The organism is Shewanella kaireitica, from assembly GCF_023284045.1.
Taxonomy (GTDB): domain Bacteria; phylum Pseudomonadota; class Gammaproteobacteria; order Enterobacterales; family Shewanellaceae; genus Shewanella; species Shewanella kaireitica.
The window spans coordinates 230687-288357 of sequence record NZ_JAKIKQ010000004.1 but is presented as its reverse complement, the minus strand read 5'-3'; the positions used below and the strand labels follow the sequence as shown (position 1 = coordinate 288357).

Sequence of the window (57671 nt, the reverse complement as noted above, 5' to 3'; positions counted from 1 at the left end):
TCAAATTGAATTTTTTCTAGCTTATCGAGCAAATCTGTCATTACAGAGTCAACTGTAGCGAGTTGCTCTATGACCTCAGCTGTTATGGTAAGTGTTGTCTTCATCGGTATTCACTTTAAAAGTTTCTAGCATAATATTAGACAGGTTTAAAAATCGGTTGGAACAGCCTTAAACGACTTTATAACCTGTTTCCATCGCAATGACTTCACTGAACCATGTTTTAACGGCTTAAAAACCGCAACTATTAGCTCAATTAATAACGACTAGCACGCGATTAATTTTTAGGAACAACTCCAGGTAATGAGGCAAGACGATTGGTCAAATCTGCAGATTGTGAACTCAAATTTGCAACGATCAAATCCATAGCATTGAACTGTTTTAACAGCCTTGCTTCGTAAGAGGACATTTTCATGGCGAGTGCCTCTCGACTATCGGTTATACGAGAGATCTGATTATTTAAGGTGTCATCACGGCTATCGATCGTACCGCCCGACTGCACATAAGTTTCAATTAAGCCGTCAAGTCGAGCAGCCAGCCCCGTATCTTCGGTGCTAAACATATCTCTGATCTCAGGCATATCGGACTCAAGAGCCTTTTCTAAAATAGAACTATCTATCTCCAACGTGCCTAGCTGCGTAGTCTTCACACCAATATTAGCCAACATGGTTACACCATCATCAGTATCAAAACTTGTGGAAAGCACTCCTCTAAGCTGGCTTTGAATACTTCGGACCATTGAGTCACCTTGAAGTATTCCTGCTTTCTTAGTTTCAGGGTCATAACCAGACATATCTGATATTGTGCCCATTAGCGTATTGTATGACTCTACAAAACCTTCAATATGAGATTTAACGCTAGCTGTATCTGCTGATACTGTGACTGTCGTTGTTTTATTAATATCTGCATCTGATAGCGATAAGCTCACGCCTGTGATTACGTTTTCAACGTCATTACTGCTAGAAGTTACTTTTAACCCGTCCACATAAAGCACCGCATCTTTCGCCGCGCTTAACTCGGTCATGGTAAATGTATCCGTCAATCCGGTGCCACCATCAGTATCTGTAGCAGTGACAGTGATCTGTTTGTCCGTACCCGTTTTATCTGACGTCATAACTAATTGCGGACCATTATCACCATTGATAATGGTTGCCGTGACGCCAACATTATCTTCCGCATCATTAATTTTTTGCATCACGGTTTCAAGCGAATCTCCAGCCTCTACCGCAACGGTAAAGTCGTCACCATCTACCCCGAAGGTTAATGATCCCTCGCCAATGGGATCTGCAGCATCTGCGACAGGAACAGAGCCAAGTTTTTGACTCACTGCTAACTGTTCAACCTCAATCCTGTAACTACCAGGAACTGCTTTTTCATCAGCTGTGGCACTAACATAATCACTATTTGATGTTTTAACTTTATTGGCTATAAATGTGTCTGATTCGGTTAGCTTTTCAAGGCTATCTTGAAAATCTGTTAACGCGCTCTTTAGCGCCCCCATTGCTGATATTTGAGTATTGAGTCTACCTTCATCAGCATCGAACTTAGCTACTTTTGGGGCACTTTCTGCTTGTACTAGCGCAGATACAATGCCATTAATGTCCATTCCAGAACCGATACCAACGGATGTTAAACCCATAATAACCTCAATACTTCAATGCTAAAAAAACCAATACTGCAGACCTGAATGAACAGAACTTACCTTTACCACAAAATGCCAGCTTATACTTCAGTAGACATCAATAGGCCATCCATCTCAGCCATTTTCTCATGCAATTTAATTGCCAACTCTAACGCTTCTTCATTTGGAATCTGCCTAATGAGTTCACCAGTGTCAATATCTAACACGCTCACCACCTGAGTACCCAGTGAATCATCAACTTTAAATGTCAGCCCTTTACGCAACATGGCCATCATATCTGAAAGCTTTGCAGTCACCTCCTCCATCTCCTCTGGCGTTCTAGCTTCCTTCTCCTCTTGCAACTCTTCTTTAACTTGTTCTTCTATTGATTGCTGCTGCACATTAACCGTACTGCCATCTTGCAGTTTATTGACGGTTTCAGTACTAGCTAACACATTATTCTCTTCTGACTTTTCATTTATATTAAGGCTCTGCACCTTTGGCGTATCTATCCCTACCGGAGTAACAGAGTTGCTGGTTACATTAAGTTCCATTATCACCACTCCTGTTTTTATTATCTATTGATAGTGCTGTTATTATCACGATTAAATAATGCTAAAGCTCTAGCTAAAGCCAATAAACTTTAACAAAATGTTCAGGAATACTTTGCCCCAAACTGACATTAACAAATAAAACAACAAAGGGAGAGCCGTTACCGGCTCTCCCTTTTATCAAAAAGCTAAATGATATCAGCTCTTTTTATCAACATAAGGCCAAACCTTACTTCGTCGCTGTTAAAGCTTACAGTAGTGACAATGCAGCTTGTGGCAACTGGTTAGCTTGTGCAAGCATCGCTGAAGAGGTTTGCGACAGAATTTGCTGCTTAGTTAGCTCGGCAGTCTCTTTAGCAAAATCCACATCTTGAATACGACCACGAGCATCAGACACGTTAGACTGTACATTGCTTAAGTTGTTGATGGTAAAATTCATACGGTTTTGTACCGCACCTAAGTCAGCACGCTCACCATCAATACCTGCGATAGCAGCATCAATAACTGCAAGTGCATCTTGTGCGCCTTGCGCTGTACCAATATCTACCGCACTAATCGCGTTTAATGATGAACTACCTTTTGTTGCAGATGCACCATTTAGTACTTCATCAACCGCTGTACCTGTAACAGTAAAGTCGTCAGGTGAAGATAAGTTAAGCTCAGCGGTCTTACTTACGTTCGCCGCACCTGCTGTTTGGCCACCTAGCTGAACTGTTCCCGCTGTTGTACCCGCAATTTCAATACCGTTGACATTGTTCGCAGTGATACTAATCTCACCTGTATCACTATCATGGCTCACATCGTAACCAGCTTTACCTAAGTCTTCTGCCAAACGAGCTGAATCGCCTGAGTAATCTGCTAAATCATAGCTATCTTTGCTACCGTCTTCTGCGACAATAGAAACAATACCATCATCAAGAGCGCCCATTCCGCCAATGGTGGTGGTTACACTAGCTTCGGCTGTAACACCGGCGCCAGAAGCATTAATGTTTTTAGCAACCGTCGCTGCACCGTCAAGAGCTGTAACGCCAACAGTCTTACCGTTTACTGCAAAAGTCGCATCAGCAGCTGTTGTTTGTGTTAGCACTGTTGCCGCCTCGACGCCAAATTCAGAACCCGCACCAGAGATTGCATTGTTACCAATTTTGTTAGCTGAAACATCTGTTAGTGAAACAGAAATTGTCTGGTTTGCTTCTGAACCCACCTGAAACTTCTGCGTACCGTAGCTACCGTCAAGTAACTTCTGGCCACCGAAAGAGGTCGTATCAGCAATACGTGTCAACTCAGTTTGCAAAGATGCGATCTCTTTTTGCATTGCGCCGCGATCTTCCGTCGAGTTTGAACCGTTAGCTGATTGCAATGAGAGGTCACGCATACGCTGCAGAATGTTAGTAGACTCTTGCATTGCACCTTCAGCGGTTTGCGCGATTGAGATACCATCGTTAGCGTTACGCATTGCAACACCAATACCGTTGATCTGACTAGTCATACGGTTAGAAATTTGTAGGCCCGCTGCATCATCTTTTGCACTATTAATGCGTAGACCAGATGCCAAACGCTCCATTGAGGTTTTCTGGTTGCTTGTTGCGCTGTTTAAGTTGCTCTGCGCTTTCATTGAGGTGACGTTTGTATTTACTGAGATAGCCATTATTAATTCCCTCTTACCTTGCTTTAGACTGTACTAATTAACAGTACTTGTATTAGTGCCTGTCTTTCTAAAGCCAGGCGAATCATGTTGGTTACAGTATATTTAACGGCACGTTCTTTTTAAGCTTTAGTATTTATTTTATATTTTCACAAAATAATTTTTAAAAGCAATAAAATCAGTAAGATACAAGATAAAGGTTGTAACGATCAATCTCAAATAAATTATGTAACTCAATAAGTTAACAGCAATCTTCCTCCGTTTTTTAGATTCTGATTTAGGAAGTGTAACTAGCTTTGACGATCATGAAAAAGTGGTACGAGGTAATGGAGAAGGATATCAATTAAATGGGTATACGTTTTCTAGGTTGTTCAGAATTGAGGTTGGATTTTTGTTAAAAACAAAAGCTTCGATATAACTATCGAAGCTTTTGTATCGTCAATCAAATTGGCACTGATACCAATCTATAAGATTACTTGCTTAGTTCTAGCCTAATAATGACAGTGCGGCTTGTGGCAATTGGTTAGCCTGTGCAAGCATTGCTGAAGACGTTTGCGACAAGATCTGCTGCTTAGTTAGCTCAGCGGTTTCTTTAGCAAAGTCTACATCTTGAATACGGCTACGAGCATCAGAAACGTTTGATTGAACATTGCTTAAGTTGTTGATGGTAAAGCTCATACGGTTTTGTACCGCACCTAAATCTGCACGTTGAGAATCTATGCCTGCGATAGCAGCATCAATAACTGCAAGTGAGTCTTGTGCACCTTGCGCTGTACCAATATCTACCGCACTAATCGCGTTTAATGATGAACTACCTTTTGTTGCAGATGCACCATTTAGTACTTCATCAACTGCTGTACCTGTAACAGTAAAGTCGTCAGGTGAAGATAAGTTAAGCTCAGCGGTCTTACTTACGTTCGCCGCACCTGCTGCTTGGCCACCTAGCTGAACTGTTCCCGCTGTTGTACCCGCAATTTCAATACCGTTGACGTTGTTCGCAGTGATACTAATCTCACCAGTGTCAGTATCATGGCTCACATCGTAACCAGCTTTACCTAAGTCTTCTGCCAAACGAGCTGAATCGCCTGAGTAATCTGCTAGATCATAGCTATCTTTACTACCGTCTTCTGCGACAATAGAAACAGTACCATCATCAAGAGCGCCCATTCCGCCAATGGTGGTGGTTACACTAGCTTCGGCTGTAACACCGGCGCCAGAAGCATTAATATTTTTAGCAACCGTCGCTGCACCGTCAAGAGCTGTAACGCCAACAGTCTTACCGTTCACTGCAAAAGTCGCATCTGCAGCTGTTGTTTGTGTTAGCACTGTTGCCGCCTCGACGCCAAATTCAGAACCCGCACCAGAGATTGCATTGTTACCAATTTTGTTAGCTGAAACATCTGTTAGTGAAACAGAAATTGTCTGGTTTGCATCTGAACCCACCTGAAACTTCTGCGTACCGTAGCTACCGTCAAGTAATTTCTGGCCACCAAAAGAGGTCGTATCAGCAATACGTGTCAACTCAGTCTGCAAAGCATTCATCTCTTTTTGCATTGCCGCTCGATCATCAGTTGAGTTAGAACCGTTAGCCGATTGCAGAGATAAGTCACGCATACGTTGCAAGATGTTGGTTGACTCTTGCATCGCACCTTCAGCGGTTTGCGCAATTGAGATACCGTCATTGGCGTTACGCATAGCAACACCAATACCATTAATTTGGCTGGTCATACGGTTAGAAATCTGCAGACCCGCAGCATCATCTTTGGCGCTGTTAATGCGCAAACCTGAAGACAAGCGCTCCATTGACGTTTGCTGGCTAGAACTTGCCTTGTTCATGTTGCTTTGGGCTTTCATTGATGTGACATTAGTATTAACGCTAATAGCCATGGTGTAATCCTCTTCTTAGTTGGTTTGCCAAGATTGGTTACTTGGCTAAAATTGTTAATATTTCAATTATCAAACTGAATCTGTATCACTTTTGCCGCTGATTACGGCAAAGTGTTTTTTATTTGACTCGCCTACCGTGTAGTCAACTTCATGCTTTAACGAATATTAACAAACACTTAACCGTCAATTTTTTATCTCATTAGTTGTATCTAAATATCTCAGGTTTATTAATGCTTTTTTTGTGCCAACATTTAAACCAAATCAAAAATATTCAATATTTTGTTTACCTATTACTTACAAGCCGTATCACTTAGTGCGTGATAAACTGCGAGCTTTTACAAATAATCAAAAAGCGACATAGAGCCAACCTTACTAAACACGCTCGATACCGCGTTAAGCGACATCTGCTGCTTTTCGAACTCCGTTATCGCTTCTGCGTAATCTAAGTCTTCAAGCAGTGACAGCGCAGATTGGTTGACCAACTGCTCCTCTTTGTGTGTATTGGTATAGTTCTCTAAACTCTTTAAACTATTACCCGCCACACTGCGGCTGGTTGCCATCTGCTCTTGACCACTACTTACGTTATTCAATAACTGTGCCATTTCCGCTTGGCCTTGCGGAGAATTCAATTTACTGCCGTCTTCAAGCAGCGCTATCGCGCTATTCAAGGTATCGAATATGTTTGAGTTTTGTTCCGGCGCTAACCCAAAGGTATCACCCGCTTGCGGCGTGCCTTTCAGCTGTAATTCAATGCCATCTACCGTTAGAGGTTGAGTCGCATCAAAATTTGGAATTGTGGTTACCGTGCCGGCAGAATCTGTCACATTGACATCAAGCCCACCCGCTCCATTATCAACAAAGTCAAAGGTATAATTGCCCGCAACGGGTAAAGTTGGATCCGTTATCTTTGCGCTTTCGACGCTAAAGCTACCTTGCTGGGTTGACGAATAATTGACGCTGTAGTCGCCAATCGCGTTTGCAGCATTCATAAAGACACTGTCGCCTGGAATATTACTGCCTACCGTAACGCCCGATGCCACCACTGAGTCTCTAATGCCGGAGTCGCCGCTGTAGACAACCTTGCCATTGTTATCAAAAGCAAACGGTTCTGAGTTAGTTTTAAAACCGGCAAACAAGCTATTACCCGATTCATCTTTACTGTTGGCAATCGACATTAGCTCTTCTAAGCTACTGCGCATCTCATCGGCAATTGTTTGCCGATCGGCATCACTGAGTGTGCCGTTTACTGAACGCAGCATCTGCTCACGCATGCTCTCAACCACATTTTCAGCATTGCCAATTTTACTTTCGCTAACGGCCAAACGATTTGAAGCGTAATCGATATTCTTTATAAACTGATCAACCACAGCGCCTTGTTGCTTAAGGTTATCAATACCGATAGCTGCGACTGGATCATCACCCGCAGTGCTGACCTTTTTCCCTGTGGCTAATTGTTCCATGATTTTGCTAGTCGCAGACTGGCTTTTCATCACGTTAGTCGTAGTTTGGTTAAACATTTGCGCCGTTGAGATTCTCATGCTGTTTTCCTTTCTCTACTCGCTAATACCCGAGTTAGCGTAATGAGCTAAACAAGGTATTAAATATTTCCGTCGCGGTGGTCATGATCCGCGCCGACGCTTGATAAGATTGCTGAAAGCGCATCAAGTTTGCCGCTTCTTCATCAAGGTTAACTCCCGATACACTTTGCACTCGGGTATATGCCTGATTGTAAATAGCACCTGCTGAACCTACTGAAATTTCAGCCGACTTTGTTTTGCCGCCAATATCGAGTTTGGTATTTTCAAATACATCAGTCAGAGTGGTGCTACCACCATTCATTATTTTGCTTTCGTTAAGCTTCGCCATATTCACTAAGTTGCTGTTGTCACCTTCAGCAAACGACAGGTCAAAAGTAAATCGCTCTTTAGTGGTTGCAGTTGAATCAACTTCAAAAGTAAAACCATGGGCGCTGATGCTTGGTGGAGTGTATGGCGCAGCTGCGCCAAGGCTAGTGCCAGAGGCATCAAAAGCTTCAAAAGTAGGTGGCACTGCCGATGGATCGATTTCAAAGGTTAACTCAGAACCTGTGGTAGGGAATCCTGCAGCATTACGGTTGTCGATGCTGACAAGATTGATACTGGTATTACCCGAGTTTGCCGCATCCGCGGTAATTGTTGGCGCTGCTGCGGCAATGCCTTTGCCGTCAGTCATGGTGACAGATAATGCCGTTGCTGCACTTGACGTTGGACGGATCTCAAATTTGTCGCCTGAAGCCATAGCGCCACTTGCAATATCGATACTAAATCCGTTTGCACCCTCAAGTGTCGTGCCGTTTAGCGTCAACGGCGTCACATTGCCGCTTTGAGTATCTTTAAGCTCGTAGGTCGATGGCGCGGTAAAGCTAAGTTCATAACTATTGCCTGTTAGCGCTCCCACATCATCAATGTTAACGGCTAGATTTGCATTACCAGTATTGGTTGATAATGCCCCTGCTCTGCCTAGCTGCATTGATGGATCATTAATATCGGTGAAGATATTGCTGCCCACTTGACCGCTTAGATCAAAACCTTGAGATTGCGCTTGGTTAAATGCATCGGCAACGCCTAAAGCAAACTGACCAAGCTCAAGCTGCGCTGGTATCAAAGTATCATCTCGATAATTAACCAGTGCGCCGAGTTGACCGCCAATTTTAGACCCATCAACCACTAAGCTTTTATTTCCAGATGATGCGGTTATCTGTAACTCATTTGCATGTGGGTCGCCAGGTTTAGTGCCCACTTGCATCGACACTTCACCAGAGACCAACATGATTGAGCCACCCAACATGACACTTTTAGAGCCAGACTCTAGCGGTACCACATTCACTTCGGCATATTCGCTTAACTCTAAGATCAGTGCATCTTGCTTGTCTAGTAATTGCATATCCTGACCCTGAGACTTCATTAGCTCACGATTGATATTGCCAAGCTCATTACTGATCTCATTAATACGGTCGGTAACCGCTGAGATTTGGTCGTTGGTTTGATTCATCTGACCATCAAGATGTTTTTGCATTTGATTGACATTGTTTGCCAACTGATTGGCATTGGTCAGTAAAGAATCACGCAGTCCTAAATCATCCGGAATATCAGATAAGCTATTTATGCCAGCAAAGAACTCGTTGAGTGATGCCGGTACAGCAGAGCCTATCTGTGAAAACAGCTGATCGAGTTCTGACATTTTACTGTAGCTTGTCTGTGCTTCACTGGCGGCTGTCGCACCTATGCGTAATTCACGCGCCGCATAATCGTTATAGACTCGCTTAACGTCGGAAACATAGGTGCCGGCACCATAGAAACTGTTGCCCAATCGCTGAGATTCTAAACTTGATTGTGAAACAACCTGACGGTTGTAGCCTTCAGTATTGGCATTGGCAATATTATTACTGGTAATAGCCAATTGAGATTGTGACGCCAGCACTCCGGTGCGAGCAATACTAAGCAAGTCCATTGACATTAGTGACAACTCCCCATTACAAACGGCTCGACAACTTGGTTAATCATTGCTTCACCCCTTGTAAAACATCTTTAAAATCTCGTGTGATTGTTTTCATGACCTGCATGACTTTATCGGCATACTTTGGGTCAGTTGCGTAACCCGCATCTTGCAGCGACTGTACAAATGCGCCGGGATTAGCTGCCTTTTTCATCGCATCTTGGTAGCGTTCACTGTTAGAGACAAATGATACAAAGTCATTAAAGCTCTGCCCGATATCCTCATAAACCCGAAAATCTGCTTTTTGCTTAACCGCCACACCCTGCTCATACTCCAGAGTGCTGACTTGCGCTTTATCACCTTGCCAGCGGTTATCTGCTTTAATATTAAATAGGTTATTACTTTGCTGACCAGCCGCACCTTTTACCATCTTTTGACCCCAACCCGTTTCTAGCGCCGATTGCGCAATGAGTACCTCGGGTGTAGTGCCTAACTCTTTTGCAGCTTTTTCAGCGTGTGGGTAAAGACGGCTAACAAATTCATCTTGGCTAGTAAAATCGGCTTGAGACTTATCGGCAGTTAATGCCGCCGACGGCAAGACTTTGCCACTTAATAAGGCATCTAAAGTTTGTGGTGCCAATGCTGTATTTGCGGTTGAGTTTACTGCAGTGTCAACGGGCACTGCGCTCATGCTTCTTGTGGCCGGCATTTGCATCGCCTGTGGATTATCAAGCGTAAAAGCATTTGATTTAGCGGAGCTGTTACTGTCGCCTCTAAGTACTGAGGCTGGCGTCATTGGGCTGTTAGCAGGGTCGAGTTGTTGCACCATTAAATCAGCTAACCCCAGCATGCCTTCACCAGATAGGTTGAGGGACATTTGTTGGTCATGCATCTGCTCATAAAACTTGGTGTACTGGCTGTTCATAGGGCTGTCGGATTCAAACACCGCGTTAGCATCTCGCATACTGGTCATCAGCATTTGCACGAAAATACCTTCAAACTGTTGCGCAACTTCTTTTAGTGCACTGTTTTCGCCATTTCGGGCTTTGGATCTGAGTGAGTCCAACCCTCCCAGATCCAAAAATTGCGATGCATTCGACAGCTTATCCATGACTACTTCCCACTCAAACCGACAATTTTTAGATTATTATCAGTTCTCCATGCAAAGCCCCTGCCATCTTTAACGCTTCCAGTATTGCTAACACGTCTGATGGCGCAGCGCCTACTAGGTTAACCGCCCGTACTAGCTCGTCTAGCGTGGTACCTGGGTTAAACATAAACATGCGACTATCATCTTCAGCGACATCAATAGTACTGTCGGTAGTGACGACGGTTTGACCACCCGCGAACGGATTGGGCTGCGAAACCTGCGTTGCCTCAGCAATCGTTACCGTTAGCCCGCCGTGGGTAACGGCAGCTGGCAATAATTTGACGTCTTGGCCAACAACAATGGTGCCAGTGCGTGAGTTAACAATCACCTTTGCCGATTCAGCGGCTGGTTCTACTTCGATATTTTCCAGTGTTGCAAGAAAAGAGACCCGTTGTGAAACATCACGCGGCGCGCTCACCTGCACTGATGCGGCATCAAGTGGCCGCGCCATTCCTGGACCTAATAAGTCATTGATAGCATCTGATAGTCTTTTTGCTGTTGAAAAGTCAGCGCGGCGCAGGTTAAAGGTGAGGTAGTCACCAGTTGAAAACGGTGTGGCTACAGTGCGCTCAATAATCGCGCCATTTGGAATGCGCCCAACCGTTGGAGTATTTTGGATCACCTTAGAACCATCTTGTCCCTCAGCACTAAAACCACTCACCACCATACTGCCTTGAGCAATGGCATAGACGTTACCGTCTACACCTTTAAGGAAAGTTTGTAGCAGCATGCCGCCACGTAAGCTCTTAGCTTCACCCAAGCTTGAAACCGAAACATCTAGTGTTTGACCGGGTTTAATAAACGGCGGCATATTGGCACTCACTGCAACTACCGCGACATTCTTAATTTTAGGCCTGAAATTATCTGGCAGATTAATGCCAAAGTTCTTCAACATAGTTTTGAAGGTTTGCTCGGTATAACGGGTTTTTTCACCGGTTCCGGGTAAACCAACCACTAAGCCATAACCTATCAATTGGTTACTTCGCACCCCTTGAACATTGGCAATGTCCTTGATGCGCTGTGCATGTACTGGCGATACAATCACTAAAATTGCACACAGTAATGCCAGTTTAAGTTTCATCATGAAAAGTCCTTAGCTCAGTTAACTCGCTTAAAATTGCTCAACAGCAGCCCTACTCGGCTATGAAGTACTGCAGTCCGCGCAGTTCTTTAATACTTACTCTTAGAAAATTTAAAACGGCCACCAGCTACCCATAAAGAATGAGCTTAGCCAACCTACTTTTTGAACCTCTGCAAAGGTTCCAGTGCCACTATATTGAATACGTGCATTAGCAACACGAGGAGAGTCAATGGTGTTATCTGGACGAATATCTTGAGCTCGCACAATACCGGTAATACGCACAAATTCATCACCGTTGTTGATACTTATCCATTTCTCGCCGCGAATAACCAAGTTACCGTTATTGAGTACTTGCATCACGTTGGCAGAGATACTGCCTGATAAGCTGTTACTTTGATCAGCGTCAGATTCACGCTTGGTGTTCATGCTGTCTTTGTAACGCAGGTCGATAGGATTGCCCCCAATGGTGACGTTTCCACCACCGGCATAAATGGGGTCAAGTGACAGGTCAGTACCTTTTTTAATTTCGTTATTGGCGCTCTTTTTAGCTTGAGTCGATTCCATCAACATGACAGTAATAATATCGCCCACTTTCAAAGCTTTAATATCTGAGTAAAGGCTAGATGCTTGGCTGTCTTGATACATTGACCCTGTCGCTGCTATTTTCGTTGGCGGCGCTTCAGGATAAACAGGCGCATAATAAGGATCGTCTGCAATTGGCTTTTCATTGGTTGAACTACAACCTGAAAGCGCAGCAATAACGAGTAAAATCCAATAACGATTCATAAATAGTCTCTTAATATTACGGGCAAATCGAATGCCAAAACCTGTCAAAAAGTGCGATTACTGCACTAGCGCTATAAGTTCTGATTCACGTAAGACAGCATCTGATCGACTGCTGAAATAACCTTTGAATTCATCTCGTAAATGCGTTGGCTTTCAATCAAGTTAACCAGCTCTTCGGTAACATTCACATTCGAGGTTTCGAGCGCCCCTTGGCGAATTGCGCCCATACCATCAAGTGATGCAGTGCCTTGTATAGGCGTGCCACTTGCACCCGTTTCCATGTAGAGGTTTTGCCCCATTGGATCTAGACCTGCTGGGTTAATAAAATCTGACATTGCTAGCTGTCCAACCACTTGGTTTTCAGCATTACCCGGTGTTTTAACTGACACCTCACCCTCTGCAGATACAGTAATACTGGTGGCATCATCTGGAATCGTGATTGCTGGTTGCACTACGTACCCAGAACCTGGGGTCACAATTTGGCCTGTATCGTCGAGGCTAAACTGACCAGTACGTGTATATGCTGCGGTGCCATCTGGCATTTGCACTTCAAAAAAACCTGGACCTTCAACCATCAAATCAAGCGAGTTGTCAGTGGTTAGCATGTTGCCTTGAGTAAAGACTTTTTGCGTTGCAACCACTTGGGTACCCGCGCCAATATTCAAACCATTTGGCAGCTTGGTATTAGATGCACTTACCCCACCCGCTTGGTTAACATTTTGATAGAGGAGATCTTCAAATACTGCACGGCTCTTTTTAAAGCCAACAGTACTGGCGTTGGCCACATTATTTGAAATAACAGAAATATCAGTCTGCTGAGCGTCTAAACCAGTCTTACTTATCCATAAAGCGGGATGCATATTCTATCTCCTAGCTAATGCGCATTAATGAAGCAGATGCTTTATCTGTTTCTTCAGCTGTTTTCATCATTTTGACTTGCATCTCAAACTGACGTTGTATGTCAATCATCGATACCATCTCGTGTACAGCATTGACGTTACTGCCTTCAACTGCGCCACTTAGTAGACCAACGGAAAGATCAGCCGGTGCGGGTTCACCCGACATTTGACGAAACAACCCATCTTTGCCGCGCATTAAGTTTTCATTACCAGGATTGACCAATTTAATACGGCCAACCTCTTCAATTACCTCGGCAGTGGCCCCTGTTGGACGAACAGAGATTATGCCATCTTGAGATATTTCAATTTTTTCGATTGGAAGCGGTAACACGATAGGTCCGTTGTCACCCATTAACGGGGTACCTTTATCGTTACGGAGTACACCAGTGGTATCGAAACTCAAGCTACCAGAACGGGTATAAGCTTCGCCGCCATCATCAGCTTGCACAGCAATCCAGCCATCGCCTTTAACAGCAATATCGAGATCTCGACCAGTGGTCTTGATTGGACCATTGGTAAAGTCAGCGGACGGGCTCTCTGTCATCGCAAATACGCGTGTTGGCAATCCTTCACCAAAGGCTTGCATTGAACGCGCTTGTGCGAGATCAGCTTTAAATCCATCAGTGTTAGCGTTTGCCAAATTGTTGGCGCTAATGGCCAACGAATTCATATTCTGCTTTGCGCCGCTCATAGCGACATAGAGTAACTTGTCCACGTAATGCTCCGTCAAACTTCCGTCTAACGTATTAATTAGCAAGCATCGTGCCAGAAATGAACTTTTTGAATTAGACAGAAAAAGAAGGAGTTATCGAAAAGGTATGCAACAAGATGATTAAAGAGGCAGCACGTTGCCGCAGCGGCAACGTGCTTTACTTTATCGCAGTTAAAAACCGCGGATAGAGGCTTTATTGATTTAGCGGATCTGCAGCACTGTTTGTTGCAACGTATTGTTGACTTCCAATGTACGAGAGTTAGCTTGGAAATTACGTTGCGCCGAGATCAAATCGACAAGCTCTGTGGTTAAGTCTACGTTTGATTGCTCAAGTGCCGATGAACGAATACTACCGAAGGTACCACTGTTAGCTTCACCCGCTAATGCAGGGCCCGAATCAAGGCTCGCTTTCCAAGAGGTGTTACCTGCTTGTGATAACCCTTGCTCATTAGCAAAACGTACCAATGCCACTCGTGCTAATGGCACGGTAGAACCGTTACTGTAACTGGCGTTAATCAGGCCATCGGCGCCCACTTCAACGTTAGTTAATCGGCCAACGGTAGTACCATCTTGAGTCAATTCAGTTACTTCAAAAGGTGAGGCGTATTGCGTCGGGTTATTAAAGTTCAAGGTCAAGGTTTGCGAACCATCAGCGCCAGGGCCTAGAACATTGGCGCCGCCAACCCCAAGCTGCTCAGTTTGAATCGTTGCAGGATTACTGCCTGTATAAGCACCAGTATCATTGAATGAAACTGCAGCACCTTTCCAACCGCCAGCAGTTTCAGCATTTTTAGTGCCATCGACCAAACCATCACCAGTAGTATCAACATCATAGGTTCCGGCTGCAGGGTCAACATTAACTTTTTTACCATCAACAGCGTAGAACGCAACCCAGTTACTCTCACCAGTATGCGCAGCATTAGGAGGACGAACAAAGTAAGTCGTCATCACATGCGGCTCACCAAGCGAATCGTACATGGTTACTGAAGTTGAGTTATTGAATGTATCTGGGTCATCGGGATCGAAATTAGCTGGGTCAAAGGTTTTATCGCCCGCATTAAGGTTCATCTGCAAACCAATGTTATCCGTTTTAACCGGACTACCTGCAGTATCAGGAATTTGTACTGGTTGGGTGGTTGTTAAACTGACAGAAGTTGAGTTGCCATCTTTGTCAACCGGGAAGGTTTGTAGGAAATTACCGGCTGAGTCGACCATATAATTGTTCGAGTCAAACTTGAATGCGCCTGCACGGGTAAATGAGTGGTCTTGAGAACCGACTTCAGAAGAGGTCACAAAGAAGCCACCACCGTTAATCGCCATATCAAGTGAGTTATTGGTAAACTGTAAACTACCTTGATGGAACTGCTGTGCTACTTGGCTGGTTGCTACACCGCCACCTACAGTGGTTTTGCTATTGGCGAAAATAGAGCTGGCGTAAACATCGGCGAATTCGGCGCGAGACTCTTTAAAACCAGTAGTATTTACGTTGGCGATATTGTTTGCCGTTGTATTTAGATCTTTTTGCGCAGACGATATACCGCTCAAAGCAATGTTAAATGACATAGTTCACCTCAATCCTTGTTCAATTCGTTTTAGCAGAGGCTATACTCGCCTCTGCTATTAATATCTGTCGTGCGTTTATGATTCTGATACCGCTAATACATCACTGATCTTAATGCCACCTACACCACGCAAATTCAAAATTGCGCCAGTTGCGGCAGTGCCTAACGATACGCTGGTCACATGAGCGTATGTTGAAACGGGAAGCTCTTCACTTTTCCCATCAACGTTACCCGTCACTTTAAGGGTATAACTCCCTTCAGCAACTGGCTCACCGTTTTTCCCCATGCCGTCCCAAGTAATATCGACATTACCGCCAGCACTACCGTCTACGGTAAAGGTCGAAATAAGTTGGCCAGTTTCATCCTCGACGCGAACCGTTAAGTCCTTAATCGCCTCGGGAGTGCTGACAATGGCTTTAATGTTGGGTTCATCAGCAGACACATAACCTGTGTCCGATGGAATAAGCACTTTCTGCCCCACCAGTCCTGACGCCTGCAGCGCTTGGCTCGAGGTGGTTAATGCATTGAGGTTAACAATCTCTTCGTTAAGCTTACTGATCCCGTCAACGGTTGAAAACGATGCCATCTGCTGGATCATTTGGTCATTATCAACCGGTTTAAAGGGATCTTGCATCGACAACTGTTGACTCAATAACGAGAAGAAATCTTCTTGAGATAGCTCCTGACTATTAGGCTCAGGTATTGAGTTTTCAGCCGGCAAACGAAGGCTATCTAAAAACGGGTTACCGGTTGTAGATGTCTGCTCTGTCGACGCGCTACTTTGTGTCGTTGCTTGCGGCGTAACGGCGCTGGCCTGCTTTGGCTGACCGGTTGCCGATTGCGTGTTATTGAGCGGATTAATCAGGCTCAAAATTTACCTCCAGCTTTCACTGAGTTACTTGCCAATTCTAAGAGTTTGCTGAAGCATCGATTTCGCTGCATCAGTGACTTGTACATTCATTTGATATGAGCGAGAGGCTGAGATCATATTAGCCATCTCCTCCATCACGTTGACATTGGGCTTATAGATAAAGCCGTCAGTGTCTGCCATTGGATGGCCGGGAGAAAATTCTTTATTCAAGGGTAAGTCACTTTCAACAATACCTTTGACTGCCACAGATTGTGATGCACTTTGATGCTGCTGTGCTTTGCTCATTTCGGCTTCAAAAATAGGGTGGCGAGCACGGTAAGTTTCGCCTGCACTGCTCGATACTGCATCGGCATTGGCAATATTACTTGCAGTGGTATTAAGCCGGACTGATTGCGCAGACATGCCTGAACCTGCGACATTAAATATATTAAATAAACTCATAATTAATCGCCTCTAATCGCTTTTTTCATGCCTGAGAACTTACCGTCAAGAAAACCAAGAGACATCTGATACTCAAGGGCATTTTGCATAAATGCAGATTGCTCTTGTTGAATATCAACGGTATTGCCATCACCGGTATCGGGTTGATTAGGCACACGGTAAGCGACGTTTTGCTGAGTTAACGCTGCCATATCAAAATGTTTGCCGTCGCTCTTAGCCATTGCTAAGCCCGATTGGCGTGACTGCGCTGAATTCATTGCTTTGGCAAAATCCACATCACGTGCTTTATAGTTTGGCGTGTCGGCATTGGCAATATTTGAAGATAGGACTTCTGCACGTTGGGAGCGTACGCCCAAAGTGTATTGATGAACTCCTAATGCTTTATCAAAACTAATCGCCATAAAATTGCCTCCTCAGCTCGGTATCTGAAATAAAGCAATTGGTGTGCCAAATTAGTTAAAACAAGTAAAAATAGAGGTATATCTAGGATGCAGCGATATCAAAAGGAAGGTTTTACAAGATATAAGGGTGTCAAAATTGCGTTAAACGCCGCTGAAACACCCTGACTACTACAGCTTAACTGCGCTTTTGGTAATAGATCCCAGGATTACAGCGGATCATATCGAACTCTTCAGATAAACCAGCAATAGACTCCGAGGCACCTAAAAATAGAATACCATTTGGGTTTAATGCGGCAGCGAATTGCCGCAGTATTTTCCGCTTTGCCTCTGGCGAAAAATAGATCAATACGTTACGGCAAAAAATAATGTCAAACTTGCCCAGTAACGTATAACTTTCAAGCAAGTTGTGCGCTCTGAAGTTCACCAACTGTTTTACATTATTCTTAATCACCATATTGCCGGACGGCAAAGTATCAAAAAACTGACGTTTCCTTTCATCTGACAAGCCACGCCCTAAGGCTAAATTGTCATATTCCGCTTTTTTACAACGCTCAAGCATTGAAGGAGACAGATCTGTCGCTAGAATGTTTGCCCCACTCGGTAATTTACCTGGGCGACGTTGCTGATGCTCAAGAATAGTCATGCTTAGTGAGTAAGGCTCTTGCCCCGAAGAACATGCCGCCGACCAAATTTTAATAGGTCTACCCAGTCGACTGTAGTTTGGCAGTAAAGTATTGGCCAGCAGTTCAAAAGGATAACGGTCTCGAAACCATAAGGTCTCATTGGTGGTCATGGCATCGATAACTTCGGTGCGAAGTTGACGCTCAGTCGGTTTCATCGAATGTTTGACCACATCCGACAAAGAAGGAAGATTATACTTACCCATTAGCGGCGCCAAGCGGCTACGCACTAAGTACTGCTTGTTTTCGCCTAGCACAATACCGCTATGCTGCTCTAGAAATAGCCTGAATTGATGGTACTCGTTTTCAGCAAGTGATTTATTCGGCACTCTAGTATCCTAAATATCTATAAAACAAAGCCACGCAGTCGCTGCAGCTTAACAACAATCGCAGGTTTATACATTAGCCCCCAAGGAAACACAAGCCGGAGTTGGCTTCCTTGGGCCTTCGATACGTTGTAAGATCGCGGATTATAAACTTAAGTGCTTGTTTACAGCCGCCGCTAACTCATCTGGATTAAATTTCGCGATAAAATCATTAGCGCCTACTTTCTGAACCATAGCTTGGTTGAATACCCCGCTGAGCGAAGTATGTAGCACGACTTTGATGTTTCTCAATTTAGGATCATCACGTATTTCTGCAGTTAAGGTGTAGCCATCCATTTCTGGCATTTCAATATCTGAAATGATCAACGGGATCTCTGTTGAGACATCATCCAATTCAGCGGCTATCACCCGTAATTTATCTAACGCTTCTTTACCGTCTTTAGCAGTGTCGATTTGCAGATCGAGCGAGCTTAACGCACGAATAATCTGTTTACGGGCAACCGATGAGTCATCGATCACCATGATGTGATGATGCAGATCTCTATCGATAGTCAGTTTATCATCAAGCTCTTTACTGATATTGGTGTTAACCGGGGAGATCTCATCTAAGATTTTTTCTACATCTAGGATCTCTACCAGTTCGTTTTCTATTTCGGTAACAGCCGTTAAGTAAGAGCCCCGGCCAGCGCCTTGAGGTGGCGGCATGATAGCTTCCCAGTTCATATTGATAATACGCTCTACAGAACTGACCAAGAAACCTTGTACACTGCGGTTGTACTCAGAGATGATAATGAAACAGTTCTCAATATTCTCAATTGGGCGACCACCTGTAGCTGCACTTAAGTCGATCACTGAAATAGTCATTCCGCGAACATGGGCAATCCCACGTACGTTTGAATTGAGCCTAGGTAAGCTGGTTAATGGAGGGCATTGCAGCACCTCTTTCACCTTAAATACGTTAATGCCGAACCGTTGACGTCCATTAAGTTTAAATAACAACAACTCTAGTCGGTTCTGTCCAACCAATTGCGTTCGCTTATTTACTGATTCAAGAATGTTCGACATGAAAATTTGCCTTGTACTTATTTTTATCGATTAAATCTAAAAGATTCAATTTAGTTGAGTGACCACTTATTACGTTGATTTAGCGCATCGTTGCTGCCGATACTGGTCAATATAATTAACACCTACATTTAGGCATACTACTTGCTTAGCTTGTACAATCTGATTTTAGCGTTGCGATTTTAGTCAACTTTATGACAGCCGACGATTTAATGAGTTCGCTACAGAAATTCTAAAACAACACGACTTAGGTGCATTCTAGCGAATCAAGCTGGTGTATTCATTATGAAAATAAATTTTTGGCTCTTTTTAACCGTATTATTTGTACCCATCGCCGCTATTGCAAATACAGATCAACTTGCTAGCGTACCTTCTATATCGACCATTTCTCGATTAGCTATAGCCGCAGTTGAAGAAAAAATAGAAGCGCCTGAAAAAGCTAAGATAAATATCACCCCTCAGAGTCTCGATAGTCGAGTCAGCTTGCCTAGCTGCTACTTGCCGATTAAAGCCGAAATTGCCAGTGACCGTGCTATTAGACGTAATAACACCATTAAGATCAGTTGCGACAGCCCAGATTTAAGTTACCCGTGGCAAATATTTTTATCGGTAAGAGTCGATATTCTCTACCCCGTGGTGGTGGCAAAATCCACCTTAGGCCCCGGCGACCTGCTATCAAGCAGTGATGTCGAAATCGATTATGTTGAGCAAACTACACTGCGCGGTCAACAATTTGACCAAGTCGATCAAGTGGTAGGTGCGCGATTAAAGCGTCGTGTCGCGCCGCAGCAACCTATTTTCAACAATCACCTTTGCATTGTTTGTAAGGGAGATACTGTTTCCATATTCGCTCGCTCTGAAAACTTTGAAATTAAAACCGTTGGAGAAGCCTTACACGATGGTAATCTGGGCGACAAAATTCGAATTAAAAATACTCATTCACAAAAAACATTGAATGCAAAAGTCACTGCTGTTGGCCAAGTTGAAGTAAGAATGTAAAATAAGTCTAAAGTTAACAGTTATCACGCCGATAGCATGTGTAAGAAAGTCTCTTTATTCAATGTTGGATACCAAAATGGCTATGGATATTAAACAAGTAAATAGCGCTGCAACATCGCGTATAAACAGCAGTAATGCAGGCAAAGGCTCCGCCGCACAAAGTGCTCCTGCTGCCCCAGCGCAAACTGAAGCAGCACAAAAAGCCGACTCTGTGTCAATTACGCCACAGGCTCAACAACTGCAGAACGTACAGACAAAGATGGCTGATATGCCTGATATAGACCAAAAGAAAGTTGACGAAATTAAAGCTGCTATCGCTGAAGGCCGTTACAAAATCGATCCGGATAAACTTGCAACTAATATTGCAAACTTCGAGAATGATCTCAGCGATTTAAACTAAACCTCGCCGCTAAACGCGGATTAAGGCAAAACAGATAAGGCCATTATGACAAATTTATCTCATCTTTTAAGCTCACAACATACCGTGTTGACTGAGCTAAAAGCCGTTATCAGTCAAGAAAAACAAGCATTACAGTCGCAAGATGCAGACACCTTGTTAGCGCTAGCGAGCACCAAAGCGAGCCTACTTGATAATTTAAAGCATAACGATGAGATGATAGCCGCGCAGCCTGATAAAAGTATATTAGAGACCGATGCTACATTATCTCAGCAAGTTAGCGAAGCAAAGGGTTTGCTCGCAGAGTGCCAACAACTCAACGCTGAGAACGAATCTTTAATTGAATTGAGCTTAGCCAGCTTAAATCGTTTTTCTCAAGCACTGCAGGTTAGTCGAAGTTCTACCAGCCTCACCTATGATGGCAAAGGCCGTACATCAAGTATCTCCAGCTTAGGTAACAATTTAAGAGCTTAAAAAACTCAAAATAAAAGCGAAGCTGAGTGCTTCGCTTTTTTGGGTTCTAGCTGTAGCAAGTTAACCCAGCCGCTAGTTTCCTCGTATCTAATTCCTATGAACGCAGCGTTCTTGTCATCAGGCCCGCGGACGTTCTAATAGAAAGCTTGCGAACAGCCTATCTCTTAAAAATAGGTGATCTCTTTCACTTTTTGCGAACGGTTCTGTTGCTGATATAACGCCCAAACCTGTTCAAAGTCCAACTCTAGCTCTGTGACATAGTGCTCACCGGCTGGATAACTCTTCACAACCCTTGCGCCGCGAATAACCCCAGAAACTGATGCTTTAATCTCATCACTCGATAACATCCAATCACTCATCTGGCTTGATGCAGTTAAGTGCTGACCATACACCTGCTCGGCGAGCTCTCGATAAGCAGCAATTTTAGAGGCTTGCATCGCCATAAGGACACGCTGCGCGGGATCATTCGAAGGCTGATTGTCTAATGTCGCATAACCAATCGCGGTTAATGTCGGAAAGGATTCGGGCGCTTCGGTCTCGTATTGCACATAGCGGTCTTGTGCCGCGCAACCAGCAAATATGCTCGCAATTAATAAGCTTGCAATGACTACTATCGCTCTCATCTATTTGGCTCCCCCAAGATTTATTGCTTTCTGGCCTGCATGTTCTGAGCGATACAATAAACCATTTTCAGACACGACTTTCTCTGAAGGGGTTAACATATCTGGCATCGCGGTTATTGGTACAAAGCTCTGAGCCACTGATATCACTCGATTGTTACTGACATCCACAATGCGGCTATAAACAACGACTCCCTCTTTACTTGGACTCATCGTTGACACCACCACATGCCTAACATCAATATCAGCGGGTAGCTGCTGCCAGTCGCGAGTAAGAATGAAATCTCCTTCCTCGGTAACTCGCAATGTTTCTGCCACATTCATATCAATCAAATTAAATTGATGATCATGTAATGCCGCGATTAGTCCTTGCTGATATTGCAGACCCAGCTCACTGGTGGTCGCGAGATCGCTTAGCATGACTGGCGTAGCCACTAACAAAGGCTGAGTGGGCTTTAAACTGTCATTTTGCCTGACCAACTCATTAACCATCTGCTGTGCCAAATGGTTAATAGACGCCAAATGCGGCAAGCCATTGCCGCTTGCAAGCGTATGCTCATCAGCGGCTTTCCCTTGAGTCGCCGCACAGCCAAGTAGCACTAGCAAAGGCAGTAAAATAATTGTTTTATACATCTTTATATTCCTGTCTTTCAGCGAACCGATAAAGGCTCGAACGCATAGCGAAGAGAATATGATTATCTTAATGCTGTTATCGGCGCAAAACTGAATAACTTTATAGCTAAATGAACAAAGTAAAATCGATAAAAGGCACAAAAATTGCTTATTCACTACTTAATCAACAGGACTGTCATTTTGTCGGCATCAATTGCCCCTCTCATTACAAAAACCAGTCAACCTATAATCCACTGTTAGGCAGTGTAAAGACTTAGAAGGTAACTATGAAACTTGGCTCACTTAGTATCTATAGCATTATTTTGGCGTGCTCTTTTGTAATTATTGCCCCCGTGCAAGCACAGTGGATACAAGCTAATGGTCAAGCTAAGATAATTGATAACAACCTTGCTAAAGCACGCCAAGATGCTATCGAGCAAGCTGTAAGTTATGCCACCTTAAAATCTGGCGCACGCTTTTCCAGTGAACAAACCGTTAGAAATGGTCAACTGGTCAACGATAGCTTTACCCTCAGCCACAGTGCACAGAGTCAACAAGTAGAGATGATTAGCGAGTTAATTGAGGATGGTTACATCACGGTTAATGTTCGTATTGATATGATTGAGCCATTCGAACAAGCCTGCGAAAACAGTAAACTTAAAGCATCAATTCTGGTTCCCCAGGCACTTATCAAAGACAGAGCACAATTAAGATATGGCAACTTAGGCTTATTCGAACAAAACTTGTCAGAGCAATTGGCGCAAACCATTGAAACCCACTCCAGCAGCAGCTTCACACATCTTCATGCCAATGAACGTTTAGATGTCGATCAAGCACTTGTTGATGTTCGCGGCTATAGATTACCGAGTTGGTTAGGGGAGATAACCGATAGCCAATATATTTTACTACCTGAAATTATCGATATCTCACCCGAGCAATCTACCCGTACCTTTGGTTTATGGGAAAACGACCCAATGCGCGTGTTCCAGTTTAGATTATCGCTATTCCACGCCATTAGTGGTGAGAAAGTGTGGAGTAAACAGTATAGCCAATCCGCAGAGTGGGAGTTTTCATTACAGCAAAGCGTTAACTCTAATAGCGACCAATTTTGGCGTTCTGAATACGGTGAAATGATAAAGGGTGTGTTACTCGAAGCCAGCCAAGATATCGACAGTACGCTAAATTGCCGCCCGCTATTAGGACAAGTCATTGCCAGACAGGCCAACAGAGTGATCCTTAACCTTGGACGTCGTAATGGCATTCGAGTCGGCGACACGATGCAGTTGGTACTGCAACAGAATATGCCCGATAGGCTCGAGAACATGCGCGCGGTAGCCGGTAAGAGTAAAGCGACTATCACCATTGACCAAGTGACCGAAGAGAGTGCAACGGCAGTACTTATAGGTGTGAGCGCATCACTGAATATTCAGCTCAATGATCTAGTGATAAAACTCTAACCGATTAAAAACCAAGCGGATAAAGCTAAAGAGTTTTCATACACTCTTTTCATCTAGAGTAAAACCAGTATAATCACTGGCGTCTCCCTATAGCTCAACAGGATAGAGCAGTCGCCTCCTAAGCGATCGATCGGGGTTCGAGTCCCTGTGGGGAGACCATATAAGCCTACTGCAAACGTTAGCAACTATTTCTGAATTACTTTAAAGCGCATGAAAAGCCATTTCAGAAAGCTAAACTCAGCTAATGATTCACAGTATGACTATATGCCTAATTTAATACTTCATAGGCATAACGAAGTTAATTTGCAAAATACCTTAACGAATTAACCTTGCTTAATTCGTTCACTAACCCTTGCTTCTGAATGAGCTTCTAACCAGTACTTTTGTAATACTGTATTTTGCAAACCAGCCTTTGGGTCGCTTAAATTCCAGGCTCGCTTCCAAATCCCATCAGCAATCAAATGTACCACTGCACTTTCAATTGCCTGCACAACACAGATACTTACTGGTTCATTAGAGGAATAACCAATTTCTGACTCCAATAGATCCTGGGCATCGATAAACTTAAATACCCCTGCTGAGATCTCTTTTGATAGCACAGACTGGGTCGTTGTAACGCTACTCAATACTCTGCTTGTGCGTATATCAACTGCCCGCAGGTTAACGGTTACGGTATCAACTCTAAACTTTGAATTAACCCCGATGCCAAGATAACGAGCGCCAGCCCCGCCTGTTTTTATATTGGTGTCATAGGCGACGATACCGCCTTCCATCAAAATTTGCGCTGAGTTCAACTGCGGCAGCTTGCTCGAGTCTCCTTGCAAGCCAGCACGAATAATTTTTCGCTCTGTTAATAGGTTTTGCAGTCCTTCGCGCTCTACCGGAACAAACCAAGCAGAGTCATTCAAAGTTTGGGCTAAAAATGCAGTACCACTTTGTGGCACAGCCGTTGAGAAATTGCTTGAAGGAATAGGTTTATATTGACCAGTTTGATCCCTGAAGTCGTAAACTGCAGCAACAATACTTCCTTGGGGAGCAGGTAAAGCAATCAAGTCATAGTAACTGGCACTTTTGGGCATCAGACTGGTTGCCGGCTCAATATGCTCAAACTCACTCGTTGATGAACAAGCGCACAAAAATGATAAAACAACTATAAGCGTTAGGTTTTTCATATTATCCGCCAACACCATTACCTTCAAGCGCACCACCGACCTCTATCACGGTTGTTTCTCCAGTTGTTATATCCGTGATATGCACCAGCAAGGTGCCATCTTCATTGACCACGTTTATCTCAAAGTCTGAAGTTTTTAAATAACCCTCCTCGCCATTACTTGCATCGTTAAATAGCTGGCTAATTAAACGTGACTCTAAAGAACTTGCCATTCTTTCTAATGCCGTCGGGGCAACATAGCTTGAACCACCACTTTTATGGTCATTCTGTGCAGAAGCATTGGCTAACAAGTACGACCCGTTAAGATAGCTACCGCCAAAGCTGGGGTTTACTGGGGTATAAACTAGTTCTGTTGCATTAACAGATAAGCCTATACTTGCAACAAAACTTGTTGTGAGTAACAGTCTTTTTTTCATGAGAAATCCCTTTTTAAAATTCATCAGCAGCCAGATCTGGGTTTAAAAATTGTGCCCAACTCGCCTGTTTTTTATTTTGTTTAAGAATAGTGTTCACCCGAGAAGCAGCAGTTTTTGCTTGTTGGTCCAAATTTCTACTTGCAGGTGAAACAGCAGTAATAAAGATTTTTTTACGATTATTGTAAATAGAGATAATGCTGCCACTTCTTGCAGTGGCCTTTTCCTCGATAGTGAGCCCCAAATGGTCAGCTTCAGTATTTAGGCCTCTATACGCAGCAACAAATTCTCGATAAAAGCGGTGACCTACTCGCGTCATAGTGCGGTTTAAAATCAGCCCATTAATCATGTCTGCTTCATCTTTCGGCACGGCATCATCGATACTCTGTGGCTGCAATACTTGTATTGATCTTCTTTCTGCTGCCAAAGGAACTTCAGCCATCCCCTCAAATGAAGTTAGCAACAACGAAGTTCCAGCAGCAATAATTATAACTTTCAAAAGCACACCTTAAGTTGCTCGGTTAACCCCACATTGATGTAGTAATTCAGTACTTAACATCGGTAATAATGACAAAGCAAAAACCAAAAGTTCAATCAAATAATTAAGTTAATAAACTCTACATAGCAACTTTACGTATATTTTTCAGGACGGATATTAAACAAATTAAGGTATGTAAACTACAGTAAGGTTTACTACAATTACTTTTCAATAAAAAATACAGTATAAACAGGAGTAACTAGAAAAAAAACTATAACCAGATAACTCAAAACATCAAAGACGATCACGCTTATAATTAAAATCGATCTCAACACTCACTCTAAAGAACAGCGCACCCTGATTATCAACCATTAATTCCCTAAAAGTAAAATCTTATAGATGTCTTAGCTATATTAAAACTTAAAAGTTAATATAAAATAAATTTAAACAATAAAAAATCAAGCATAACTTTAATAGTGTAGAAAATTAGTATATAAAAAGATCACTAGTCAATAAATTGACACGAGCTTTGTACAGGGACGATAAAACATGTGGCAAAAATGCCGTATAATGGCTGATATTAAAAATAAGTTTATTACGCATAAAAAATTCAACTTTAACGTTCTACTTACTTTTACATTACTCTCCTTAACTGGTTCATTTTTATTACCAGTTAGCGCAAATGAAGCGTATAAACGCGATACAAAAATCGCTATAAACCCTGTCATTTATAGCAATAGCCTAATCACGGTTATGCCTAACACTCAAAGTTACCAGCCAATGACTTACGGTCAATTGGGAAATCGAATCACCATTGAGCAACATGGCTCATCACTTTCTGTTAACGCAATACAGCAAGGTCAGCAAAACTATATGCAGTTGAGCCAATTAGGCATCAGCGACGGTGTCAACGGTATTGAGAGCCTACAGATAGGCAGTGGCAATGTACAAGTTGCCAGTCAATCAGGCATTAATGAACAAGCCAATGACAGTTTAAGTATCGATGCCACGCTTAAGCAAAATGGGACAGACAATGGCTTATGGATAGACCAAGGAGGAGATATCCTCGCCGCTAACATTGAACAACTCGGTAGCGAGAACAAAACCTATGCCACGCAAAATGGAGAAAAACATTTACTAAACGTTAAGCAAAGTGGTTTCAATAATAATGCAATAACCCATCAACTAGGATTAAACCACACACTGACAGTAAATCAAATTGGTAACAATAATAATGCATTGGCCAAACAAGAAGGCTACGGATCTCACCAAGCAAATATTTACCAACAAGGAAATAGTAATAATGCCATTTTAATTCAAAGCAGCGACAATGCATTAAGCCCTGCCAGTATTAGCCAGGTTGGAAATGGAATGGCAATAATTATTTTGCGCTACTAATTTAATTCATATAAAACACTACTCGATATTGAAAGGAAAGATAATGAAACATTCAAAAATCGCACTTATCATCTCAGCAGCCTTGCTCGCTTCAGCTTCTGTATCTGCTGTAGAAAGAAATAAAGCCGAAGTTAAACAAAAAGGTGGTCTTAATACTGCAACTATCAAACAAAATATATCAAGCAATAAAAACACATCAGAAGTTATTCAGTTTTCTTCTTCTGCTAACGCTGATATGAACACGGCGAGTACGACACAAGAAAATACGTCTTTCAGTACATCTCTTGTCAATCAGAATGGCGCAGGAAATATCGCAACGTTAATGCAAACGGGTAGTAACAGTGTCACCTCAGAGGTTTTTCAGCGAGGTGTAAGTAATACAACCTCTGTAAACCAAAGTGATGGTAGCAGTCTTGCCTCATCAATTGTCACAACGACAGGCGATGGCAATAGCGCAACGGTTACCCAATCAGCTGTAACTGGTGACGCACAGCGTAAGGCAACAGCTACCATTAGCCAAGGCGACAGCTTAGTTCCATCTGACAGAAACTTAGCGACAATTTCGCAAACAAACTCAGCCTTTGTTAAATCAACCATTAACCAAAATAGCAGCGATGATACTGCTAGCATTACCGCAGCAAACTCCAACAATGCTGAAGCAACAATTACGCAAAATGGCACTGTCACTGCAGGATTCAACCAAGCATTTATCGTCCAAACTAATGCCGACTCAGCAAAAGCGACGCTAACCCAAACTGGGAATAGTAACTTCGCTGACGCTAAACAAGATAACACTGGAACGCAGGGGGATCTTATCCTAGGCTCCCAAAACGGTGACAATAACCAAGCGCGCGCCAGCCAAAACCAGCAAGGCAACTACTCTAACAACATCGATTTCACTCAAGCTGGCAACCTGAACGATATCAATATAGATCAAACCGGTTCGAGTAATACAGTAGAATCATTACAGCTAGGTAATGAAAATACTCTGTTGACGAGCCAAGTTGGCCAAGAAGGCAACGGAACACTGATTGTTTCAAACCAAATTGGCAACGGAAACAAAGCTGAAACACAGCAATCAGAGTATGGATCGACTCATGGAAATGATGCAATCATCACCCAGCTTGGTGACGAGAACAGTATTACGGTCACTCAATCATTAAACGCTAACCGAGCCACCATCTCTCAATTAAACAGTGACAATAGCACTGCAACAGTTAAACAAACGGGTGGGCACCTCACTACCATTACCCAAACTGGGCATTCGCAATTCGCTAAAGCAGAGTTAGCAGGTAACAGCGGCATGGCTAATAACATTACAATCAGCCAAAGTGATGGTACAGGTGTGACGGGGGGCAACAGTGCCATTGCAATGACATTTAGCTCGAACTCCAGTACCACAATTGACCAACATGGCAGCACAAACCGCGCTAACGCTCAAAGCCACGGCGATATGATTAGTTCAAGCATAACCCAAATTGGTAATAATCACGCCGCTAACATTTATGCAGGCAATGGTACAGAGGGTAGTCATGTTGATATCTCACAACATAGTGAGCTTAACTATGCTTCTGTCACCATGAATTACGGCGAGAATCATAATATCGATATCGTGCAGCTTGGCGCTCGTGAAGTCGCTGTGGTATTAAGCGATGGATCTAATAACACGGTAAATATTCAACAATAGTCGCCCTCGTTAAAAAAACTTAAACTCGTTTAAGCTTAGGCGTTACTGAACTATAAATATTCAACCTAGTATCAATTTGCTAGGTTGGATATTTCACTACTGCATACAAATAAAACCCTTTCAATCTGTTTCTTACGGAGATTGTCTTCCTACCGACTAGCATTAACGCCAAAGGCCAATTAAATAGGCTAAAGTTATGCTCACGTCAAATATAAACAATTAGTACTCATACCATTTAACTTTCACTGTGTAGAGTCAATACTCGCTGCTTTGTTAACCTTGTTTAATCGCAAAACCAGCAGTCAAGATTCACCAGATTGCAAAATAAAGTGTTATTAAATTAAAGCAACAGTGGAAGGTTCAGCGCTTACTCAAACCAACTGCAAAAGCTACTGTGTCGCAATACGTGTGCGTGAACTTGTGTTCCTATTGGTATTCATTGAATAGTGACTCAAATAAAAAAGCCTCCATTTAGGAGGCTTAATAACACTTAAAATAGACATGAGAACATTAAGGCGTGTAACTTCCCACTAAACTTACGTCGCTAAAATCGCTATGGCCGAGTAGCATAATGTAGTAAGTACCCGCTTGAACATTGTTGATAGTGCATTGCTCCGTGCTGCCATTCTTCCATGGGCGGCAATCGTAGTCAGATGGGGTTGCTGCGCTGCCAAATTTCACATGCAGATCAGCATCGCCACTACCACCACTGGTGCTAAAACTTAAGTTTGTCGCACCAATCGGAACCGTCATCGTGTAGGTGACTTCACCGCTAACGGTGCCAGATACCAATTTAGCCGTATCATTTTCCAATACAGTCGTATCATCGTTGCCACCATCAGCATTATAGCGGCCGGTTACGCTAACATCACTGAAGTCTGAATAGCCATGTAACATCACATAATAAATGCCTTCTTGGGCATTGTTTATCTCACAGCTTTCCTGGTTTCCACCTTTGTAAGGGCGGCAGTCATAATCTGTTAACGTTGGCTCAGAACCGAATTTAACATATAAGTCAGCATCGCCACTGCCACCGCTAGTATCAAATGTTAATGCCGATACAGCAGCAGGTACATCCATGGTGAAATGAATATCTTCGCCGCGTGTAGCAGATGCGCGCTGGCTAACGCCATTTTGTAATGCGTTGTCATCGACAGGCAGATTATCTTGTACAAATCTAGCCAGTAAGGTAACACCAGAGTAATTGCTTTCAGCGCTGACACCGATATAGTTCCAACCCGACTGCACAGGCGTGACGATTATCGTTTCGTTGTTGTCTGGTCCCGTTGACTCAAGATCATAACTGCTGCCGTTATTGGCGCTACCATGCTCATGGTAAAGGTCAGCATTACCTGAACCGTGCCTTAGGGTGATCTCGAGCGACACATCAGCTAAACCTTGGGGAACACTGATTGCGTATTCATTCTTTTTACCTGCGTTAGCAGGGCTCAAACAGGTGGCGACGCCTGCTTGAATTCTAAACTCCGGCTGCTCTCTACCCAAAGCACAGGCATTAATACCGACTTGATCATTCCCCTGCACATCATCAATATCTATCGCTTCTTCAGGCGAAGGCGGGCGAGTGTTATCTATGCTGCAGCCTGTTGATTCAACAGTTGTGAGCCAATTAGCGAACTCAGCATCAAATGTTTGATGACTTACCCATGGGTCGACAAGCTCGGCACGATACGTTTGAAAGTCACCTTGCTTAAAGAGATCTAACATAGCAAAGAAGCTGCTGTTTTGGCGCTCAAACATGAAACGATTAGATAAATAACCCCAATCATAGATCCGAGTTTGTCCCACACCATATTCGTTACTAAAGATGGTGCTCAATGCATAGTCACCACTACGCGCTTCGTCTATTGCACCTGCATTACAGTTACCCAGTGAGATGTACTCAGCAATCCCTTCTCCGAACCATACGGTGCGCCCTGCGCTGTCGCTGTCTCTAAAACTACCTTTGGATATAAACCTCCCTTCTAGGTAATGAATGTACTCGTGGCGCAAATTCCAAATATCGAAAATAGGGCGCTCACCCACATCTTCGTAGGCGTAAAAGGTCGCTTGATCACCTGCTCGGCTCGGATCGCCTTCACGGTAAGTTCCGCCATTGTTTGTGCTGACATTAAACAGTGCGCCGCCATAAGTTACCCACTCTTTCTTGTCATTAAAAATAACCATTTGCAGCTGGTCATTATCATCCGGGGTCACGGGGCTGCGGTTGGTTTTTAGCTTTTCATGGAAGTTGTTTTCATGCACGGCTAATGAGCTACATGCCCACTCAAGCTGAGCTTGGTTCATATCTTGCGCCCAAATAAACAGATTACCTGACGGGCACGTCATACGGTTATCGAGCACAGATGCAATGATCTCTTCTTTAAGATCACAAACGTTATATGCCGCACATACACCGTTGTAATTGACTGACTCAAACACGGCCAGATAAAGCGTCCGTGCTTCATCTGATTTTAATGGGCCAAAACTGCTGTTAAGGATCTTATCAATCTCGGTGGCTAACTCGTCTTCTATTGCAGCGAAATGCGCTTCGCTCTCACCACGATAAAGATTGACTAATTGATAACCTAGATTAAATAAGTGATAGTCATTATCCGGCTTATCTAACCAGCTAAGGTTGTTATAGATAAATGTTTTAATGGCATTAATTAGCGAGAGATTATGCTCTTGCGCTCGACACTCTCTCTTGTTTGCACAAGACTGCAATGTTTGCCAAAGCAATGGCGAGATCCCTGTTCCCCAGTTACTGACATTTTCAAAAGACTCATCATAGCGATTTAGCACATCTTTAGTGATATGCACAAAACGCTCGGCAATATTAGCGTTTTTAAGTATGCCTAATGCGCTTCTGACGACTAATCCGTTCTGAGGATTTTTATCAAAAAAATGTTCATTGGCGTAGAGCGCATTCACTGCTTGCTCCATCGATTGTTGGCTGTTGGCGTTAACAAATCGGCGCTCATCATAAAAGGCGTAGGCTTTTAACCAGTAAAACAGTGCACTTAAGTACTCGTCGGGATCACTGCCGTCATAGGTTAGAGCTTGCGCCTTAATTTCGTTTACAACCGTGGCTAAGTTGGCATCAGAGTATGCACCCAACGCCAATGTTTCAGGCTCATCATTAAATAAAGTGTCTATACAGTCACGGCCATTATCTCTTAGCGCTGCGAGTAAGGCGGCGCCAGATAGCGAAGTAAATACTTGCTCACTGCATCCCTGTTCGACACTGCTCATTACACTCATACTTGAGAATGTACTGAGGGCACTGATCGCCGACACTGTATTATTGTCGGGTCGAATTTCATCGGGTATTTCATTTGTTAGAGGCTGTGCCACTTGCGGCATATAGTCTTGGCTAGAACGAACATGCTCAACATCTTGATTGTTTGTGTCTAATGTTCGATAGGCGCCATCTCGCTCAGACTCGGCCATGGCCGAATGTGAAGTGAGTGCAAGTAACAATATGGGGAGCGTTTTTTTTATCATCATAAATTTCTCTTATAGTCACGCATAGCAGGACTAATTCCTCTGTTGATGATTAAAAAGTGGCAGCGAGAAGGCAAAAGCAATCGCAGCTTTAAATTGGTGCCTAAAGCTTCTATCAACAGTAGATAATTAGTGAGAGGGTAAATAGCGAGTGTAACTAACCTATTAAAAAGGCCTCCAAAGCGAGGCCTTTGAATGAGTCATACAGCATTACTCGTGCATTAAAGGTTGTAATTACCTAGCAGTTGCACATCAGTAAAGTCGTTATAACCTTGCAACATGATGTAATAAGTCCCCGCTTGCGCATTGTCGATAACGCAGGTTTCATTACTACCATTTTTCCAAGGACGACAATCAAAGTCTGATGAGGTCGCTTGACTACCAAACTTCACATGCAAGTCTGCATCACCACTGCCACCGCTAGTGCTAAAGCTTAGGTTGCTCGCACCAGCTGGCACTTGCATTTGATAGACAATTTCAGCACCTGTAGTACCAGAAACTAATGTCGCAACGCCTGGCTGAAGTACTGAGATGCTCGCTTGAGTGATAGCAGTACTAGTAGAACCCTCATTATCAGTAACCGTTAACGTTACGGAATAGATCCCAGCTGCAGCATACGTATGGTTTACCGTAGCTGAAGTACTAGTTGTGCCATCACCGAGATCCCATAGGTAGTTAGCAATTGAGCCGTCTGCATCTGTTGAGATACTGCTCATGGTAATACTGTCACCAATATTACTCACAAACGGACCGTCAATTTGCGCAACGGGCGCTTGATTACTATGACCAGCAGCAACGTACTGGCCAGTAATACTCACGTCATTAAAGTCTTGGTAGCCACGTAGCATTACATGGTAGGTACCAGCTTGAGCATTATCTATGTTACAGCTTTCAAGGTTACCGCCTTTATAAGGACGGCAATCATAGTCACTGACTGTGGGTAGAGATCCGAACTTAACATACATATCCGCATCACCCGTGCCACCTGCTGTTGCAAAGGTTAAGCCTGATACTCCAGCAGGTACATTCATGGTAAAATGCACCTCTTCATCACGCTGACCTGAAGCTAGCTGACTAACACCATTTTGCAGGCTATCATCAGTCACTAGACTTGTTGGACGACAAGACGCTACATCATAGTCAACGACAATTGTTGCACCAGCAATAGTCCCAGTTAACTCGATATAGCCCCAGCTTTTTGCATCATCTGGAATCGTATAGAAAGCACATTGCTGACCATCTTGGCTAGTTGAAACTGCGCTGTAGTCGCCTGTATTAATATTTGGCCAGCTACCTGAACCGAAGTAAATCAAGGCATCATCTGCCGCATTAATCATGGAGATAGCAACCGTTTCATGACGGTTAACCAGCGCAATGGTTAAACTATCTTCAGTGCCAACACAAACCGGTGCTGAGGCAATCAAGTCTCGTTCGTTTGCAGCAGGCTCGGTTCGACAAACATCAGTAAGCGGCGCATGGTCAATATTCACCTGCGTACTGCTTGTTGCTGTCATACCATCGTTATCGGTAAGTGTCAGTGTTACGTCATAGATTCCAGGCTCAGCAAATTGATGCACCGGGTCGGCCCAGTTACTGCTATTTCCATCGCCGAAATCCCAAGCATATGCCACGATCTGACCATACTGATCATTAGAACCTGCACTGCTGAACCTTACATCAGTATTCACCTGGACGTTGTTGTCTAATGCCGCAGAGACAGCAACAGGTGCCTGTGGCGGCGGTGCGATATTACTACAGTTATCAAAGGAACAGATGCCGCTCATTAACGCAACGTCCGCGGCGTTAATGACACCGTCATTGTTCAAATCAAAACTTGCATCAATTGCAGAGCCCTGGCTAATTGCAGCTTGAAGTGCGTTGATATCATCGCTATCAACATTACCGTCACCGTCCATATCACCTACAGGTAAAATAGTGACTTCAACTGTACTAGAGTTTACTGCGCCGCCATTGTCGGTCACTGTGAGTGTGACAAAGTAAGTACCTGCATTGGCGTATACATGGTCAACGGTTGCGCCAGTGGTTGTTACACCATGACCAAAATCCCAAGTATATAAGGCAATATGGCCATCTTCATCGCTTGATTGTAGGCCATTAAAGTTGATGCTTTCACCCGCAACACCATTGTAGCTAGTGCCAGCGTTGGCTACTGGTAGCTTGTTAGGGGCAATCGGCGTCACGCCTTTATCGATATCGTAGTAGGCTCTGAATCTAACGGAATCATAGTCATGGAATGGATCGATCATCACATTGACAATACCGCCATTCGTTAATTGACATAACTCAGTTTGTCCAGGTGCTTCCCATGGACGACAATCGTATATTTCCGTCGACACGGCTTGGTTAAGGCTAACGTGAATGTCTGGATCACCGTTGTAACCATTAACCAGCTCGAAGGTCACTAACGAAGCATTCACTGGTACTTCAAATTGGTAAGTACGCGGTGTATCACCTTCAAGTGATGATAAGGCTATTTCATCATTAAGGTAGACACGATCGCAGTTTGAACAAAGTGGTGCATCATTTGGCGATTGCTCGGTGATAATGGCCAACGTTGAAGCTGTGGTGGATTCACCACTGTTATCCGTTACCGTTAGCGTAACATTGTATTCACCAGTATCGGTGTAGGTATGAGCGACTTCTTGTTCAGTGCTAACAGCACCATCACCAAAATCCCACTCATAGCTAACAATCTCTCCATCGGGGTCATTCGAACCTATGCTGCTAAATTCAATGGCATGACCAACAGCCTCTAGGTACTGATTGCCATTAGTATTGGCATAAGGTAGCTGATTACCAGTATTTGCCGTTTCATAATACACATGCAATGTCGCGTCAGTATAAGTCGCAAACGGATCGATCATCACATTGTAGGTGCCGCCACCATCAAACTCACAAAACTCTGCCAGACCTTTCCAACTAAATGGACGACAGTCGTAGTTTTCTAATGAAACCTCCTGGTTACGGCTTACGTGCAAATCCAAATCGCCATTAAAGTTTGGCACACCTGACGCCATGACTGGACCATGGTAGCCGCCCGGAACCATGATAACCGTTCGAATAGCATCATCTGGCACTGTAAACTGGAAGTTATGCACTTTACCTGGACGATCTGTCCAAGCAATATCAGTTTTATCAGCCTTTAAGTTTTCAACTTTAAGCAAGGTATAGCGAAATTCCCCCTCTTCAAGATAAGGATCGTTACCTTGAATAACTCTTAAACGTGAGTTTTCAAATTCAGTGAAAGCATGAATTGATGCGTAATAAGGTTGGTTATAATCTGGAATATCTATCGATACAGACTCAGTCGAACCTGGGGAGTTAAAAGAGATATAGTCCGCATCCCAATTACCTTCTCCATCATGAGTTGGTTCTTCACCTTTTGATATGTACATATCGGGATCGGCTGTATGTCCGTCAAGGTGGAACAGAATGTTGGTCGCACCATGCGGTAAGTTGAATTCAAACGTTTCAATGCCATCTAATGGCGCTGATATATTCTCAACCGTTTCTAATACAGTTCCTTCTGGCTCACTATCAACACCGGAGATCCCATCCCAATAGCGCTCAGAATCACTTGTAAGTAACTCTAAGCCTGTGGCAATAAGATTCTCATTTGACCACAGTGTTGACCGTGAGGGTCCATGCAAAGCAGCCGTCATACGCTGTACTTGATCTTGAGTAAACATGGCGTAATTGTCGGTATAGTGCATGAAGTTTTCTGTGTTGGTCGGCTGACCTAGACAGTTTTTAGCATTTGCTTGCATCTGCGATGGCAAAGACATCTGTGGGGTATCACAAGTTTTATCACCGGTTGTGGCGCAAAATGCCTCATTGGTAATCGAACATGACTTGGTTTCGAAGGTATGAATGAGGTTCAGCCAATGACCAAACTCGTGGGTTAATACTGAACGGAAGTTCTCACTGGTATTAAGCCCGGTGTAATGTCCGTTATAAACCACTCGAGATGTGCCAGCGGTAGACATCGACACATCTGGATACCAAGCGATGCCCGAGTTATTACCAACATTGTCGTCATGTAAGTCATGCATTAAATACAAGTTCATGTATTTAAAGTTATCCCATGCATCACTGGCTATTTTAGCATTGGTTTCACTGTCTCCATTACCGTAACCCGCTTGCTCATAATCATAACGAACAATACCGTTAGTACTGTTACCATTTGGGTCTTTTTTTGCCAGCACAAACTCAATATTTAAGTTTTCTCGAATGGCAGCAAACTGTGGTGAGACTTCAGGATCATCGATTGAAAGTCCTTGGAAGTCATCATTGAGCTTGCGGATCGCATCGTTGATTTTACTATCCGTCAAACATTTATCACTGTCATCGCTACAGTTATACATCTCACCATAAATGTGTACCACGACAGGAATGTAGTAGCGCCCATCAACTGCAACACTGCCTTCTACCGCACTGACAGCGTTAGTCTGTAACGATGAAATACCTGACGATGCCATTAAGGAGTTTGTCTGAAATGCAGCACTCATGCTACGCATCATTTGTGGTTTCTGTGACTGTTTTGCTTTTATTTGCTGTGCGAACTCAGTTTGCAATTGATGCCAATCTTGGCCGTTATGGTCAGTACCGCAGGTTTCGCCATCATGTTTAGCGGCGACAGCGGCAAAGGGGAACTTGTCTGATTTGGGCGTATTGATCTCTTTTTGACTTGCACCAGTTTGGGCGGCAAAGGTACTGGCAAAAAGAGTTAACCAACACAAGCGTGAGACACTTGTTTTTGATTTCATACTTTATCCTGTTCAATTTGTTGAGTGATTTTAAATTCCTGCTTTAGTAATAAGCTTGTAACTTTTTTGTGATAATTTCGTTACATTTCCGTGCTGAAATAAAAAATACGCTAAAAACTCGACAGGCTCTTACTGATTAACAAGTAAGCATTCCCAAATAACCTCCTCCCCTCCCTAAGTAAAACATACCCCAAACAGTGAAAATCGTTAACACAACCATCAAAAACAAGATAAAAAACTTTTAAATTGATTTTGCAAGGCTTTAATTTCTAATAAGTAAAATCTAATAGCATTGAAAACAAGACAATAAAAAGGGCTTCCAATATTATTGGAAGCCCTTTTTATTGTCTTGTTAGCTTTACAGTCTCTCTTTACTCTTCTCTATTTCAAGCAGCGCTAACATCAGTTCACGCTCTTTAGGCGACAGTGACTGCACCGCCTTTTTGACATTCTTTTGGTAGCGAGCCAGAGTCACTTTGTCGTTAGCAATCGCCATATCCAAGGTTTGTTCATACTTACTTAGCAGACCATTTAACTTTTCTGCATTTTTCATGTTAGTCATGTGAGCGCTGTAGGCTAGATATAAAACGGCAGCTAGCGTGATCAGGCTAAACACATCAAATTCAAAAGAGAAACGCTTGCTCTTAGTTTCCGTTGTCATAATTATTGTTCCGTAATCATTGAAAGTTTAATTTTTATCATTTCAGCTTGCTTTGCTGCATCGCTTATTGCTTGGTGTTCTCGCGCATTAAAGAATTGAATGCAAGCAAATAAAACACCGACCATAAACAGCAGCACTAAATTCTTAGTCAGCCACTCTATAATCTTATTAGAAATACTCTTTATCATAGGACAGCCTTACATTTAGGAAGCTCTTGGTAATCAAAGAAATTGACGTTAATCGAGTCACTGATCATCTGCGCATCAACGACACCGAGCACAAAACAGCGATACTTTTTATTGCGCTCTAATTCAAGCAAAATCAAGTTATTCTGCCCTTTGTTATTTAGGGTGTTGAGCAGTGTTAAAGTTGATGCATTGCTATTAAGGTAAGCAGCCATATTCAATTCAAGCTTCTGCATTAATGATTGTTTACCAATATTGCCTTGGCTCAGTTGTAACCAATATTGTGGATCGTCATAGTTAGAAGAGAACTCTTCAACCAACCCTTTGACATCCGGTTTATAGAAAAACTTCTGATCGGCTAGCAAACCAATATCAGAATTTTGCATAAAATTGGGCATATTCACTGCAACTACTTTCTCATTTTCTAGCCGAACGCCCATGTATGCACCAACATTCATATCTTGCTTAAGCACGGTAATATTCGTGTCGAAGGGTTTAATTACCTCACCGAGTCCGAGACTTTTAGGCAAAAATGATAGCCAGTTATAGGCAAAGTCATCATAGCTTCTTAGTAGATGCTCATCATGAACAGCGATAACCTCAGTTGGCGTATCTTCAGTGTCGTCAGCTTGGTAGGGGGGCTGATATTTAATGATTTTACCGGCTAACCTAACAACCTTAAGATCACGGTAGGTTTGGAAAATACCATTTTCAATATCAAGTACATACCCAAAACCGACAGTGAAAAATTTATCAAAAGGATCAACGGTGCTGAACGCTTTTGCAAAGTTACCCATCATAGTGTGATAAGCATTTTTATTCGCGATAGAAGCGCCTACAGGTAAGGCAAACGCCAATATACCTGCGAGCATTGCCAGGGTTAAATAGCCCTTATTCTTTGGCCATAAATACACAGCAAGCTTGATAAACAGTAAAAATATGGCCAATAAGCTTGCCGCTATACTCATAGGCGGAATAACCGCTAGCTTAACGGCATCTTTACCTAACATGAACATGCTCCCGCCTGGCGAAAATGCCGCTGTGGCAGCTGTAGAGGTCACCATTTTGATAAAGGAGATGTTGTCCTGCTTGTTGAGCCACAATTTCTTATATTTACGCTCAGAAATACTGGGGCTAAACTCTGCTAAATAATAACTACCAAGGGTTTTCTGGGCGTATTGAGTCACTTGTGGCAAGCGGGCAAAACCAACCCTATCTAAACGAGGCTTAGCCACGGCAAAGCGAGAACTTTTACGGTACTCCCCCCAAAGCGCTTTAGCATGCCCCTTGTATTTAGCCTCAATCGCTTGATGCAAGGCTCTTTCATCATTAAAGCTCCAGTTATCAGCAACCTTAACGCCCTGCTCTTTAAATTGGGCTACCGCGATTTTTAGCGCCTGAGATGACTGGTTGTATTCCTCATACTCCATATCTTCTGGAATACCGTATACGCGGTGAATATAGTTGATCCGGCCACGCTCAAACATCGCCATGAGGTAGTATTTCGACTTCAACATCTTGGCGACAGTAATATCATCAGCAGTCAAATAAACGCCGAACGATTCACCCGTGTCATATTTAAGCGTCGTTAAGTACTGTGCAAAATCGACTTTGAGTTGCCGGCGACAGGCTGAATTACAGTTTGAGCTAAAATAATCATCTTTGACTGAGCTATAACCCTTTCTAATCGCGTTAGTCGAGTCCTCTGCGACCTCTTTTTTATAGTTGTCAGCATCTAAAAGCGCTTGCGAATAACTTTTCCAGTGATTATTTATTTTATCGTTGGCTTTATTTTGTAAAGCCACTCGCTCACGTTCAATCAGCGAGTAGTTATTCTCTTTCTTTAGTGCCTCAAGGTAGCCTTTGCTCGCCTTTTGGTAACTTGCCAACTCCTGTTTATAAGTGCGGTCAAACTGCCTAATTCGAGGAATAGCCTCTTTAATGAAATACTCCTCTTGACGGTTAAGCAAGAATTGATCGGCCATGTTCTCTAAGTTTGATTCAATCAACTGATTAAACCCGCTAGAGAAATAAGCCAAAGATGGAATAAGCGCGACCATCAAATCTCTTCGCTTAGGGTCGCTAACAATTTCATCAAACTGAGGAAATCCCTCAATTGCGACGGTTTCAGCTAAGTAAGCCTCTTTATAGACAATGGCTCGTACTGCGCCCAATTTCTTATCATTTGAAGTTGTATCGACAACGCCGTCGACCGCAATTCTCAGACAAGGAATAATTAACGCCCAAACGATAACGAGCAATAACGGACGAAAAACCCCGTTTATAAGCCGAGCTGTCTTAGGTGTTAATGCTGTATTCGATGTTACTCTCTGGCTTTTATCACGAATAAGTAAATTAAACTGTTTAGCTGGGATAAAGGTGGCAACAGCCAGAGCTAAACCAAAACCAGACAGCGTTCGGCCAAATAACTCCAGTCGCTCTGCAGTAATTCGATGCTCACCAAAAACAGCCTGAATAGGCTGCGCATACATATCAATCAATAAGATGTTTAGCGATAACTCTAAACAGACATAAACCGTAAATAGCCCAAGCAACATCCAGATTTTTGCATGGTTTGACAACTTGCTTTGCTTCATTTCTGTATCTTCATAATGTATTTTTGAGTCGTGATGACCGTGTCGCCATCTTGTTGTCTGTCTATGCAGTACTGGTAATCTTCATCGCCTTTCTTTAGCAAACTGCAGCGATTACTCAACGGTTTGTTACCCACATGGTAACTGAGTTGCTGGTTATTAATGCTGAGATATTTTCCTTCACTAAGCAACTGTTGCTGCTCAGCTAAACGGTTAAAGTCAGCATCGGTTGGCAAGATACTCGCCAGTAAAACGGTATCGACTTTAAGTGGCGCTGCCGTTACCTTTTGCGTGGGCGACAAAATGGCATGCTTATTAGCTTGCATGCAGGCAATTAACGGTTGGGCATCCACAACGATGGCAGTAGCGTCAGCAACATCAAAGCTATCCATGGTCATTATCATTCGCTTACGCGCATCAGAAGTTTGCTCGGTTGCTGCTATGAAGGCATGGGATTGCGACGCCGCTGTGGATAGTGGCTCAACAACCAAATTATTCATTAATGCAAAGTGCTGTTTATCGACGATAAATTGCAGTCTATGACCTAGAAAAAGCGTTTTAGCGGTTTGTGCTAAGTCAATCAAACTGGCGCTATCTAAACCGGGGACAGGCCGAATAATGATGACATCTTGTCGCATCATTTTAGGCATTAGGCTTGCAGCTACTTTTGTCAGCTCCTGTTGATTGCCGATAGTTGAGAAGTCATTGTCTGTATCGACCACCAGCCAATTACGATTAACTTGCGCAACATCGATATAGAAACCTGACAGTAGATCTTGATGTTTGCCTATATACTGAGGAAGAGTGGTTTGAGTGATGCGATAGAAAAGCGCAGCATTACAAACACTTTGATTAATAGGTAATATCTGACCTGCGTCAGTCACGCTCAAGTTTCTATACTTTAGCGCTTTTTGTAACTCGCTGTATTGGGAAAAATGACTTGCGTGAGCAGACAATGAACTGCTAACAGTCATCGCGCTGGTGTATTGATCAGGTCTTTTATCGACCGCACAGCCCCAAAGTAAAAATATGAGCAGACCGTATAAGCCAATTGTCCTTAATAACGACACAAAAAATCCTTCTTAAGTTTTATTTTGGAAAAGTAATACACCTACAAAAGCATTGCAACTAATTGTAATAAAATGAGGGTTTTAAGCATAAAAAATGTGCGTTCTCCCGCCCCCAGATATAACAACTACCATTAAGTTCTGTAGTGGAAATGATTAAGGCAGATAAACTTCTACAGCGCTGAACTGTCGCTATATCGCATTTCACCGCCAAGTTGTCGTAAATCTTCAATAAGCTAGAGGTAGCTACCGTTATGATGTCGCATCTAATCGTTTTAATCTCAGAGGTAATGACCAATGATAGAAATATTTTCCCAAGATAAAATGACTTCGGTGCTCGATATTTGGCTCAAAGCATCGATTAAAGCCCATGACTTTATGCCCGCTAACTTCTGGCAGTCTCAAGTTGATGCGATGCGAGATATCTACTTGCCGGCTTCGCAGGTCTATACCTTTGAAAAAGATGCTAAAACAGTCGGCTTCTACGCACTATACGAGGACACTTTAGCTGCCATTTTTGTCGCACCAGATAAGCAAGGCAGTGGTATTGGAACGCAGTTATTAACGCATGCTAAAACCCAGCGAGATAAACTGACGCTAAATGTGTACCAAGACAATGTCGCCAGTTATAGATTCTACCTATCTCAAGGCTTTGTAGTAATCAGTGAGGGAGTCGATGAGCACACGGGTCATCAGGAGTACACGATGAGTTTACAATGTCTTCGCACAGACTCATAAAGTCAGAGACCAGTATAGCACTCTGACTTTATAAGTGTATTTCATCAAGTTTACCGTCAACGTTAGCCTTTCAATTTAAACTGCGCGGTTAACGAGCTTAGTTGCTTTGAAAGCTGATCGATATGTTCACTCGCGGCCGCAACTTGCTCAGAACCCGCTGCATTTTGCGCCGCGGTATCGTTAATTGCCGTAATACTTTGGCTTATCTCCTGTGCAGCTAATGATTGCTGGCCTGTGGCTGCTGCAATCTGCTCTGCATTGGCAGAGATACTGACCATCTCTTCCATTGCAAGCTGGATAGACTCTTTGCTGCTAGCGGCAGCTTGAATCGTCTTTTGAGTGTGTTCGCTGCTTTGCTTCATCACCGCGACGGCATTTTGTGTATCTAACTGAAGTTGTGCGATCATCTCTTCTATATCAGCGGTAGAGAGTTGTGTTTTCTGCGCCAATTGACGGACTTCATCGGCGACGACGGCAAATCCTCGTCCTTGCTCACCAGCCCTGGCAGCTTCAATAGCGGCATTGAGCGCCAATAGATTGGTTTGCTCAGAGATCCCTCTAATAACTTCCAAAATTGAGCCTATGCCTTGGCTTTTTGATTCAATCTCTGCAATGACTTCTGTGGCGGTTCCCACCTCATCGACTAACTCATGAAGTTCTGCAATCGTATTGCTAACATTGTGGCTGGCAAGCTTTGATGTCTCTGTGGCGTTATTTGACAAGTCAGCCACTGAACGAGCATTTGCTGAAACACTTTCGATGGTTTCTGACATCTCATACATAGCAGATGAGACTGTTTCAATGCTCGCTTGCTGCTCTTGTAAGCTAGCACTAGCTTGCACACTGGTGCTACTGGTTTGCTCTGCAGCGCTAGATAGCTCAGAGGTGACATGAGTCAAAGAGCCCATCATTCGAGTCAAGCTCTGCGTCATTGAAACCATCGACGCGTAAACACCAGTGCGGTTAGCACTGCTATTAAAGTGAGTCGTCAAGTCGCCCTCTGCAATTTTTCGAGTTAGGGATTCCATCTCTGCGGGCTCCCCTCCTATTGGTTTAAGTATCGATTTTGCGATAAAAAATGTCACCAAAATGATCCCTGCAACTGTTAATAAGCAGATAATAGTGATGATAGTTTGCAAATGGTTTAAAGCAGCAAAAGCTTCTGACTCATCAATTTCTGCCAATAACACCCAAGATAAGCCAAGAAACTCCATTGGAGTGTACGATGATAAAACTGGATTACCGTTATAATCGATAACGATATCGGTACTCGACTGCCCCCTAAGTCCTGCGTTAACCGCCTCAGTTTGTACGCCATTATCGCGCACATTTCCCGCAAAACTTGCTATAACGGAGTGGCCAATAGGATCCAAGAAAGAGTCTGAACGCATCTTGAAATCATCGCCAACAAGATAGGTTTCACCGGTATCGCCCATTCCCTGACGAAATTGCATAATTTGATTTATTTTTTCGATAGATAATTGCAGAGCAATCACCCCGATCACCTTACCGTTAACCTCTATAGGCTCGGCGATAAAGCTCGCGGGTTGGTCATTACTGGGGGCATAAGGTGCAAAATCTTCTATCTCTATCTTTTTACTCTGACTCACTCTGTGGAATAATCGCCCTAAACCAGACTGACTGTAAGGGCCAGTTTTTAGATTGGTTTTATAGTCAGACTCCTTTGCAACGGTATAAAATACCTCGCCAGATTTATCAATAATGAATAGATCGTAGTAGTTATACTCTCTGATAAAAGACTCAAAGAAACCATGTTTCAACTGTGCCAATAATTCAGGTCTTAGCTCTGAATCCAGTTTCAGATTATCCGACCATACGTTATTTATTAAGGCGAGATCTTTTCGAGTTTGCAGGAAGTAATCTTCCAACTGATTTTTCTTTATCTCTCTCATTGAAGTTAACTGATCATAAGCTTGCTCTTCAATGCTGCTACTGGCGATATACAGGGAAAAAAAAGCGATGATGGCGGCGGGAACCATTCCCAATAAAACAAACGAATAGAGTAATTTGTATTTTAATGTCATAGGCGTATTTTTAATTATCCCTTTTTAATCAATTGATTTTCATGCAAATAGAAGTACATGGAAAGCAAAAGAATAATGTGCAATACAACAGAACGTAATCTTGCACATTGTATCCAATAATGCGGTATTGTAACTTGTGTCACCAAAAAAGTAGACCAACAGTGGTAAATGTAAAAAAAATGAGCCCTTTATAAAGTCAAAATGAGATTTGAAAGGAACTTACTCTAAACTTGGGCTAAATAGTCTGCTTCAGCAGAGTATTTAGCTGTTGACTGTCAGGGCGAATACCCTTTCAAATTATAGTGTTAATCGACTATTTATGCTTCTTTGACATTTTTATACGGAAACAATATCGATGACAAATTTCTATTTTCTGAATATTCACTGTGGTTCTTACAGCAATTAAAATACGAGCTCCTGTATGCCCCTATAGTCAGTTTGCGTATATAATGTCGAGCACTGCATGTTTAGCAAAATAAATTCAACAGAGAGGTCGTGTGTCAGACACCTATATTCCGTTAGAACAATACAAACGTAAGTGGATTTTCAACCACAAAGACTTACCGGTTACCGATGAAGATAAAGCACTAATTAAGCCCTTATCTCAAAAAGCCTCTATGGAAGTCTGGAATAAGTGGATAAGCAATAAAAGCAGTTATGCAGAGCAATTTGGTAAGGGCGATTGGGCCGCTAAAGATAGTGCTTGGAACGATACAGAGCACTGGCAGAGTGCCTGGGACAGTGAAGAAGCCGCTCTTCCAGAGCCGATAGCGCTGCACATTGACTGGCAAGATGCTGCTAAAGTTTACTTTTGCTATGAGAAATACCAAGTCATTGAAACACGTTGGGACGTATTTGCAAGGAACTGGAAGTGCTTCCTGTTTTTTGATGATGGTCCATTGCTCATTTCACCTAAGCAAAAGCAAGCAATCATGTTTTTACAGAGCGGCCAATACAAGCTTGGCTCTCGCGGCTAACACATCGACTTTGAGGTTATTATGAAATTTGTTTCTAGAATAGCGCTTGCTGCAGCGCTGCTTCTCCCCCTTAGCTTGCAAGCTAAAGAGGTATCAGGTGTTCAACTTGAAGACTCTGTGACGCTGAACGAACAAACACTGGTATTCAATGGCGCCGGTGTTCGCAGTAAGTTTTTTATCGATCTCTATGTAGGCAGCCTATATCTTCCCCAAACTCTCGATAACACCGCTGCCGTTTTGTCGGCCGACAGTGCAGCCGTAAGATTGAACATTACTTCAGGGATGATCACTGCCGAGAAAATGGCCGATGCGATTAACGAAGGTTTTGATGATGCAACTGATGGCAATACCGCACCAATCCAAAATCAAATAGACCAGTTTATGGGATTATTCAGCGACGAAATCGTTGAGGGCGATCAGTTTACCCTGTTAGCAAGTAAGGAGCTTGGGGTTACTGCATTTAAAAATGGTACCGCTCAAGCAACCATTACTAGCGAGCCGTTTCGTCAAGCATTATTAAAGATATGGCTAGGTGATGAACCTGCCCAAAAAAGCTTAAAGAAAGCGATGTTGGGCAAGTAATATCTTTTAAACGGAACAGGTTTAGAATTTGTAAGTGAGATCCAAGGCCAATGCGCCTTGGTTTTCAATCTCTTCTTTACTATTTTGCGGATTCAATTCAAGTTCTCCATTAAAGAAGTAACCCGCATACCCGTTAACGCTGAATGATGAGTTAACCTTCCAACCGACGCGTGCAAAACTAACCCATTCATCTATTTCAGCTGTCTCTTCATCATCTGCTATCAAAAAGCGATTGGTTCTTTTAGATGTCCCTACACCGAAATCCCAGTCGGGGTTCATGGCGTAGCTCAATTCAAGACCTGCTGGGCCACTAAACCCAGCAGAGAATGGATTACCTAACTTAAGCTTTTCGGTAATTTGCCAGTTAACAGCGATAAATGGCACCGTTCTAACCTCATCAATATCATTAAGGTAACCGACACCAAACCCAATCATATTGCCGGAACCAAAACGGTACATGGCTGATAGAAATGCACCATAACTTTGCGCGTTGCTCAATGATGCATTGTCTGACGCAGCGTACTGGATCTTAGGGGCTAACATGAACATCCAATGTTCATCAGGTCGGTAGGACAAAGAAACACTGGCGCGGTACCGTTCAATCTTGTCCCAAGTCTGTTGACTGCCAATACTGGTAGATGACCAGTCATAATCTAGGTTGTCGTAACCGAGCTTTGCGCCAATCATCCACTGCTTATTCAGTGGCATGCCCGTTTTCAGATCAAACATCCACTGATCACGCTGTAATTCGTTGCCTTGCTCACCCACAGACGCAGTGCCTGTCGCTATTCGAGATACGCTAACACTTAATGGTGAATACTGTTTGCCCGGTTTGGCATGTACATATGACGAAAACCCCATAGTGGAGAGAACCATTGAGGTTATTAATATCGGTTTTATTTGCATGCTAACTCCATTAGCGGAAAAGAGGACAATCTATAATTATTATTCTGACTCTAACTTACGTTTGTTAATGAAAATAGGATCACTTTGTAACAGAAAGAAAAGTTAAAACTTAATCTATCTTATAAGCACTTAAGAACATTTCAACGCTACCACTAAGATATTCCTCTCTATCAGCCAATAGTTCAGTAATATCGAGGCCTAACTCCTGTTTCATTCGCATCTCACCAAACATCAATAAGCAAAAGCGAACAGCACAATGGTGAGGATTATCAAACTGGTAATTCCCTAATTCAGCCACCTTAATAAAATAGTCACTTAACAAGCCCAATATGTTCTCAGGGCCTGCACTATAAAATAATTTGGAGATCTCTGGATGAGTATCAGCCTGCGACACACAGGCTTTAAACACGGTAATCGCTTCAGGACTGGTGATCACCTCGCCAAAGTGTTTAGCAAACATGGCTAAAGTGGTTTCCGGTGTCGATGGATCGGCCAACATTTCATCGTTAACCCCATGCATAATGCATTTGGATTCTATCGATGCCACAAACAAGTCATCTTTACAGCCAAAATGAGAGTACACAGTTTGCTTAGACACCCCAGCAAGCTTCGCCACCTCATCCATACTGGTATTCGGAAAGCCTTGTTCACAAAAAAGCTCTTTGGCTGCAAGTAAAATTTGGTCTCTTTTTTGCTCGCTACGGCTCATCACTGGAGTATTCATTGGCATTTACGCTCTTTTTAGGCTGCTGAAAAATATCAGTTAAGCTATTTAATCACAAAATGGACTGGACAGTCTAGTTCTTACAAAATAGACTAGACAGTCTAGTTTAACGTTTCCTTTACGCTGTGTTAACCATTAACTTAACTCAAACGGATTTTATAAAATGGATATTATGAGAGTTTTAACTCGTCGTAGGCTTATCGCAAGCATAGTTGCTGTTAGCTTTTTAACTGCATGCCAAGATGCTCCTGTTGCAGTCTTAGATGCCCCGAGTTATCAATCCGTGAGTAGTAGTGAATTAGTGGCCGAATCTTCTTACCCTTACTCGCAAGAATTTTCAGGCACTATCCGTGCAGGAAACACCACTGGCGTGGGTTTTGAGTTAGCAGGGAAGATTAATGAATTGTTGGTCGACAGTGGCGACAATGTCGCCAAAGGCCAATTGTTAGCGCAATTAGACACTCGATTGTTGCAAGCGGAAAAGAGAGAGCTCAACGCCAGCCTTGCACAAAATAAGGCCGATCTAGACTTAGCGACTGCAACCTTAAACAGAAGCTTAAAATTAAAAAAACAGGGCTACGCTTCAGAGCAACAACTCGACGAACAAAAGGGCCAGCTTAACAGCTTATTGGCAGCAAAAAGTCGCCTTACCGCTTCATTCCAAGCCAATCAACTCAAAATACAAAAATCAGCTCTGCTAGCGCCCTTTAGCGGCAGTATTAGTAAGCGCCGCCATAATCTTGGTGAAGTAATTAGTGTAGGCAGCCCAGTATTTACCCTGATTGAGCACGACAATGTACAGGCCTATATTGGCGTTCCTGTTGCTGTGTCAAACAGCTTAAACAGTGGAAAAACCGTTAATTTACGCGTTAGAGATAAGTTCTACCAAGGCATAATTGCCGGTATAGGCGCCGAGTTAGATCCGGTTACCCGTACAGTAGAACTTCGGGTGACGCTGCCGAAAGATGCGGACGTCATCAATGGTGAACTCAGTTATTTCAGTTATCAACACAATATTGAGACTGCTGGTTATTGGGTGCCAATATCAGCGCTGACAGATGGCGTGCGTGGACTATGGAACATTTATGTCATAACCCAAGATAGTGAGCAGCGTGATAGGGTCGAGCGCAGAGATGTCGAGATCATTTATACCTCAAAAGACAAAGCCTTTATCAATGGTGCTATCAGTGCCAACGAAACCTATGTCGACCAAGGCTTACACAAGTTAGTTGCTGGACAAATAGTCACTCGCCAAACTAGCTTAGCAACGAGGTAGTCGAAATGGTTAAGGCATTAGTTGAAAATGGCCGCTTAATTAGCTTGGTCATCGCACTGTTATTAGTTGCTGGCCTAGGGGCAATATCTAGCCTTCCACGTATGGAAGATCCCGATATTACCAACCGCTTCGCTTCTGTTATCACTCACTACCCTGGCGCCTCTGCAGAACGTGTTGAAGCACTGGTCACCGAAGTACTCGAAAGTGAACTACGCCGCCTAGAAGAGCTAAAGCTGGTGCAGTCCACATCTCGACCTGGGATCTCGGTGATCCAACTTGAGCTTAAAGATAATGTGCTAGAAACAGCGCCAGTTTGGTCCCGAGCGCGCGATATGCTCTCTGATGCAAAAGGTCTACTGCCAACCTCAGCCCAAAACGCTATTCTCGATGATAAAGTCGGCTACGCCAATACCGCTATTCTGGGCATTGCTTGGCGTGGCGAAGGCGCTGTGCGCACCGATATGTTAAACCGTTATGCAAAAGAGCTTCAAAGTCGACTTAGGCTGCTAAATGGTACCAATTTTGTCAAACTTTATGGGCAACCCACTGAAGAGATTTTGGTTCAGCTAGATGGTCATAAGGTTAATCAACTGCAACTGACTCCCAAAGGAATCGCTCAAATATTGCAGAACGCTGACGCGAAAGTAGCCGCTGGCGAGATTAACAACAATAATTTTCGTGCGCTGGTAGAAGTCTCAGGCGAACTTGACTCCATAGCACGTGTTAGGGAGGTACCTTTAAAAGTCACCAACAGTGGCCAAATCATTCGTTTAGGCGATATTGCAGCCATTAGCAGGCAACCTAAAATGCCAGCCACCAGCATTGCCTTGGTTGAGCAACAACAAGGGGTGATGGTGGCAGCCCGTATGCTTAACAATACACGCGTCGATCTTTGGCTTGAAAAAGTGCGTCTTGTTGTCGATGAGATGCAAGCTGGGATCCCCGCCAATATTGAAATTGAATGGTTATTTGACCAAGAGCATTACACCACAGACAGACTGAGCGGATTAGTCGGTAGCCTGCTACTGGGCTTTGTGATAATTCTTGCGGTACTAATGTTAACCCTTGGCCTCAGAAATGCGGTTATTGTCTCTCTTTCATTACCACTCACCGCACTCTTCACCCTCGCCTGTATGAAGTATATTGGCTTACCGATCCATCAAATGTCAGTGACAGGCTTGGTGGTGGCTCTTGGGATCATGGTCGATAACGCCATTGTTATTGTGGATGCGATTTCTCAACGACGCCAGCAAGGGCAAGACAGAATTCGCGCCGTGAAAGAGACACTAGAGCATTTGTGGCTACCACTGGCAGGTTCCACCATTACCACCATGTTAGCTTTCGCGCCGATTGTATTGATGCCTGGCGCTGCGGGTGAATTCGTTGGTGGTATCGCGATATCAGTCATGTTTGCCCTGCTCGGCTCATTTATAATCTCTCACACTATTATCGCTGGACTTGCGGGCCGCTTTGGTGTCGATGGAAACGGGACACACTGGTACCACCATGGTATTAAACTGCCCATATTGAGTAACGCCTTTAAACGCAGTTTATCCTTTGCACTATCTCGTCCACTGCTATCAGCCGTTGTCATCGGTATTCTACCCATTATGGGCTTTATTGCCGCAGGCAAGATGACCGAGCAATTCTTTCCGCCTTCAGATAGAGATATGTTCCAAATTGAAGTTTATTTAGCGCCCCATGTCAGTGTCGACAATACTCGAATTCAAGTGGAGCTGATGGACAAGGAGCTAAGAAAAACAGACGGTATAACCCGTATAGATTGGGTGATTGGCGGTAATGCGCCCTCTTTTTACTACAACTTGCTCCAGCGTCAGCAAGGCGCCAGTCATTATGCCCAAGCCATGGTAAAGGTCAGTGACTTTGATACTGCAAATAGGCTCATTCCTCAGCTGCAAGAATCACTCGACATCGCCTTCCCACAAGCACAAGTCATTGTCAGAAAGCTTGAACAAGGACCGCCATTTAATGCTCCGGTAGAGCTGCGAATTTTTGGCCCTAACCTCGACCAGCTGAAATTACTCGGTGAGCAAGTAAGAAAGGTGCTCAGTGACACCACTGACGTTATCCACACTCGCGCCACTTTAAGTGCAGGCGCGCCTAAGGTTTGGTTACAGGTCAATGAAGATGCAAGCTTGATGAGCGGCTTGTCATTAACAGATATCGCCAAGCAAGTTGAAATGGCCACCACCGGCATTAACGGTGGCAGTATTTTAGAGCAAACGGAATCTCTACCTATTAGAGTACGGTTGTACGACAGTACCCGCGAAGAGCAAACAAAACTATCTGGATTAATGTTGGTGTCGGGCAATGGTAATGGTATTCCATTATCCGCCATATCCAGCAACAAGATTGAAGTTAGCCGCGGGGCAATACCGCGCAGAGACGGTCAAAGAGTCAACACGATTGAGGCCTACATCACCAGCGGCGTCTTGCCACAAGAAGTACTCGAACGCGCTAAAGGGAAGCTAGATGCTATTGCGTTGCCTGGCGGCTATCGCATTGAGATCGGCGGAGAAAGTGCAAAACGTAATGAAGCGGTCGGCAATTTGATGTCCAATCTCGTGTTAGTAGTCACGCTACTCTTTGCCACCGTGGTGTTGTCATTCAACTCATTTAGACTTACCGGCATAATACTGTTTAGCGCGATGCAATCGGCTGGGCTTGGATTACTTGCCGTCTATGCTTTTGGTTACCCGTTCGGTTTTACCGTCATTATCGGCCTACTTGGATTGATGGGACTTGCAATTAATGCTGCGATTGTCATTTTAGCTGAGCTAGAGGAGGTTCCTGTCGCTCGAGAAGGTGATACCAATGTGATTGTTGATCTTGTCACCAGCTGCGGCCGTCATATCGGTTCTACCACCATTACCACTATAGGTGGCTTCCTGCCATTGATTATCGCTGGCGGCGGATTCTGGCCCCCCTTCGCAATCGCAATTGCAGGCGGAACACTGCTAACAACGCTGCTATCGTTAGTATGGGTGCCAACTATGTACCATTTAATCATGCGCCCCCAAAAAGACGCGGGTGATAAACAACCACACACCTTAGACACTATTGCGCTAACTTAATACCAATTGCAGATTAAACGCTAACAATATTTCAACACAAAGCCCTCTCATCAGAGGGCTTCCTTACATTACACCCTGCTGATATACATTCGATAAATTAATAAGTTACGAAAAATTAATTGCTACAGAAAACTAATTATTAGCATTTAGCGCTAAATTCGATAACTAATAGACCTATATCAAATTTATTGTCTGTAAATTCGATTAAATTAAGCGCTACTTTCTAACTATAACTAGAAGCCGTTATGAATTATAAAAACTGGCCAGTAGCCAAACAGATCGGATTGGTCGCATTTATTCTCACTATTATCGTTTTCGGTATATTGGGCAGCATCTCCTACATGTCAGCCTCAAATGTGCTAACAGAAAAAGCAGAAACTGCACTGCAAGCACAAATGCATGGCACGGCTGATCTAATCGAGCTGCAATACGACAGCTTATTAGCGCTTGCTCACCGTAATGCCGATGTCTTTAGAGCCATGTATCCAGGTAACTTTCATAAGCCTGATAGAACGGTTCGAGTCATGGGCAAAGCAACCCCTGCACTTGTTCATGAACGAGAGCAGATCAACTCCTCTAAGAGTAAAGTCGATCGTTATTCAAAGCTAACAGGCGGTAACGCAACGGTATTTGTAAGGGATGGCGATGATTTTATGCGTATCGCAACCTCTTTGAAAAAGGCTGATGGCAAGCGAGCGCTCGGCACCCATCTAGGGAAAAGCCATCCGGGTTACGCTACATTGCTTAAAGGGCAAGTCTATGAGGGATACGCTCGCCTCTTTGGTAAAGACTACATGACTGTGTACCGTCCAATAAAAAGCGTCTCTGGCGAAGTAATTGGGATTCTCTATATCGGTTTTGATATCAGTGCCTCGTTAACACAGCTACGTCAGGCAACCAACAGTTTACGGCTAGAAGAGTCAGGTAGCTTCCTAATTATACGTAAATCAGACAATACTATCGTGGCACATCCGGGAAATGAGGTCGGTATTGAAATCAACAGCCAGGTGCTTAACGGGATCACTGTTGAACAGGCGTTAATGGATAAAGGATCATTTGAGTACCACAATAATAATGGCGCGATGTCCTACGCTTATACTGTTAATATTCCAGGTTGGAACTGGGCACTCGTTGGTCAAGTACCGATGAAAGAGCTTAACGAAGAGAGCGGCCAGCTACTAACCATTAATGTTACCGTGAGTATTATTGGCTTGCTGGTAATAACCCTCCTACTGTCATTAATCCTACTGAGAACACTAAAACCTCTTAGAGCGTTGGAAGTGCAGTTAGACAACTTGGGCAAAGGCGATCTTTCGCAGTCTTTTGCTAAAACGGATCCAAATTCAAAAAATGAGGTCGATCAGATCACCCAAAGTGCGTCTCGCATGGCGACAAACTTAAGAGAGTTAATTATTTCGCTGCAGCAATCAGTGACCTCTTTGCAAGCGCATTCGATCCAAACTCAAGAAACAGCAAGATTAAATGGCGAAGAGTCGCAGGCGTTAATGGCACAAACCGATCAAATAGCGACCGCTATTGAAGAGATGTCAGCATCTGTTCGTGATGTCGCGAATCATGCAAGTGAAGGCGCAAACATGAGCCAGCAAGTTGATGTCGCGAGCCAAGATGGTAAGCAACACTTAGAGCAGCTATTACATGGCTTAGAAGCACTGAGCCAGCAGTTAGCAACCAGCCATACAAGTGTCGAACTTGTTAGTAAAGAAAGTATCGCCATTAGCCAGGTCACAGAAGTCATTAATAGCATTGCCGAGCAAACGAACTTACTGGCACTCAATGCCGCTATTGAAGCCGCTCGCGCGGGTGAACAAGGTCGTGGTTTTGCGGTTGTTGCTGATGAAGTGCGTACGTTAGCCCAACGCACTCAAACGTCGACCTCTGAAATATCGCAAACGATTGCTCAGTTGCAATCTCAAGTAAAAGCGACAGCCAGTCAAATGAACCAGAGCAACGAACTTGGTGATCGCTCAGCAATACAGGGTAAAGAAGCTACAGAGCTATTAATCACGATAACCGAAAGCATTGGTGAGCTGGCAACAGCCTCAAGCAGTATAGCTAGTGCTACCGAGCAACAAAGCGCTGTTGCAGAAGAGATCACTCGCAACCTTCATCAAATAACCGAACTTGCAAGAGATGGCGAGCAACGCTCAGGTGACACAGTCAATTCAGCGGAAGATCTAGCGATAATCGCTGATGATATTAAACAAAAGATTAGTGTATTTAAGGCCTAGCGTATTGCTACTAGCCCTCTAATCACCCTATAACCAAGGGCTATATGCATCGCCTGCAGGCTAAAGGCAACAGCATCGTTTCTGTTGCCTTTTCTTTTGAATAACTGCCGACAGCTATCAAGCATTTCTCCACACCTTTCAAAGTAAAATATCCACTTAATCCAGCATCTTCAAGTAGCACGGGGATATTAGTGACCATATTCTGCTGGAGCGCCAGCTTTATCCTTGTCAGCACAGCAAGTTATAACTACCTCAACGCCGATCTTAAATTCAATAGTCTGTTGGTTCATATAGGTGCTTCTGTCATGCTATTTTGTGCAGGCTTATTGCCAAAGACGTTCTTTATCTCTTTAAAACTGACGCTAAGCAGTACCATGAAACCACTGTTACTCTCACCTAAAAGCCATCTAAACTTAACTTATCTTGGCATATTCATCACAGCGACTGGAATCGTTTTGCAGACGTTACGTTTTAACTGCTTCTAACTTCATGGATAAAAGCCCAAAGAATCGACTTATACCAATCAGTATAAGAAGTTGATCTACTCAGAGTGTTTTTGGCTAGCTAATTCAAGGCGGATAAATGATACAATGGTTACTCCCTTATGAGTTTATTCAACGCAGAAGTAGGAAGCCAAAAACACTCCATACAGGCGAGCTTTAGTGGCTTTGATGCTGCGTTATGAACTTGAACGTAGAATAACTATGTGCTTAACTCATTGCCTTACCTCAAAGCCGCTAAATTCTCGCTGAGCGATCAAATCTTTATACTGATTGGTATTATTTTAGAGTAAAACCATAGCAAACAAAAAGCCCCGCTATTGCGGGGCTTAATCTGTGCGTCTTTGAGTTAGATATTAATCTTCACTCTCAGTTTCACGATCCATATTTTCAGTATTTTCAAGCCAAAGTGCGTTGATAATACCAAAAGAACAGGCTAACAATACGCCTAAAATCCAAGCGAAATACCACATAATTTAGGCTCCTATTAGTAGAGTGAGGTCTTATTCTTTTCAATAAAGTCACGAGATAAGCGACCAAACATCTTCAGATAAGTCCAAACAGTGTAGCTTAATACAATTGGCACAAAGATGATTGCTGCCCAGGTCATCACAGTAAGTGATACTTCACTCGCCGTTGCGTCCCACATTGTTAAGCTTACATTCGGGTCTAGTGACGATGGCATAACGAATGGGAACATTGCTGCGCCACAAGTCAAAATAACCGCCGCAATACCTAATGAGCTAAAGAAGAACGCAAAACCAGAGCGGTTCATACGGCTTGATAGCAGCACCAAAATTGGCATTAGCAGACCAAGTACAGGGAACAGCATAGTCACAGGGTACTTATCATAGTTAACTAACCATGCACCCGCTTCTACGGCAACCGTCTTAAGAGTTGGATCCGATGCACCATAAGTATCGATAGCTGAAGTAATCACATAACCATCAATGCCGTTGATTAACCACAGACCTGCCGCGCCAAAGAAAACGAATAGCAACACCGCTAGCAGTTGCGACATCTTAGTGGCGCGAACTCGGAGCTCACCTTCGGTTTTCATTTGTAACCAAGTAGAACCTTGCAACATAAACATGCTGACACAGACTAAACCAGCTAACAGACCAAATGGATTCAATAGACCAAAGAAACCGCCATGGTACGTCGCTCTAAGGTACTCATCGAAATTAAACGGAACCCCTTGTAGCAAGTTACCAAACGCAACACCGATAATCAGTGGTGGTACAAAACCACCAACAAACAGTGCCCAATCCCAAGCTTTACGCCATCTTGGATCTTCAATCTTCGAGCGGTAGTCAAAACCAACAGGTCTTAGGAATAACGCAAATAGAACCAACATCATTGCGATATAAAAACCTGAAAACGAAACCGCATATACTGTCGGCCATGCGGCAAACAGTGCACCGGCACCAGTGATCAACCAAACTTGGTTACCATCCCAGTGAGGCGCAATAGAGTTAATCATGATACGACGCTCAGTATCATCCTTACCAATAATCGGTAACAATGCACCTACACCCATATCAAAGCCGTCAGTGACAGCGAACCCGATGAGCAGAACACCAACTAGCGCCCACCAGATAAATCTTAACATTTCATAATCAAACATAATCAGATCTCCAGTTTAGGCATCAAGCTTTTCAAAGTGATAACGACCAGTCTTCAAACAACTAGGACCGATACGAGCAAACTTGATCATCAGATAAAGCTCTATCACTAACAAGATTGAATAGAATACGGTAATAGAGATGATACTGAACATTAAGTCACTGACCGACAAACTAGATGCTGACATAAATGTTGGTAACACTTCTGAAATCGTCCATGGTTGACGGCCATACTCCGCTACAAACCAACCACACTCAATCGCAATCCAAGGCAAAGGTAGGCTATAAAGCGCTGCTTTAAGTACCCACTTCTTCTCTTCAATACGGTGACGTGTGCTCTGCCAGAAGGCGGCTGCAAATACAAATAACATGATGACGCCCGCACCAACCATCACGCGGAAGGTCCAGAACATAGGTGCTACGTTAGGAATCGAATCGTCAGCCGCCGCTTTTATCTGCTCTTCTGTCGCATCTACCACCTTGTCAGTGTAACGCTTAAGCAATAAGCCATAGCCTAAATCATCTTTAGCCGCATCAAATGCTGCGCGAGTTTCTGCTGACTCATCGCCCGAACGTAATTTTTCAAGCAAGCCATAGGCCACCATACCATTACGAATACGCACTTCATGCTCATCAATTAAGTCTTTAATCCCTGTCACTTCTTCATCTAGAGAGCGGGTTGCAATGATCCCCATAGCGTAAGGAATTTTGATTGCATAATCGGTGTGCTGTGTTTCCTGATTAGGGAAACCAACTGCTGTAAATGCTGCTGGAGCTGGCTCAGTGTGCCATTCAGCTTCAATTGCAGCGAGCTTAACACGCTGTACTTCACCGACTTTATAGCCTGATTCATCACCAAGAACGATAACAGACAGGATTGACGCCATACCAAAACTTGCTGCAATTGCGAATGAGCGACGTGCAAAAGGTAAGTCACGCTTCTTAAGGATGTAGTAGGCACTAATAGCCAATACAAACATTGCCCCAGCCACATAACCCGATGCGACGGTATGAACAAACTTAACTTGGGCAACAGGGTTAAATAGCACTTCACCCCAGCTGACCATTTCCATACGCATGGTTTCGTAATTAAAGGTACTGCCGACTGGGTTTTGCATCCAACCGTTAGCAACCAAGATCCACAGTGCTGACATGTTTGAGCCTAGCGCGACCAACCAAGTTACTGCTAGATGCTGGCGTTTGCTAAAGCGATCCCAACCAAAGAAGAACATACCGACTAACGTCGATTCGAGGAAGAAAGCCATCAGACCTTCAATCGCAAGTGGTGCACCAAAAATGTCACC

The 57671-nt window shown here is 43.5% G+C and carries 48 protein-coding genes and 1 tRNA gene (2 of these 49 running past the window's edge); 14 read left to right on the top strand and 35 right to left on the bottom strand.

The features are described from left to right. The 18 genes from L2730_RS08365 to L2730_RS08280 all read right to left on the bottom strand — a co-directional run. Positions 1 to 104 carry the beginning of a flagella biosynthesis chaperone for FliD, FliT gene (locus tag L2730_RS08365; RefSeq protein WP_248974161.1) on the bottom strand. 250 nt of this gene lie to the left of the window's left edge, so 104 of the gene's 354 nt are visible here — the first part of the coding sequence; the start codon lies at positions 102 to 104; its stop codon lies beyond the left edge, outside the window. 170 nt (positions 105 to 274) lie between these two features. Continuing rightward, positions 275 to 1636 carry a flagellar filament capping protein FliD gene (gene fliD, locus L2730_RS08360; RefSeq protein WP_248974160.1) on the bottom strand — a complete coding sequence of 454 codons (1362 nt, stop codon included), beginning with the start codon at positions 1634 to 1636 and terminating at the stop codon, positions 275 to 277. Between the two features lie 83 nt (positions 1637 to 1719). Continuing rightward, positions 1720 to 2172 carry a flagellar protein FlaG gene (locus tag L2730_RS08355; RefSeq protein ID WP_248974159.1) on the bottom strand — a complete coding sequence of 151 codons (453 nt, stop codon included), beginning with the start codon at positions 2170 to 2172 and terminating at the stop codon, positions 1720 to 1722. A gap of 247 nt (positions 2173 to 2419) precedes the next feature. Next, the gene (locus L2730_RS08350; protein WP_248974158.1) at positions 2420 to 3817 is read right to left on the bottom strand and encodes a flagellin; all 1398 of its coding nucleotides are present in this window, start codon (positions 3815 to 3817) and stop codon (positions 2420 to 2422) included. Positions 3818 to 4300: 483 nt separating this feature from the next. Then, a complete protein-coding gene (locus L2730_RS08345) occupies positions 4301 to 5701 on the bottom strand; it encodes a flagellin (protein WP_248974157.1) in 1401 nt (466 codons plus the stop codon). Between the two features lie 335 nt (positions 5702 to 6036). Continuing rightward, on the bottom strand, positions 6037 to 7239 hold the full coding sequence (gene flgL / locus L2730_RS08340) for a flagellar hook-associated protein FlgL (protein ID WP_248974156.1): 1203 nt from the start codon (positions 7237 to 7239) through the stop codon (positions 6037 to 6039). 34 nt (positions 7240 to 7273) lie between these two features. After that, positions 7274 to 9196 (bottom strand): flagellar hook-associated protein FlgK, encoded by a 1923-nt coding sequence (gene flgK / locus L2730_RS08335; RefSeq protein ID WP_248974155.1) that lies wholly within the window; start codon positions 9194 to 9196, stop codon positions 7274 to 7276. Between the two features lie 43 nt (positions 9197 to 9239). Further along, positions 9240 to 10286, bottom strand: coding sequence for a flagellar assembly peptidoglycan hydrolase FlgJ (gene flgJ / locus L2730_RS08330; protein WP_248974154.1), 1047 nt, complete (start codon positions 10284 to 10286; stop codon positions 9240 to 9242). A gap of 28 nt (positions 10287 to 10314) precedes the next feature. Continuing rightward, positions 10315 to 11406, bottom strand: coding sequence for a flagellar basal body P-ring protein FlgI (locus tag L2730_RS08325; RefSeq protein WP_248974216.1), 1092 nt, complete (start codon positions 11404 to 11406; stop codon positions 10315 to 10317). Positions 11407 to 11517: 111 nt separating this feature from the next. Further along, positions 11518 to 12192 (bottom strand): flagellar basal body L-ring protein FlgH, encoded by a 675-nt coding sequence (gene flgH / locus L2730_RS08320; protein ID WP_248974153.1) that lies wholly within the window; start codon positions 12190 to 12192, stop codon positions 11518 to 11520. A gap of 71 nt (positions 12193 to 12263) precedes the next feature. Then, the gene (flgG, locus tag L2730_RS08315; protein WP_020911666.1) at positions 12264 to 13052 is read right to left on the bottom strand and encodes a flagellar basal-body rod protein FlgG; all 789 of its coding nucleotides are present in this window, start codon (positions 13050 to 13052) and stop codon (positions 12264 to 12266) included. 10 nt (positions 13053 to 13062) lie between these two features. Then, positions 13063 to 13806, bottom strand: a complete 744-nt coding sequence (flgF, locus tag L2730_RS08310) for a flagellar basal-body rod protein FlgF (protein WP_020911665.1) — start codon at positions 13804 to 13806, stop codon at positions 13063 to 13065. A gap of 198 nt (positions 13807 to 14004) precedes the next feature. Then, positions 14005 to 15366 carry a flagellar hook protein FlgE gene (gene flgE, locus L2730_RS08305; protein ID WP_248974152.1) on the bottom strand — a complete coding sequence of 454 codons (1362 nt, stop codon included), beginning with the start codon at positions 15364 to 15366 and terminating at the stop codon, positions 14005 to 14007. A 75-nt stretch (positions 15367 to 15441) separates the two neighbouring features. Then, positions 15442 to 16236 carry a flagellar hook assembly protein FlgD gene (flgD, locus tag L2730_RS08300; protein WP_248974151.1) on the bottom strand — a complete coding sequence of 265 codons (795 nt, stop codon included), beginning with the start codon at positions 16234 to 16236 and terminating at the stop codon, positions 15442 to 15444. 24 nt (positions 16237 to 16260) lie between these two features. Then, positions 16261 to 16677, bottom strand: coding sequence for a flagellar basal body rod protein FlgC (gene flgC, locus L2730_RS08295; RefSeq protein ID WP_020911662.1), 417 nt, complete (start codon positions 16675 to 16677; stop codon positions 16261 to 16263). Between the two features lie 2 nt (positions 16678 to 16679). Next, a complete protein-coding gene (gene flgB, locus L2730_RS08290) occupies positions 16680 to 17078 on the bottom strand; it encodes a flagellar basal body rod protein FlgB (RefSeq protein WP_020911661.1) in 399 nt (132 codons plus the stop codon). Between the two features lie 175 nt (positions 17079 to 17253). After that, the gene (locus tag L2730_RS08285; RefSeq protein ID WP_248974150.1) at positions 17254 to 18087 is read right to left on the bottom strand and encodes a CheR family methyltransferase; all 834 of its coding nucleotides are present in this window, start codon (positions 18085 to 18087) and stop codon (positions 17254 to 17256) included. A 141-nt stretch (positions 18088 to 18228) separates the two neighbouring features. Then, on the bottom strand, positions 18229 to 19149 hold the full coding sequence (locus tag L2730_RS08280; protein ID WP_248974149.1) for a chemotaxis protein CheV: 921 nt from the start codon (positions 19147 to 19149) through the stop codon (positions 18229 to 18231). Between the two features lie 282 nt (positions 19150 to 19431). Between L2730_RS08280 and flgA the strand changes: the two genes are divergently transcribed. From flgA to L2730_RS08265, 3 genes are all read left to right on the top strand, one after another. Beyond that, positions 19432 to 20145: a flagellar basal body P-ring formation chaperone FlgA gene (flgA, locus tag L2730_RS08275; RefSeq protein ID WP_248974148.1), complete on the top strand. Its 714-nt coding sequence runs from the start codon at positions 19432 to 19434 to the stop codon at positions 20143 to 20145. Positions 20146 to 20221: 76 nt separating this feature from the next. After that, on the top strand, positions 20222 to 20545 hold the full coding sequence (flgM, locus tag L2730_RS08270) for a flagellar biosynthesis anti-sigma factor FlgM (protein ID WP_248974147.1): 324 nt from the start codon (positions 20222 to 20224) through the stop codon (positions 20543 to 20545). A 45-nt stretch (positions 20546 to 20590) separates the two neighbouring features. Continuing rightward, on the top strand, positions 20591 to 21016 hold the full coding sequence (locus tag L2730_RS08265; RefSeq protein ID WP_248974146.1) for a flagella synthesis protein FlgN: 426 nt from the start codon (positions 20591 to 20593) through the stop codon (positions 21014 to 21016). Between the two features lie 164 nt (positions 21017 to 21180). Here L2730_RS08265 and L2730_RS08260 read toward each other — a convergent pair whose 3' ends face one another. Further along, entirely contained in the window at positions 21181 to 21639 is a 459-nt protein-coding gene (locus L2730_RS08260) for an LPP20 family lipoprotein (protein WP_248974145.1), read from the bottom strand. Next, positions 21640 to 22269, bottom strand: a complete 630-nt coding sequence (locus tag L2730_RS08255) for a FlgO family outer membrane protein (protein ID WP_248974144.1) — start codon at positions 22267 to 22269, stop codon at positions 21640 to 21642. 266 nt (positions 22270 to 22535) lie between these two features. Here L2730_RS08255 and L2730_RS08250 point away from each other — a divergent pair, with 266 nt between their 5' ends. Together L2730_RS08250 and L2730_RS08245 are read left to right on the top strand one after the other, a co-directional pair. Beyond that, the gene (locus L2730_RS08250; RefSeq protein WP_248974143.1) at positions 22536 to 23705 is read left to right on the top strand and encodes a flagellar assembly protein FlgT; all 1170 of its coding nucleotides are present in this window, start codon (positions 22536 to 22538) and stop codon (positions 23703 to 23705) included. Positions 23706 to 23788: 83 nt separating this feature from the next. Then, positions 23789 to 23864 (top strand) — tRNA-Arg (locus L2730_RS08245). Positions 23865 to 24028: 164 nt separating this feature from the next. Here L2730_RS08245 and L2730_RS08240 read toward each other — a convergent pair. Genes L2730_RS08240 through L2730_RS08230 form a run of 3 tightly spaced genes read right to left on the bottom strand, consistent with a single transcriptional unit; the run spans position 24029 to position 25788 of the window. Further along, complete coding sequence (locus L2730_RS08240) at positions 24029 to 24877, bottom strand: CsgG/HfaB family protein (RefSeq protein WP_248974142.1); 849 nt, start codon at positions 24875 to 24877, stop codon at positions 24029 to 24031. 1 nt (position 24878) lies between these two features. Beyond that, the gene (locus L2730_RS08235) at positions 24879 to 25292 is read right to left on the bottom strand and encodes a curli assembly protein CsgF (RefSeq protein WP_248974141.1); all 414 of its coding nucleotides are present in this window, start codon (positions 25290 to 25292) and stop codon (positions 24879 to 24881) included. 13 nt (positions 25293 to 25305) lie between these two features. Continuing rightward, positions 25306 to 25788, bottom strand: coding sequence for a curli production assembly/transport protein CsgE (locus tag L2730_RS08230; RefSeq protein ID WP_248974140.1), 483 nt, complete (start codon positions 25786 to 25788; stop codon positions 25306 to 25308). A 549-nt stretch (positions 25789 to 26337) separates the two neighbouring features. On the opposite strand from L2730_RS08230, the gene L2730_RS08225 reads away from it, so the two are divergent. Both L2730_RS08225 and L2730_RS08220 read left to right on the top strand, forming a co-directional pair. Next, entirely contained in the window at positions 26338 to 27165 is an 828-nt protein-coding gene (locus L2730_RS08225; protein ID WP_248974139.1) for a hypothetical protein, read from the top strand. 43 nt (positions 27166 to 27208) lie between these two features. Next, complete coding sequence (locus L2730_RS08220; protein ID WP_248974138.1) at positions 27209 to 28852, top strand: hypothetical protein; 1644 nt, start codon at positions 27209 to 27211, stop codon at positions 28850 to 28852. Positions 28853 to 29362: 510 nt separating this feature from the next. Here L2730_RS08220 and L2730_RS08215 read toward each other — a convergent pair. The 6 genes from L2730_RS08215 to L2730_RS08180 all read right to left on the bottom strand — a co-directional run bounded on the left by L2730_RS08215 (position 29363) and on the right by L2730_RS08180 (position 41653). Beyond that, positions 29363 to 32359: a M9 family metallopeptidase gene (locus L2730_RS08215; protein WP_248974137.1), complete on the bottom strand. Its 2997-nt coding sequence runs from the start codon at positions 32357 to 32359 to the stop codon at positions 29363 to 29365. A 218-nt stretch (positions 32360 to 32577) separates the two neighbouring features. Continuing rightward, positions 32578 to 37143, bottom strand: a complete 4566-nt coding sequence (locus L2730_RS21960; RefSeq protein WP_283105680.1) for a PKD domain-containing protein — start codon at positions 37141 to 37143, stop codon at positions 32578 to 32580. Between the two features lie 358 nt (positions 37144 to 37501). After that, complete coding sequence (locus L2730_RS08195) at positions 37502 to 37804, bottom strand: hypothetical protein (protein ID WP_020911650.1); 303 nt, start codon at positions 37802 to 37804, stop codon at positions 37502 to 37504. Between the two features lie 2 nt (positions 37805 to 37806). Next, a complete protein-coding gene (locus tag L2730_RS08190) occupies positions 37807 to 37992 on the bottom strand; it encodes a hypothetical protein (RefSeq protein ID WP_020911649.1) in 186 nt (61 codons plus the stop codon). Further along, positions 37989 to 40586 carry a hypothetical protein gene (locus tag L2730_RS08185; protein ID WP_248974136.1) on the bottom strand — a complete coding sequence of 866 codons (2598 nt, stop codon included), beginning with the start codon at positions 40584 to 40586 and terminating at the stop codon, positions 37989 to 37991. Before L2730_RS08185 ends, L2730_RS08190 begins: the two co-directional genes overlap by 4 nt. Beyond that, on the bottom strand, positions 40583 to 41653 hold the full coding sequence (locus L2730_RS08180) for a hypothetical protein (RefSeq protein WP_248974135.1): 1071 nt from the start codon (positions 41651 to 41653) through the stop codon (positions 40583 to 40585). The genes L2730_RS08185 and L2730_RS08180 overlap by 4 nt, the downstream gene beginning before the upstream one ends. Before the next feature lie 294 nt (positions 41654 to 41947). Between L2730_RS08180 and L2730_RS08175 the strand changes: the two genes are divergently transcribed. Beyond that, the gene (locus tag L2730_RS08175) at positions 41948 to 42388 is read left to right on the top strand and encodes a GNAT family N-acetyltransferase (protein WP_248974134.1); all 441 of its coding nucleotides are present in this window, start codon (positions 41948 to 41950) and stop codon (positions 42386 to 42388) included. Between the two features lie 62 nt (positions 42389 to 42450). On the opposite strand, the gene L2730_RS08170 is transcribed toward L2730_RS08175, so the two are convergent. Then, entirely contained in the window at positions 42451 to 44433 is a 1983-nt protein-coding gene (locus tag L2730_RS08170) for a methyl-accepting chemotaxis protein (protein ID WP_248974133.1), read from the bottom strand. A gap of 497 nt (positions 44434 to 44930) precedes the next feature. Here L2730_RS08170 and L2730_RS08165 point away from each other — a divergent pair, with 497 nt between their 5' ends. Beyond that, the gene (locus L2730_RS08165) at positions 44931 to 45410 is read left to right on the top strand and encodes a DUF2947 domain-containing protein (protein WP_248974132.1); all 480 of its coding nucleotides are present in this window, start codon (positions 44931 to 44933) and stop codon (positions 45408 to 45410) included. A 21-nt stretch (positions 45411 to 45431) separates the two neighbouring features. Next, a complete protein-coding gene (locus L2730_RS08160; protein ID WP_248974131.1) occupies positions 45432 to 45992 on the top strand; it encodes a chalcone isomerase family protein in 561 nt (186 codons plus the stop codon). A gap of 21 nt (positions 45993 to 46013) precedes the next feature. Here the strand turns inward: L2730_RS08160 and L2730_RS08155 are convergent, their stop codons facing one another. Then, on the bottom strand, positions 46014 to 46898 hold the full coding sequence (locus tag L2730_RS08155) for a TonB-dependent receptor (protein ID WP_248974130.1): 885 nt from the start codon (positions 46896 to 46898) through the stop codon (positions 46014 to 46016). Positions 46899 to 47007: 109 nt separating this feature from the next. Then, positions 47008 to 47622, bottom strand: coding sequence for a TetR/AcrR family transcriptional regulator (locus tag L2730_RS08150; protein ID WP_428848445.1), 615 nt, complete (start codon positions 47620 to 47622; stop codon positions 47008 to 47010). Positions 47623 to 47785: 163 nt separating this feature from the next. Between L2730_RS08150 and L2730_RS08145 the strand changes: the two genes are divergently transcribed. The 4 genes from L2730_RS08145 (at position 47786) to L2730_RS08130 (ending at position 54727) form a co-directional block, all read left to right on the top strand. Beyond that, positions 47786 to 48898 (top strand): efflux RND transporter periplasmic adaptor subunit, encoded by a 1113-nt coding sequence (locus tag L2730_RS08145; RefSeq protein WP_248974128.1) that lies wholly within the window; start codon positions 47786 to 47788, stop codon positions 48896 to 48898. A 5-nt stretch (positions 48899 to 48903) separates the two neighbouring features. Next, entirely contained in the window at positions 48904 to 51993 is a 3090-nt protein-coding gene (locus L2730_RS08140) for an efflux RND transporter permease subunit (protein ID WP_248974127.1), read from the top strand. Positions 51994 to 52238: 245 nt separating this feature from the next. Then, complete coding sequence (locus tag L2730_RS08135) at positions 52239 to 54242, top strand: methyl-accepting chemotaxis protein (RefSeq protein WP_248974126.1); 2004 nt, start codon at positions 52239 to 52241, stop codon at positions 54240 to 54242. Positions 54243 to 54433: 191 nt separating this feature from the next. Further along, on the top strand, positions 54434 to 54727 hold the full coding sequence (locus L2730_RS08130) for a hypothetical protein (RefSeq protein WP_248974125.1): 294 nt from the start codon (positions 54434 to 54436) through the stop codon (positions 54725 to 54727). A 371-nt stretch (positions 54728 to 55098) separates the two neighbouring features. Here the strand turns inward: L2730_RS08130 and cydX are convergent, their stop codons facing one another. The 3 genes in view from cydX to L2730_RS08115 are tightly spaced (at most 15 nt apart) and all read right to left on the bottom strand, a layout consistent with a single transcriptional unit that may run on beyond the window. Next, positions 55099 to 55215 carry a cytochrome bd-I oxidase subunit CydX gene (gene cydX, locus L2730_RS08125; RefSeq protein WP_248974124.1) on the bottom strand — a complete coding sequence of 39 codons (117 nt, stop codon included), beginning with the start codon at positions 55213 to 55215 and terminating at the stop codon, positions 55099 to 55101. A 14-nt stretch (positions 55216 to 55229) separates the two neighbouring features. Continuing rightward, entirely contained in the window at positions 55230 to 56369 is a 1140-nt protein-coding gene (gene cydB / locus L2730_RS08120) for a cytochrome d ubiquinol oxidase subunit II (RefSeq protein WP_248974123.1), read from the bottom strand. Positions 56370 to 56384: 15 nt separating this feature from the next. Next, positions 56385 to 57671, bottom strand: partial view of a cytochrome ubiquinol oxidase subunit I gene (locus L2730_RS08115; protein ID WP_248974122.1) — the 3' portion only. Its footprint extends 270 nt past the window's final position; 1287 of the gene's 1557 nt are visible here — the last part of the coding sequence; its start codon lies beyond the right edge, outside the window; its stop codon occupies positions 56385 to 56387.

What these genes read in the sequence shown, in the direction of transcription:
- fliD (WP_248974160.1), bottom strand. Translation starts at nt 1,636, where the DNA reads ATGGGTTTAACATCCGTTGGTATCGGTTCTGGAATGGACATTAATGGC.
- L2730_RS08355 (WP_248974159.1), bottom strand. Translation starts at nt 2,172, where the DNA reads ATGGAACTTAATGTAACCAGCAACTCTGTTACTCCGGTAGGGATAGAT.
- L2730_RS08350 (WP_248974158.1), bottom strand. Translation starts at nt 3,817, where the DNA reads ATGGCTATCTCAGTAAATACAAACGTCACCTCAATGAAAGCGCAGAGC.
- L2730_RS08345 (WP_248974157.1), bottom strand. Translation starts at nt 5,701, where the DNA reads ATGGCTATTAGCGTTAATACTAATGTCACATCAATGAAAGCCCAAAGC.
- flgL (WP_248974156.1), bottom strand. Translation starts at nt 7,239, where the DNA reads ATGAGAATCTCAACGGCGCAAATGTTTAACCAAACTACGACTAACGTG.
- flgK (WP_248974155.1), bottom strand. Translation starts at nt 9,196, where the DNA reads ATGTCAATGGACTTGCTTAGTATTGCTCGCACCGGAGTGCTGGCGTCA.
- flgJ (WP_248974154.1), bottom strand. Translation starts at nt 10,286, where the DNA reads ATGGATAAGCTGTCGAATGCATCGCAATTTTTGGATCTGGGAGGGTTG.
- L2730_RS08325 (WP_248974216.1), bottom strand. Translation starts at nt 11,406, where the DNA reads ATGAAACTTAAACTGGCATTACTGTGTGCAATTTTAGTGATTGTATCG.
- flgH (WP_248974153.1), bottom strand. Translation starts at nt 12,192, where the DNA reads ATGAATCGTTATTGGATTTTACTCGTTATTGCTGCGCTTTCAGGTTGT.
- flgG (WP_020911666.1), bottom strand. Translation starts at nt 13,052, where the DNA reads ATGCATCCCGCTTTATGGATAAGTAAGACTGGTTTAGACGCTCAGCAG.
- flgE (WP_248974152.1), bottom strand. Translation starts at nt 15,366, where the DNA reads ATGTCATTTAACATTGCTTTGAGCGGTATATCGTCTGCGCAAAAAGAT.
- flgC (WP_020911662.1), bottom strand. Translation starts at nt 16,677, where the DNA reads ATGAGTTTATTTAATATATTTAATGTCGCAGGTTCAGGCATGTCTGCG.
- flgB (WP_020911661.1), bottom strand. Translation starts at nt 17,078, where the DNA reads ATGGCGATTAGTTTTGATAAAGCATTAGGAGTTCATCAATACACTTTG.
- L2730_RS08280 (WP_248974149.1), bottom strand. Translation starts at nt 19,149, where the DNA reads ATGTCGAACATTCTTGAATCAGTAAATAAGCGAACGCAATTGGTTGGA.
- flgA (WP_248974148.1), top strand. Translation starts at nt 19,432, where the DNA reads ATGAAAATAAATTTTTGGCTCTTTTTAACCGTATTATTTGTACCCATC.
- flgM (WP_248974147.1), top strand. Translation starts at nt 20,222, where the DNA reads ATGGCTATGGATATTAAACAAGTAAATAGCGCTGCAACATCGCGTATA.
- L2730_RS08265 (WP_248974146.1), top strand. Translation starts at nt 20,591, where the DNA reads ATGACAAATTTATCTCATCTTTTAAGCTCACAACATACCGTGTTGACT.
- L2730_RS08260 (WP_248974145.1), bottom strand. Translation starts at nt 21,639, where the DNA reads ATGAGAGCGATAGTAGTCATTGCAAGCTTATTAATTGCGAGCATATTT.
- L2730_RS08255 (WP_248974144.1), bottom strand. Translation starts at nt 22,269, where the DNA reads ATGTATAAAACAATTATTTTACTGCCTTTGCTAGTGCTACTTGGCTGT.
- L2730_RS08250 (WP_248974143.1), top strand. Translation starts at nt 22,536, where the DNA reads ATGAAACTTGGCTCACTTAGTATCTATAGCATTATTTTGGCGTGCTCT.
- L2730_RS08240 (WP_248974142.1), bottom strand. Translation starts at nt 24,877, where the DNA reads ATGAAAAACCTAACGCTTATAGTTGTTTTATCATTTTTGTGCGCTTGT.
- L2730_RS08235 (WP_248974141.1), bottom strand. Translation starts at nt 25,292, where the DNA reads ATGAAAAAAAGACTGTTACTCACAACAAGTTTTGTTGCAAGTATAGGC.
- L2730_RS08225 (WP_248974139.1), top strand. Translation starts at nt 26,338, where the DNA reads ATGGCTGATATTAAAAATAAGTTTATTACGCATAAAAAATTCAACTTT.
- L2730_RS08220 (WP_248974138.1), top strand. Translation starts at nt 27,209, where the DNA reads ATGAAACATTCAAAAATCGCACTTATCATCTCAGCAGCCTTGCTCGCT.
- L2730_RS08215 (WP_248974137.1), bottom strand. Translation starts at nt 32,359, where the DNA reads ATGATGATAAAAAAAACGCTCCCCATATTGTTACTTGCACTCACTTCA.
- L2730_RS21960 (WP_283105680.1), bottom strand. Translation starts at nt 37,143, where the DNA reads ATGAAATCAAAAACAAGTGTCTCACGCTTGTGTTGGTTAACTCTTTTT.
- L2730_RS08195 (WP_020911650.1), bottom strand. Translation starts at nt 37,804, where the DNA reads ATGACAACGGAAACTAAGAGCAAGCGTTTCTCTTTTGAATTTGATGTG.
- L2730_RS08190 (WP_020911649.1), bottom strand. Translation starts at nt 37,992, where the DNA reads ATGATAAAGAGTATTTCTAATAAGATTATAGAGTGGCTGACTAAGAAT.
- L2730_RS08185 (WP_248974136.1), bottom strand. Translation starts at nt 40,586, where the DNA reads ATGAAGCAAAGCAAGTTGTCAAACCATGCAAAAATCTGGATGTTGCTT.
- L2730_RS08175 (WP_248974134.1), top strand. Translation starts at nt 41,948, where the DNA reads ATGATAGAAATATTTTCCCAAGATAAAATGACTTCGGTGCTCGATATT.
- L2730_RS08170 (WP_248974133.1), bottom strand. Translation starts at nt 44,433, where the DNA reads ATGACATTAAAATACAAATTACTCTATTCGTTTGTTTTATTGGGAATG.
- L2730_RS08160 (WP_248974131.1), top strand. Translation starts at nt 45,432, where the DNA reads ATGAAATTTGTTTCTAGAATAGCGCTTGCTGCAGCGCTGCTTCTCCCC.
- L2730_RS08155 (WP_248974130.1), bottom strand. Translation starts at nt 46,898, where the DNA reads ATGCAAATAAAACCGATATTAATAACCTCAATGGTTCTCTCCACTATG.
- L2730_RS08150 (WP_428848445.1), bottom strand. Translation starts at nt 47,622, where the DNA reads ATGAATACTCCAGTGATGAGCCGTAGCGAGCAAAAAAGAGACCAAATT.
- L2730_RS08145 (WP_248974128.1), top strand. Translation starts at nt 47,786, where the DNA reads ATGGATATTATGAGAGTTTTAACTCGTCGTAGGCTTATCGCAAGCATA.
- L2730_RS08140 (WP_248974127.1), top strand. Translation starts at nt 48,904, where the DNA reads ATGGTTAAGGCATTAGTTGAAAATGGCCGCTTAATTAGCTTGGTCATC.
- L2730_RS08135 (WP_248974126.1), top strand. Translation starts at nt 52,239, where the DNA reads ATGAATTATAAAAACTGGCCAGTAGCCAAACAGATCGGATTGGTCGCA.
- cydX (WP_248974124.1), bottom strand. Translation starts at nt 55,215, where the DNA reads ATGTGGTATTTCGCTTGGATTTTAGGCGTATTGTTAGCCTGTTCTTTT.
- cydB (WP_248974123.1), bottom strand. Translation starts at nt 56,369, where the DNA reads ATGTTTGATTATGAAATGTTAAGATTTATCTGGTGGGCGCTAGTTGGT.